Origin of the sequence: Cryobacterium sp. PH31-AA6 (assembly GCF_030063195.1) — a bacterium.
In the GTDB taxonomy this organism is placed as follows: domain Bacteria; phylum Actinomycetota; class Actinomycetes; order Actinomycetales; family Microbacteriaceae; genus Cryobacterium.
In genome coordinates, this window is the sequence record NZ_JASISS010000014.1 from 1 (window position 1) to 54,701 (window position 54,701).

General features: G+C 67.7%; 55 protein-coding genes, 2 tRNA genes and 1 pseudogene. 31 read left to right on the forward strand and 27 right to left on the reverse strand.

Translation table 11 applies throughout. The annotated features are described in order from the left end of the window. Positions 1 to 958: DUF222 domain-containing protein (locus QMG61_RS10730; protein WP_283494325.1), on the reverse strand; the 958-nt coding region annotated here is incomplete at its 3' end. A 267-nt stretch (positions 959 to 1,225) separates the two neighbouring features. On the opposite strand from QMG61_RS10730, the gene QMG61_RS10735 reads away from it, so the two are divergent. After that, positions 1,226 to 2,515: a DUF445 domain-containing protein gene (locus tag QMG61_RS10735; protein ID WP_283494326.1), complete on the forward strand. Its 1,290-nt coding sequence runs from the start codon at positions 1,226 to 1,228 to the stop codon at positions 2,513 to 2,515. Between the two features lie 82 nt (positions 2,516 to 2,597). Further along, positions 2,598 to 3,827, forward strand: coding sequence for a GDSL-type esterase/lipase family protein (locus QMG61_RS10740; protein ID WP_283494327.1), 1,230 nt, complete (start codon positions 2,598 to 2,600; stop codon positions 3,825 to 3,827). 24 nt (positions 3,828 to 3,851) lie between these two features. On the opposite strand, the gene QMG61_RS10745 is transcribed toward QMG61_RS10740, so the two are convergent. From QMG61_RS10745 to QMG61_RS10760, 4 genes are all read right to left on the reverse strand, one after another. Beyond that, positions 3,852 to 4,307 carry a hypothetical protein gene (locus tag QMG61_RS10745; RefSeq protein ID WP_283494328.1) on the reverse strand — a complete coding sequence of 152 codons (456 nt, stop codon included), beginning with the start codon at positions 4,305 to 4,307 and terminating at the stop codon, positions 3,852 to 3,854. A gap of 132 nt (positions 4,308 to 4,439) precedes the next feature. After that, positions 4,440 to 5,612, reverse strand: a complete 1,173-nt coding sequence (locus QMG61_RS10750) for a cation:proton antiporter (protein ID WP_283494329.1) — start codon at positions 5,610 to 5,612, stop codon at positions 4,440 to 4,442. A 28-nt stretch (positions 5,613 to 5,640) separates the two neighbouring features. After that, positions 5,641 to 6,024 carry a hypothetical protein gene (locus QMG61_RS10755; protein ID WP_283494330.1) on the reverse strand — a complete coding sequence of 128 codons (384 nt, stop codon included), beginning with the start codon at positions 6,022 to 6,024 and terminating at the stop codon, positions 5,641 to 5,643. An 84-nt stretch (positions 6,025 to 6,108) separates the two neighbouring features. Continuing rightward, a tRNA-Lys gene (locus tag QMG61_RS10760) sits at positions 6,109 to 6,181 on the reverse strand. 97 nt (positions 6,182 to 6,278) lie between these two features. Here QMG61_RS10760 and QMG61_RS10765 point away from each other — a divergent pair. From QMG61_RS10765 to QMG61_RS10780, 4 genes are all read left to right on the forward strand, one after another. After that, positions 6,279 to 6,908, forward strand: coding sequence for a DNA-directed RNA polymerase subunit beta (locus QMG61_RS10765; RefSeq protein ID WP_283494331.1), 630 nt, complete (start codon positions 6,279 to 6,281; stop codon positions 6,906 to 6,908). A gap of 267 nt (positions 6,909 to 7,175) precedes the next feature. Further along, on the forward strand, positions 7,176 to 7,772 hold the full coding sequence (locus QMG61_RS10770; RefSeq protein WP_502847032.1) for a sigma-70 family RNA polymerase sigma factor: 597 nt from the start codon (positions 7,176 to 7,178) through the stop codon (positions 7,770 to 7,772). Beyond that, a complete protein-coding gene (locus tag QMG61_RS10775) occupies positions 7,769 to 8,668 on the forward strand; it encodes an anti-sigma factor (RefSeq protein WP_283494333.1) in 900 nt (299 codons plus the stop codon). The genes QMG61_RS10770 and QMG61_RS10775 overlap by 4 nt, the downstream gene beginning before the upstream one ends. Positions 8,669 to 8,691: 23 nt before the next feature. After that, complete coding sequence (locus QMG61_RS10780) at positions 8,692 to 9,579, forward strand: aminodeoxychorismate lyase (protein ID WP_283494334.1); 888 nt, start codon at positions 8,692 to 8,694, stop codon at positions 9,577 to 9,579. 119 nt (positions 9,580 to 9,698) lie between these two features. Here QMG61_RS10780 and pstB read toward each other — a convergent pair whose 3' ends face one another. From pstB to QMG61_RS10820, 8 genes are all read right to left on the reverse strand, one after another. Then, the gene (gene pstB / locus QMG61_RS10785) at positions 9,699 to 10,478 is read right to left on the reverse strand and encodes a phosphate ABC transporter ATP-binding protein PstB (protein ID WP_283494335.1); all 780 of its coding nucleotides are present in this window, start codon (positions 10,476 to 10,478) and stop codon (positions 9,699 to 9,701) included. Between the two features lie 38 nt (positions 10,479 to 10,516). Then, complete coding sequence (pstA, locus tag QMG61_RS10790) at positions 10,517 to 11,605, reverse strand: phosphate ABC transporter permease PstA (RefSeq protein WP_283494336.1); 1,089 nt, start codon at positions 11,603 to 11,605, stop codon at positions 10,517 to 10,519. Continuing rightward, the gene (pstC, locus tag QMG61_RS10795; protein ID WP_283494337.1) at positions 11,605 to 12,549 is read right to left on the reverse strand and encodes a phosphate ABC transporter permease subunit PstC; all 945 of its coding nucleotides are present in this window, start codon (positions 12,547 to 12,549) and stop codon (positions 11,605 to 11,607) included. The genes pstA and pstC overlap by 1 nt, the downstream gene beginning before the upstream one ends. Before the next feature lie 138 nt (positions 12,550 to 12,687). Continuing rightward, the gene (gene pstS / locus QMG61_RS10800; protein ID WP_283494338.1) at positions 12,688 to 13,776 is read right to left on the reverse strand and encodes a phosphate ABC transporter substrate-binding protein PstS; all 1,089 of its coding nucleotides are present in this window, start codon (positions 13,774 to 13,776) and stop codon (positions 12,688 to 12,690) included. Between the two features lie 167 nt (positions 13,777 to 13,943). Further along, the gene (locus QMG61_RS10805; RefSeq protein ID WP_283494339.1) at positions 13,944 to 14,882 is read right to left on the reverse strand and encodes an NUDIX hydrolase; all 939 of its coding nucleotides are present in this window, start codon (positions 14,880 to 14,882) and stop codon (positions 13,944 to 13,946) included. After that, a complete protein-coding gene (locus QMG61_RS10810; protein WP_283494340.1) occupies positions 14,879 to 17,053 on the reverse strand; it encodes an RNA degradosome polyphosphate kinase in 2,175 nt (724 codons plus the stop codon). The genes QMG61_RS10805 and QMG61_RS10810 overlap by 4 nt, the downstream gene beginning before the upstream one ends. Positions 17,054 to 17,110: 57 nt before the next feature. Further along, the gene (gene mshD / locus QMG61_RS10815) at positions 17,111 to 18,010 is read right to left on the reverse strand and encodes a mycothiol synthase (protein WP_283494341.1); all 900 of its coding nucleotides are present in this window, start codon (positions 18,008 to 18,010) and stop codon (positions 17,111 to 17,113) included. Continuing rightward, positions 17,985 to 18,677 (reverse strand): response regulator transcription factor, encoded by a 693-nt coding sequence (locus QMG61_RS10820; RefSeq protein ID WP_283494342.1) that lies wholly within the window; start codon positions 18,675 to 18,677, stop codon positions 17,985 to 17,987. The genes mshD and QMG61_RS10820 overlap by 26 nt, the downstream gene beginning before the upstream one ends. Before the next feature lie 72 nt (positions 18,678 to 18,749). On the opposite strand from QMG61_RS10820, the gene QMG61_RS10825 reads away from it, so the two are divergent. From QMG61_RS10825 to QMG61_RS10840, 4 genes are all read left to right on the forward strand, one after another. Continuing rightward, on the forward strand, positions 18,750 to 19,013 hold the full coding sequence (locus QMG61_RS10825) for a hypothetical protein (protein ID WP_283494343.1): 264 nt from the start codon (positions 18,750 to 18,752) through the stop codon (positions 19,011 to 19,013). Between the two features lie 151 nt (positions 19,014 to 19,164). Beyond that, positions 19,165 to 19,779 (forward strand): heme-binding beta-barrel domain-containing protein, encoded by a 615-nt coding sequence (locus QMG61_RS10830; protein WP_283494344.1) that lies wholly within the window; start codon positions 19,165 to 19,167, stop codon positions 19,777 to 19,779. 134 nt (positions 19,780 to 19,913) lie between these two features. Next, the gene (gene ygfZ / locus QMG61_RS10835) at positions 19,914 to 21,077 is read left to right on the forward strand and encodes a CAF17-like 4Fe-4S cluster assembly/insertion protein YgfZ (RefSeq protein ID WP_283494345.1); all 1,164 of its coding nucleotides are present in this window, start codon (positions 19,914 to 19,916) and stop codon (positions 21,075 to 21,077) included. A 383-nt stretch (positions 21,078 to 21,460) separates the two neighbouring features. Continuing rightward, the gene (locus QMG61_RS10840; protein ID WP_283494346.1) at positions 21,461 to 22,210 is read left to right on the forward strand and encodes a phosphoglyceromutase; all 750 of its coding nucleotides are present in this window, start codon (positions 21,461 to 21,463) and stop codon (positions 22,208 to 22,210) included. Positions 22,211 to 22,299: 89 nt separating this feature from the next. Here QMG61_RS10840 and phoU read toward each other — a convergent pair whose 3' ends face one another. Beyond that, entirely contained in the window at positions 22,300 to 22,971 is a 672-nt protein-coding gene (gene phoU, locus QMG61_RS10845; RefSeq protein ID WP_283494347.1) for a phosphate signaling complex protein PhoU, read from the reverse strand. A gap of 180 nt (positions 22,972 to 23,151) precedes the next feature. On the opposite strand from phoU, the gene QMG61_RS10850 reads away from it, so the two are divergent. Together QMG61_RS10850 and QMG61_RS10855 are read left to right on the forward strand one after the other, a co-directional pair. Then, a complete protein-coding gene (locus tag QMG61_RS10850; RefSeq protein ID WP_283494348.1) occupies positions 23,152 to 24,306 on the forward strand; it encodes a sensor histidine kinase in 1,155 nt (384 codons plus the stop codon). 53 nt (positions 24,307 to 24,359) lie between these two features. Continuing rightward, positions 24,360 to 25,040, forward strand: a complete 681-nt coding sequence (locus QMG61_RS10855) for a response regulator (RefSeq protein WP_283494349.1) — start codon at positions 24,360 to 24,362, stop codon at positions 25,038 to 25,040. A gap of 88 nt (positions 25,041 to 25,128) precedes the next feature. Here QMG61_RS10855 and QMG61_RS10860 read toward each other — a convergent pair whose 3' ends face one another. After that, positions 25,129 to 25,596, reverse strand: a complete 468-nt coding sequence (locus QMG61_RS10860) for a hypothetical protein (protein ID WP_283494350.1) — start codon at positions 25,594 to 25,596, stop codon at positions 25,129 to 25,131. Between the two features lie 186 nt (positions 25,597 to 25,782). Here QMG61_RS10860 and QMG61_RS10865 point away from each other — a divergent pair, with 186 nt between their 5' ends. The 4 genes from QMG61_RS10865 to rlmB all read left to right on the forward strand — a co-directional run bounded on the left by QMG61_RS10865 (position 25,783) and on the right by rlmB (position 30,131). Then, positions 25,783 to 26,265 carry a CarD family transcriptional regulator gene (locus QMG61_RS10865; protein WP_134523784.1) on the forward strand — a complete coding sequence of 161 codons (483 nt, stop codon included), beginning with the start codon at positions 25,783 to 25,785 and terminating at the stop codon, positions 26,263 to 26,265. Between the two features lie 115 nt (positions 26,266 to 26,380). Further along, positions 26,381 to 27,652 (forward strand): 2-C-methyl-D-erythritol 4-phosphate cytidylyltransferase, encoded by a 1,272-nt coding sequence (gene ispD, locus QMG61_RS10870; protein WP_283494351.1) that lies wholly within the window; start codon positions 26,381 to 26,383, stop codon positions 27,650 to 27,652. After that, entirely contained in the window at positions 27,649 to 29,064 is a 1,416-nt protein-coding gene (gene cysS, locus QMG61_RS10875) for a cysteine--tRNA ligase (RefSeq protein ID WP_283494352.1), read from the forward strand. Before ispD ends, cysS begins: the two co-directional genes overlap by 4 nt. After that, the gene (rlmB, locus tag QMG61_RS10880; RefSeq protein WP_283494353.1) at positions 29,064 to 30,131 is read left to right on the forward strand and encodes a 23S rRNA (guanosine(2251)-2'-O)-methyltransferase RlmB; all 1,068 of its coding nucleotides are present in this window, start codon (positions 29,064 to 29,066) and stop codon (positions 30,129 to 30,131) included. Before cysS ends, rlmB begins: the two co-directional genes overlap by 1 nt. A gap of 64 nt (positions 30,132 to 30,195) precedes the next feature. Here rlmB and QMG61_RS10885 read toward each other — a convergent pair whose 3' ends face one another. Together QMG61_RS10885 and QMG61_RS10890 are read right to left on the reverse strand one after the other, a co-directional pair. Further along, positions 30,196 to 31,524: a DUF4032 domain-containing protein gene (locus QMG61_RS10885; RefSeq protein ID WP_283494354.1), complete on the reverse strand. Its 1,329-nt coding sequence runs from the start codon at positions 31,522 to 31,524 to the stop codon at positions 30,196 to 30,198. Between the two features lie 79 nt (positions 31,525 to 31,603). Beyond that, positions 31,604 to 32,701 (reverse strand): ABC transporter ATP-binding protein, encoded by a 1,098-nt coding sequence (locus tag QMG61_RS10890; RefSeq protein ID WP_283494355.1) that lies wholly within the window; start codon positions 32,699 to 32,701, stop codon positions 31,604 to 31,606. A gap of 256 nt (positions 32,702 to 32,957) precedes the next feature. On the opposite strand from QMG61_RS10890, the gene QMG61_RS10895 reads away from it, so the two are divergent. Beyond that, entirely contained in the window at positions 32,958 to 33,860 is a 903-nt protein-coding gene (locus QMG61_RS10895) for a DsbA family protein (RefSeq protein WP_283494356.1), read from the forward strand. A gap of 78 nt (positions 33,861 to 33,938) precedes the next feature. Further along, positions 33,939 to 34,014, forward strand: a tRNA-Thr gene (locus QMG61_RS10900). A gap of 64 nt (positions 34,015 to 34,078) precedes the next feature. Here the strand turns inward: QMG61_RS10900 and QMG61_RS10905 are convergent. Together QMG61_RS10905 and msrB are read right to left on the reverse strand one after the other, a co-directional pair. Further along, positions 34,079 to 34,645: a nitroreductase family protein gene (locus QMG61_RS10905; RefSeq protein ID WP_283494357.1), complete on the reverse strand. Its 567-nt coding sequence runs from the start codon at positions 34,643 to 34,645 to the stop codon at positions 34,079 to 34,081. A 3-nt stretch (positions 34,646 to 34,648) separates the two neighbouring features. Further along, positions 34,649 to 35,050 (reverse strand): peptide-methionine (R)-S-oxide reductase MsrB, encoded by a 402-nt coding sequence (msrB, locus tag QMG61_RS10910; RefSeq protein WP_283494358.1) that lies wholly within the window; start codon positions 35,048 to 35,050, stop codon positions 34,649 to 34,651. A 184-nt stretch (positions 35,051 to 35,234) separates the two neighbouring features. Here msrB and QMG61_RS10915 point away from each other — a divergent pair, with 184 nt between their 5' ends. The 5 genes from QMG61_RS10915 to groL all read left to right on the forward strand — a co-directional run bounded on the left by QMG61_RS10915 (position 35,235) and on the right by groL (position 39,520). After that, entirely contained in the window at positions 35,235 to 35,531 is a 297-nt protein-coding gene (locus tag QMG61_RS10915; protein ID WP_283494359.1) for a DUF3263 domain-containing protein, read from the forward strand. A 33-nt stretch (positions 35,532 to 35,564) separates the two neighbouring features. Continuing rightward, positions 35,565 to 36,155 carry a LytR C-terminal domain-containing protein gene (locus QMG61_RS10920; protein WP_283494360.1) on the forward strand — a complete coding sequence of 197 codons (591 nt, stop codon included), beginning with the start codon at positions 35,565 to 35,567 and terminating at the stop codon, positions 36,153 to 36,155. Between the two features lie 284 nt (positions 36,156 to 36,439). Continuing rightward, a complete protein-coding gene (locus QMG61_RS10925) occupies positions 36,440 to 36,643 on the forward strand; it encodes a cold-shock protein (protein WP_134362230.1) in 204 nt (67 codons plus the stop codon). 80 nt (positions 36,644 to 36,723) lie between these two features. Then, positions 36,724 to 37,782 (forward strand): DUF3048 domain-containing protein, encoded by a 1,059-nt coding sequence (locus tag QMG61_RS10930; RefSeq protein WP_283494361.1) that lies wholly within the window; start codon positions 36,724 to 36,726, stop codon positions 37,780 to 37,782. 118 nt (positions 37,783 to 37,900) lie between these two features. Further along, positions 37,901 to 39,520: a chaperonin GroEL gene (groL, locus tag QMG61_RS10935; protein ID WP_283494362.1), complete on the forward strand. Its 1,620-nt coding sequence runs from the start codon at positions 37,901 to 37,903 to the stop codon at positions 39,518 to 39,520. Between the two features lie 65 nt (positions 39,521 to 39,585). On the opposite strand, the gene QMG61_RS10940 is transcribed toward groL, so the two are convergent. The 3 genes from QMG61_RS10940 to QMG61_RS10950 all read right to left on the reverse strand — a co-directional run bounded on the left by QMG61_RS10940 (position 39,586) and on the right by QMG61_RS10950 (position 42,456). Next, positions 39,586 to 39,876, reverse strand: coding sequence for a WXG100 family type VII secretion target (locus QMG61_RS10940; RefSeq protein WP_283494363.1), 291 nt, complete (start codon positions 39,874 to 39,876; stop codon positions 39,586 to 39,588). A 122-nt stretch (positions 39,877 to 39,998) separates the two neighbouring features. Next, positions 39,999 to 41,732 (reverse strand): sensor histidine kinase, encoded by a 1,734-nt coding sequence (locus QMG61_RS10945; RefSeq protein WP_283494364.1) that lies wholly within the window; start codon positions 41,730 to 41,732, stop codon positions 39,999 to 40,001. 31 nt (positions 41,733 to 41,763) lie between these two features. Next, positions 41,764 to 42,456 carry a response regulator transcription factor gene (locus QMG61_RS10950; protein WP_134365269.1) on the reverse strand — a complete coding sequence of 231 codons (693 nt, stop codon included), beginning with the start codon at positions 42,454 to 42,456 and terminating at the stop codon, positions 41,764 to 41,766. 109 nt (positions 42,457 to 42,565) lie between these two features. Between QMG61_RS10950 and QMG61_RS10955 the strand changes: the two genes are divergently transcribed. Genes QMG61_RS10955 through QMG61_RS10965 form a run of 3 tightly spaced genes read left to right on the forward strand, consistent with a single transcriptional unit; the run spans position 42,566 to position 45,454 of the window. Continuing rightward, the gene (locus tag QMG61_RS10955) at positions 42,566 to 43,822 is read left to right on the forward strand and encodes an NAD(P)/FAD-dependent oxidoreductase (protein ID WP_283494365.1); all 1,257 of its coding nucleotides are present in this window, start codon (positions 42,566 to 42,568) and stop codon (positions 43,820 to 43,822) included. A gap of 1 nt (position 43,823) precedes the next feature. Then, positions 43,824 to 44,732 carry a dihydropteroate synthase gene (gene folP, locus QMG61_RS10960; protein WP_283494366.1) on the forward strand — a complete coding sequence of 303 codons (909 nt, stop codon included), beginning with the start codon at positions 43,824 to 43,826 and terminating at the stop codon, positions 44,730 to 44,732. Positions 44,733 to 44,734: 2 nt separating this feature from the next. After that, positions 44,735 to 45,454 carry a pyrimidine reductase family protein gene (locus QMG61_RS10965; RefSeq protein WP_283494367.1) on the forward strand — a complete coding sequence of 240 codons (720 nt, stop codon included), beginning with the start codon at positions 44,735 to 44,737 and terminating at the stop codon, positions 45,452 to 45,454. Between the two features lie 105 nt (positions 45,455 to 45,559). On the opposite strand, the gene QMG61_RS10970 is transcribed toward QMG61_RS10965, so the two are convergent. The 3 genes from QMG61_RS10970 to QMG61_RS10980 are packed head-to-tail and all read right to left on the reverse strand — an operon-like array spanning position 45,560 to position 49,418. Beyond that, positions 45,560 to 47,215 carry a DNA repair helicase XPB gene (locus QMG61_RS10970; protein WP_283494368.1) on the reverse strand — a complete coding sequence of 552 codons (1,656 nt, stop codon included), beginning with the start codon at positions 47,213 to 47,215 and terminating at the stop codon, positions 45,560 to 45,562. Positions 47,216 to 47,259: 44 nt separating this feature from the next. Next, complete coding sequence (locus tag QMG61_RS10975) at positions 47,260 to 49,137, reverse strand: helicase-associated domain-containing protein (protein ID WP_283494369.1); 1,878 nt, start codon at positions 49,135 to 49,137, stop codon at positions 47,260 to 47,262. Positions 49,138 to 49,142: 5 nt separating this feature from the next. Further along, positions 49,143 to 49,418: a hypothetical protein gene (locus QMG61_RS10980; RefSeq protein WP_283494370.1), complete on the reverse strand. Its 276-nt coding sequence runs from the start codon at positions 49,416 to 49,418 to the stop codon at positions 49,143 to 49,145. Positions 49,419 to 49,512: 94 nt separating this feature from the next. On the opposite strand from QMG61_RS10980, the gene QMG61_RS10985 reads away from it, so the two are divergent. Further along, positions 49,513 to 49,893 carry a cold-shock protein gene (locus QMG61_RS10985; protein WP_283494371.1) on the forward strand — a complete coding sequence of 127 codons (381 nt, stop codon included), beginning with the start codon at positions 49,513 to 49,515 and terminating at the stop codon, positions 49,891 to 49,893. After that, positions 49,886 to 50,554 (forward strand): DUF3027 domain-containing protein, encoded by a 669-nt coding sequence (locus QMG61_RS17435; protein WP_349358332.1) that lies wholly within the window; start codon positions 49,886 to 49,888, stop codon positions 50,552 to 50,554. The genes QMG61_RS10985 and QMG61_RS17435 overlap by 8 nt, the downstream gene beginning before the upstream one ends. Here QMG61_RS17435 and QMG61_RS17440 read toward each other — a convergent pair. Next, positions 50,486 to 50,653, reverse strand: a pseudogene (locus QMG61_RS17440) (DUF2530 domain-containing protein); the annotation flags it as partial. The gene QMG61_RS17435 and the pseudogene QMG61_RS17440 overlap by 69 nt on opposite strands. 8 nt (positions 50,654 to 50,661) lie before the next feature. Further along, a complete protein-coding gene (serC, locus tag QMG61_RS11000) occupies positions 50,662 to 51,780 on the reverse strand; it encodes a phosphoserine transaminase (RefSeq protein WP_283494372.1) in 1,119 nt (372 codons plus the stop codon). A gap of 74 nt (positions 51,781 to 51,854) precedes the next feature. Here serC and QMG61_RS11005 point away from each other — a divergent pair, with 74 nt between their 5' ends. From QMG61_RS11005 to QMG61_RS11015, 3 genes are all read left to right on the forward strand, one after another. Continuing rightward, entirely contained in the window at positions 51,855 to 52,562 is a 708-nt protein-coding gene (locus tag QMG61_RS11005) for an iron-dependent transcriptional repressor DtxR (protein ID WP_283494373.1), read from the forward strand. Positions 52,563 to 52,977: 415 nt separating this feature from the next. Continuing rightward, a complete protein-coding gene (locus QMG61_RS11010) occupies positions 52,978 to 53,646 on the forward strand; it encodes a C40 family peptidase (protein ID WP_283494374.1) in 669 nt (222 codons plus the stop codon). 343 nt (positions 53,647 to 53,989) lie between these two features. Further along, positions 53,990 to 54,487: an HNH endonuclease gene (locus QMG61_RS11015; protein WP_283494375.1), complete on the forward strand. Its 498-nt coding sequence runs from the start codon at positions 53,990 to 53,992 to the stop codon at positions 54,485 to 54,487. The last annotated feature ends 214 nt before the right edge of the window (positions 54,488 to 54,701 follow it).

A 54,701-nucleotide genomic window follows, 5' to 3' on the forward strand; every position in this document is an offset into this window, starting at 1 on the left:
CGCCGAGCATCCGGCCGGGGTCGACTTCGCTGCCGAGCTTGAGCAACTGGAGGAAGGCGTCTGCGGCGATCTGTTCGGTGCTGCGGGGGTCGTCCTGGATTCGTTTGGCCCAGGCGGCACGTTTCTTATCGACGAAGCGCACCCCGCCGCGCCGGGGGCTGGTGAGGGCGTCGTAGGTGGAGAGCACGAACTCGCCGTCTTCGGGGGCGAAGAGGCCGTGCAGACGTATTTTGCCGTCGCGGAGGCGGTAGACGCGCAGGTACCGGTCGTCGTGAGCCTGCTTCTCCCGGGCGGCGATGCCGGCCGTATCGAGGTCGTCGCGCAGCCGCCTCGCCCGGCGGAAGCACTGGTCCGCGTTCAACCCCGCCGACTCCGCGAGCAGGGCGGTCAGGGCGGCGGCCAGCCGGTCTGCTGTCACGGCGGTGTCGATATCGCCCAGGCCCTGACGGATCGACTCGGCGGCGTCGACGGAGAGGGTGCCGGCGGCGACGGCGCGGGCGATCGGCGCCTGCCACGACGCGGGCGACGCAGCGGAGGCCGAGACCCCGGCCGGCCCGGGCATTCCGGCGGGATCGGCGGCACCGGTTCCCGCGGCGGGTGGGAGCTGCTCATCCGGTTGCCGGTCGGCGGCTTCGGTGCGGGCGAGCATCGTGCCGACGGCGACGAGCTTGAACGCCTCATTCTTGCTCGAGCCGGTGAACTTCTGGATCATAGCCTCCGGGGAGAGGAACCCCTGCCGGGCGGCCAGGCCCGAGTGGCCCAGCTCCGGGCGGGAACGACGGGCGATGGTGCCGGCCATCCACGCGGCGCAGGTTTCCAGGAGCTGACGGGCGGTCGCGATGTCACGCTGACCGGCAAGGGCGGCGGCATCTGAAAGGGCCTCATAGTCGGCACTGGAACAGCCCAGACGGGCGACGGCGTCTGCCGCTTGTCTGAGCTGGTCTGCCGGGGTGGTCATAACATGATTTTAGCAAGAATGGAACACAGATGTGAGAGTTTGTCTTGTCTTGTGGACAAGTTTCTCGAAGATTTATCCAGTGGTCTCGACAGGCTCGACCACCGCGCGGCTCGACCACCGGGGCGGCTCGACCACCGCGCGGCTCGACCACCGGGGCGGCTCGACCACCGGGGCGGCTCGACCACCGGTGACTCGGTGTCGCGGCGCAGGGATCGTCGTGCAGGCTGGGATGATGGAGATCAGACCGGCAACACCGCGAGGAGTGTCATGACCGAACACACCCTGGCGCGGCCCGCCCCTGGGCTGAGCCCGTCCGATGCCGCGCGACGGGTCGCACTCGTGCGGATGAAGCGCCTCGCGGTGGGCCTGCTTCTGGTCATGGCCGTCGTCTTCGCCGTGTCGTTTGCGCTTCAGGAGCGCTACCCGTCGCTGCAATACGTGCGTGCGGCGGCTGAGGGCGGCATGGTCGGTGCGCTCGCGGACTGGTTCGCGGTGACGGCTCTGTTCCGTTACCCGCTGGGCCTGCGAATCCCGCACACGAACATCATCGCCAGCCGTAAGGATGAGATCGGCGCGAGCCTGGGCGAATTCGTTGAGACGAACTTCCTCTCCGAGTCCGTCGTGCGGGGCAAGCTCGAGTCGATGGAGCCGGCCAGGCGACTGGGAACCTGGTTGTCATCTTCGGAAAACGCCGGTCGGCTGACCGACGAGGTCGCGGTGGCCGGCACCGGGCTGCTGGAACTGCTCAGCGACGAGGCCATCAAGGATCTGATCGAGTCCGTGGCGCGCGAACATCTCGTTCAGGCCGACTGGGCGCCGCCAATCGGCCGCATCGGTGAACGCCTGCTCGCCTCGGGGCAACAGCACGCCGTCGTCGACCTGCTTCTCGAGCGGGCCGAGGGCTGGCTGCTCGCCCATCCGGAGGCCTTCGGCCGGGCCGTGTCCCAGCGGCTGCCGAGCTGGATGCCCGGATTCGTCGACAAGCTCGTCGACGACAAGGCCCACCGAGAAGTGCTCGCCTTTTTCGCCGCAGTGCGTGCGGATGCCGGGCACCCCCTGCGCGACGCCATCGACCGTTACCTCGTTGGGCTCGTGGGCGATCTGCAGCACGATCCCGTCATGATCACCCGGGTCGAAACCCTCAAACTCGAGCTGCTCGACAGCGCCCGCTTGAGGGAGTTCGCCGGCGAGACCTGGGAGGCGGTGAAAGTCTCGCTGGTCGAGTCCCTGGGTGACCCGGCAAGTGCGCTGCGCGCCGGCATCCGCTCCACCGTAATCGAGGTCGGCGGCCGGTTACTCAGCGATGGTGCCCTCGGCGCCCGGATCGACCGGTGGCTGGCGGATTCGGCCAGCTACCTGGTGCGGAGTTACCGGCACGAGATCGCCGGCGTCATCACCGAGACGGTCGAACGCTGGGACGCGACGGAAACCTCCGAGAAGATCGAACTGCAGGTCGGCAAGGACCTCCAGTTCATCCGCATCAACGGCACGGTCGTCGGCGCCCTCGCCGGACTGGCCATCTTCGCCGCCGCGCAGGCCGCAGTGTCCTTGATCTGAGAATTGCACAGAATCCGGGGCATAGGGGATACTGGGCCAATCCACGCGGCCCCTCGTGGGTCGATCTCCCCAAGAGGAACCCGTGCACGAACTCATCCGCTGGTCGCTGGCGCCGACCGTGCGCGCGTGGGCTCTGGCCGCGGAGCGCGAATTCACGAACATTCCGATGCCGACGGATGCCCCACAGGCGCATGCCGCCGGCATCGACTCCGACCGCATCCTCATTCTCGGCTCCGGTCCGGCGGTCGGCCGTGGGGTGATGAGTCACGATCTGGCCCTGCCGGGTGCCCTCGCTCGCGCGGTCTCCGCCCGCACCGGTCGCGGGGTCGATGTCGACGTCATCGCCCGGTCCCGGATGACGGCGGGCACGGCGCTGGTGGCCCTCGGTAGCTTGAGACTGACCCGGTTCGATGCCGTCGTCCTCACTCTCGGCGTGAATGAGTCCATCACCCTGGCGTCGGAGCGGGGGTGGCGCCTGGAGCTGACCAGGCTGCTGCACCAGCTGATTCGGAGCTCGGCGGGCAGCACCCGGGTTTTCGTGGGAGGGGTGCCGCCCATCCGGTCGATTCCGATCTTCGACAGCCCTCTGGGCAATCTGGCCGACCGTCACGCCAGTGCGCTCAACCGGGTCACGGCCGCGATTTGCGCCGACATTCCGCGCGCCACCTTCGTGCCGTTCGAGGGCGCGCCGCTGCGCGAAACCGGGCGCTACCGCTCGCCCGACGTCTTCACCCACTGGGCGGCACGGCTGGCGGCAGACATGGTGCCGGCTCTGGAAGCCGAGCGATTCGCCCTGACCCAGGAGGTGACCCCGATCGCGGTCACGGATGCCGTCACCCGCGAGGCCATGCGGCAGCACGCGGTCGACCGCCTCGGCATCCTCGACACCGCGCGGGAGGAACGCTACGACCGCATCATCGACCTCGCCCGGGTCATGTTCGGAACCCGTTCGGCAGCGATCACCGTCATCGACCGAGACCGGCAGTGGCACAAAGCCAGGGTGGGCCTCGAGCCCGCGGAGGTTGCCAGGACCAGTTCCTTCTGCACGGTCACGATCCAGAGGCCGGAGCCGATGGTGGTTCCGGATGCCCTGCTCGACGAGCGCTTTCGGGAGAGCCCGCTGGTCGTGGGGATGCCGAATATCCGGTTCTATGCGGGCTTCCCGATCGAGTCGCCGTCAGGGGAACGGATCGGCGCGCTCTGTGTCTTCGACCCGGATCCTCGTCCGGACGGCACGGTCGATGTGGTGCTGCTGCGGGAGCTCGCGCTGATGGTCCAGCGCGAGCTGAGGCATCCGTCGGCGCCGGCCTGAGCCGGGCCTAACCGGGGATCGGGCTCAGGCGGCGGACCGGAGTGCCGTGCCGGGCAGGTCGTGGCGCCGGCGTTCCGCCCGGCCGACCCGCGGGTCTGGTCCCGGGCTCGCGAGGGTATTGTCGGGCACCCGAAGGTCCCGGTCCAGAACCGCGCCGGCCGGGATGCGGGCATTGCGACCGATCCTCGAGTGGCTGCCCAACCGTGCCCCGTTGCCGACGTGCGCGTCCGCGCCCACGTGCACATTCTGGCCGATGAAGACCTTCGAGCCGACGACCGCGCCGTGATCGATCCAGCTGCCCGGGCCGATCCATGACTCGGCGTTGACCTGCGCGCCGCTTTCGACATAGGCGGTGCTCGACACGAACGCGCTCGCGTGCACCCGGGCAGCGGGGGAGACGAGCCCGCGGCCATTGCTGTGCCGCCGGTACTTCTGGATCACTCCGCTGTTGACCTCTACCTCTTCATTCACTCTTTCCACGTGCGACCTCCCTGGTTCGTCGCCGGGCCGTGCCCGTTCTGCTCTGCAGTATGAGCGGGAAACCCGTGCACTCCCCGCATCAACGCTGTATGCCCGCCGGGAATTCCTCAGGGTCGTCGCCACCGACGAACGTCAGGGAGTCGTGATCCGCGGCGGTGTCGGCGAGGAGGCCGGCTCGGCCTGCGGGGGTGCAACCGCCCGGCCGCCCGCAATCGCGGACACCCCGATCGTGATCAGGGCCCCGATGATCAGTGCCGAGGCTTCACCGGGCAATAGGAGGTTCGACTGGGTGCCGATCGTGACCGCGGCGACCGGAACCCCGAGTTGCGCGGACGACAGCAGGCCGAGCGGCAGCGGTAGCCCGAGCAGCCGGGTGGCGGCGTGGGCAAGCACTGCGCCGACCCCCAGCGCCACGCCGAGCAGGATCATCTGTGGTCGGGTCAGGACGTCGAGCAGGGTGAGCGAGGCGCCGAGCCAGACGAAGAAAAGCGGGCCGAGGAACCCGTCGGCCAGGGCGAACAACTGCCGGGCGAGGCGCCTCGGTTCGCCGACGGCGGCAACGGCCAGCCCGAACGAGAATCCGGCAAGCATGATCGACACGTGGCTGAAGACGGCCAGGGCCGCCATCGCGAAGAGGATGGCGAGCTGGATCCTCAGCTCCAGCGCGAACTTCCGGGACTCCGAAAGTCGGTGCAGCCGCAGCCGGGCGCCACTCTTCTCCAGGCGGGAGAGTGCGACGTAGAGCAGCACGGATGCCGCAGCGACCGCGGCCGCGCCGAGCGCGGCCCGGCCGGCGTTGGGCGGGTCGATCGCCAGGGGAAGCGCGACGATCGCGGCGATGTCAGCGAGGGCGACCTGCGCGATCACCTGAAGCACCGAGCCTCCCTTCAGCTTCAGGGAGCCGATGATCGGTAGCACCAGAGCGGCGGAGGAGGACGCGAGCAGCACGATGTAGAGCGGCGCGTGGTTGATCCCGAAGAGCACGGCGATCCCCGCCCCGAGCGCGGTCGCGAGCGCCGCCGTGACCACAGCCCGCACCGCGCCCTTCCCGAGCGCCGAGCGGATCTGACCGTCCCGCACGGGAACGTGAGTTCCGGCGACGAACATGATCAGCGCGAAGCCGACGTCGGCCAGCAGCGTGATCGACGGGTCGGTCGAGTCCACCAGTCGGAGGCCGCTCTGCCCGACGACGATCCCGGCCAGGAGCTGGCCGAGCATGACCGGGAGGCGCCAGCGGCGGGGAATGGCCAGGAGCGGCCCGAGCAGCGCGACGACGGAGATGATCGCCAGGGTCTGGAAGGTCATCTCGGCTGGCTCGGGTGGCTGGCTCGGGTCAGAGGGTCAGGTCGGCCAGCAGCACGGGGATGTCGGCGTTCGGGTTGCTGAGGTAGCTGGCGCAGACCCGGTGGTACCCGGCTGCGACGTGCAGCGGCACCCCGGCAGGCAGATTGCCGCGCACCAGCAGGATCGGCGATAGCCGCACCCCGTCACGAATCAGTTTCAGGTAGGCGGCGACGTGCGGATCGCTGGCATCGAGCACGGGCAGGCCGCTGGCCCGGAGGAGGTCCGTGGCCTTCTGATGTGTGAGCGGTGCCGCCTCCCAGGCGCCGACGGTGGCCTGGACGGCGCCGTCGTTCACGAGCAGGTGCAGGTAGTTCGCCGCCTTCGGGAAATCCTCGGCGTCTGGCTGGTCCAGCCACTTCACTTTTCTGGACATTGCGGCCTCCGTTCGGGGTGCGGACCCGGATGACCACCGGAGGCCGGGGGTCTCCGGCATCCGGTGCCGTCGATCGCGAAAATGTGGGCCCCGTCGGGCTCGAACCGACGACCCAAGGATTAAAAGTCCTTTGCTCTACCAACTGAGCTAGAGGCCCGCGGTTAATAATCTAGCGTGGATTCGCGCAGGGTTTTTCTGGGTACCGTTGAACTGCGTCCCGCGGAGAGTGCGGGACGCACAAGCAGGAGGATGCGATGGCCGACGATTTCCACAAGCCCACCCAGTTCTCCGGCAGCAAGTTCGAGTCGTTCCAGGGCGGCGATGACCCCGCGTCGATCAGTCGGGTCGCCCATGAGACCGCCCACGCTCTCCTCGCCCGGGTGCGGAACGATCCGGATCCCGCCGTCGTCGAGCGGCTGGTCGGGTACACCGACGAGCACGGCATCGACGCCGTCGCCGAGTTGTGGGCGAGTGCGACCCCCCGCAGCCTTCCCGGAGCGCTCTGGCGGATCTACCTGGTGCGGCTGCTGATCCGTCAGGACTCTGCGGGCACGGCCCTTCTCTACCAGCGCGGCACGGAGGTCACCGTGGCGATCGATCCCGTGGTCGCCGGCGTCGCGATCCCCGCGGGACCGGAGGAGATCATCATTCTGGCCGACCAGATCCTCCGTGGGGTGTTCACCGGCGACTTCGCCGTGGCCCTCGATCGTGCGGCGGCCTTCTGCCGGGTTGTCTCGGTCGGCTGCACGAGCCTCGCCGACGACTACGAGACCACCGAGCCGGCGCGCTCGACCGAACTGACCACCCGGGCATTGCGATTCTCGACCACGGCCCAGGAATTCGGTTCCTGCGCCCGCCTGTGGAGAAGCGAATCCCTCGACTGATTCGGCCCTGACCGGGGCTACGTCCCGGGGCGCTGACGTCTTCCGGAACTCGGGAACAAAACATCCGCGGTCGTCGTTTACACTGGATGCTGGTCGGGCCGCAGTAACCCCGGGCTCCAATATTCGCCGCTTTGAGCGGCCTCGCGCCGAGAGGCGTTCTGCGGCCCGGCCTTCACTCTGCGTTCACTTCGCCGTTGATTCGTCTTTCCACCAATCCAGAACGGGTTCGGCGCCGAACCCAAGTCATGGAAAGGGGAAAGACCTGACATGCTGGGTCTCATGACTGCTGAATTCGACTTCGACCTCGAGTCGACGGCTCCTGCCTCGAAGGAGGAACTGCTGGGCCGAGTGGCCCGGGGAGACGAAACGGCCTTTGGAGACCTGTACGACCAGATGGCCCCTCGGGTGCTCGGTCTGGTCAAGCGTCTGCTGGTCGACCACGCGCAGTCGGAGGAAGTCACCCAGGAGATCTTCCTGGAGATCTGGCAGTCGGCGTCGCGGTACGAGGCGCAGCGTGGCGGGGCCTCGACCTGGATCCTGACCATGGCGCACCGGCGCGCGGTCGACCGAATTCGGTCGTCCCAGGCCGGACGTGACCGGGACACAAAGATCGGCATCCGCGACCTTGCGGTGGAGTACGACAATGTGTCCGAAACCGTCGAAACACGAATCGAACATGAAAGGGTGGAGAAGGCGATGTCCAGATTGACCGAACTGCAACGCCAGGCGATCAGCCTCGCGTACTACGGCGGTCTCAGTCACAGCGAAGTCGCCGAACGCCTGCATATCCCGCTCGGCACCGTGAAGACCCGCCTTCGAGACGGCATGATCCGGCTGAGGGACGAATTGGGCGTGGCGTCATGACCGGCACAGGGAACAACCGCGTCGGTGCCGGGGCAGAGAACCCAGGCGAGCTGTCCGGCGCCTACGCGCTCAACGCGCTCGACGCCGATGAGGCTGCCGGCTACGAGGCCCACCTCGCGGAGTCGGAGCAGGCCAGGATCGAGGCCGCCGAACTCAGCGACACCGCCGTGGCCCTCGGCCGCGCCACCGCTCCGGTGCAGCCCTCCGCGGCGCTCAAGGCATCACTGATGGCCAGGCTCGCCTCCACCCCGCAGCTGCCCCCGCTTCCGGCGCCGGTCGCCGCGCCTGCCGTTCGCGCCGTGCCGGTTCCGCCGGATGTCGTCCCGACCATCACCGAGGCATCCGCTGCTCCCGGTGTTGACGCTGCGCCCTCCGGCCGGAACGTTCCCGCGGGCCCCACTCGGGGTGCCGCGTCGGAGCGGGCCAGGCAGCGCTGGTTCCGTGGACCGGTCAGCATCCTCGTCGCCGCGGCCGCGGCCGTCGCGCTCTTCGTGGGCGGCGCCTTCGCCGGCCAGGCGTTCAACGCCGACAAGTTCCAACAGCAGCAGGCTGCGGGGCTGGCCCAGATCAACTCGGCTCCCGATTCCCAGCGGGCCTCGAACGTCACCGCCGACGGTCACACGGCAACCCTGGTCTGGTCAGCCGAACGCGGACTGTCCGCGCTCCTGGTCGACGACCTTCCGGCCCTTCCCTCCGACCGGGACTACCAGCTCTGGTACATCGGCGGCGACGGACCGATTCCGGCCGGCACCTTCGACTCGTCCGGCACCGGAACGGTCTGGCGCGTACTCGACGGGAAGATAACGACCGGCGACGTCATCGGGGTCACTGTCGAGCCGAAGGGCGGCTCCAAGCAGCCGACGACCGACCCTATCGTCGCCATCCAGAGTTCCTGATTCGATCGAAGTAGGCTCGGGGTATGACGCTGCCCTTCACCCTGCTGATCGATCCGGTTCCCGCGGATTCCCCCCGGACCGACTTCGCCGACACCTTCCACGAGATGGAGTCGACCGCGCCGGCGCTGCGGGTGGGGGAGCTGAGCACCCAGCGCGGTGACGGCATCTTCGAAACCCTCAGTGTGGTCAACGGCCACCCTCAGGAGGTCGAGCCGCACATCAGCCGGCTCCGCAACTCGGCGAAGATCTGCGAGCTGCCCGTGCCCAACGCGGCACAGTGGCGCGCGGCGATCGCCTACGCCGTCGACCGGATCCCCGGCGAGGGCGAACTGGCGCTCAAGTTCGTTCTCAGTCGCGGCGTCGAGTCCGGCCCGGCGCCGACGGCATGGCTGCACGCCACTGCGGCGCCGGACTACCGCGCCGTGCGCGAGCAGGGCGTGCGCGTCGTCACCCTCGACCGTGGCTATCCGCGCGGAGTCGCCGAACAGGCGCCCTGGCTGCTGATGGGCGCGAAGACGCTCAGCTACGCCATCAACATGGCCGCGATCCGTGAGGCGAAGCGTCGCGGCGCCGACGACACGATCTTCACCACCCACGACGGCTACGTGATGGAGGGACCCACGTCGAGCGTGATCATCCGGTCCGGCGGCGTCTACGTCACCCCGGCGCCGAGCGGCGCCATCCTGCACGGCACCACTCAGCAGAGCGTGTTCGAGTATCTGGCGGGGAAGGGAGAGAAGACCGAGTACCGGGATGTCACGGTCGACGAGCTCAGACACGCCGAGGCGGTCTGGCTGGTCTCCAGCGTGCGCCTGGCCGTATCCGTCACGTCCATCGACGGCGAGCCCTGTCCGACGGACCCGGGCCTCACCAGCGCCGTGAACGCCTACCTCCTGGCCCGCACCGCCTAACCACACCCGTCCTCCACGCGAGAGTGCACTTTTCGCCCCCTCAACGACTGCGATGGGGCGAAAAGTGCACTCTCGCGGGAGAGAGGGGCGGGGGAGAAAGGGCGGGGGAGAGGGGGCGGTTAGCCGAAGCGGCCGGAGACGTAGTCCTCGGTGGCCTGGATGCTCGGGTTTGAGAAGATCGTCGTGGTGTCGTTGTACTCGATCAGCTTGCCCGGCTTGCCGGTGCCCGCGATGTTGAAGAATCCGGTGCGGTCCGATACCCGGGATGCCTGCTGCATGTTGTGCGTGACGATCACAATCGTGTACTCGGACTTCATGTCCTCGATCAGGTCCTCGATCGCGAGGGTGGAGATCGGGTCGAGGGCCGAGCAGGGCTCGTCCATCAGGATCACGTCCGGCTCCACGGCGATTGCCCGGGCGATACAGAGGCGCTGCTGCTGGCCACCGGAGAGGCTCGAACCCGGCTTGTCCAGGCGGTCCTTGACCTCCTGCCACAGGTTGGCGCCCCGGAGCGACTTCTCGGTCAGGTCGTCGGCATCGGACTTGGCCATCCGGCGGTTGTTCAGCTTCACGCCGGCCAGCACGTTGTCGCCGATCGACATAGTGGGGAACGGGTTCGGGCGCTGGAAGACCATGCCCACCTGGCGGCGCACAAGCACCGGGTCGACACCGGGCCCGTAGAGGTTGTTGCCGTCAATGAGCACCTCGCCCTCGACGTAGGCGCCGGGGATGACCTCGTGCATGCGGTTCAGCGTGCGCAGGAAGGTGGACTTACCGCACCCGCTGGGCCCGATCAGGGCCGTGACGGTGCGAGGCTCGATCGTCAGCGACACGCCTTCGACAGCCAGAAACTTGCTGTAGTAGACGTTGAGGTCGTTGACTTCAATGCGCTTGGACATTCATTCCTTCGAGTTGGAGGCCAGCGGCCGTGTGGTGCCTAGCGGCCGAGCTTGGGGGAGAAGAGTTTGGCGATCAACCTGGCGATGGCGTTGAGCAGCATCACGATCACGATCAGCGTCAGCGCGCCGGCCCAGGCGCGGTCGATGTAGGCCTGGGTATCCGAGCCCTGGTTGGCGTACTGGGTATACACGAACACCGGCAGGGTCATCATCCGGTCGCTGAACAGATCGTAGTTCATGCTCGAGGTGAAGCCGGCGATGATCAGCAACGGCGCGGTTTCGCCGATCACCCGCGAGATGGAGATCATCACTCCCGTGACGATGCCGGCCAGCGAGGTCGGCAGCACGACCTTGAGGATGGTCAACCATTTCGGCACGCCCAGAGCGAATGCGGCCTCCCGAAGTTCGTTCGGCACGAGTTTGAGCATTTCCTCGCTCGAACGCACCACCACGGGGATCATCAGCACGGAGAGGGCGATCGCCCCGCCGAAACCGAACCGCACGCCCGGGTCGTTGAAGATGAGCGCGAACAGCGCGAAGGCGAACAGGCCGGCCACGATCGAGGGGATGCCGGTCATCACGTCGACGAAGAAGGTGATCGCCCGGGCCAGGCGGCCACGCCCGTACTCGGTGAGGTAGATCGCGGACAGCAGCCCGATCGGCACGGAGATCACGGTGGCGAGCCCCGTGACCAGCAGCGTGCCCATGACGGCGTGCAGCGCACCGCCGCCGGCGCCGACGACATTGCGCTGGGAGGAGGTGAAGAACGTTGGGGTGAGGAAGGCCGGGAGCCCATTGATCACCGTTGTGGCGATGAGGGACACGAGCGGGATGAGCGCGATCACGAACGCGGCCGTGACGAGCGCCGTGACCAACCGGTCCTTGGCCTTCCGGCCGCCCTCGACGAAGAAGGAGAGCAGGTAAATCGCGATGCAGTACAGAACCGTGCCGAAGAACAGTGTGCCGGTGATGTTGAAGCTGGAGCCGCCGCCGGAGATCTGCATGATCAGGAAGACCGCGCCGGTCACCAGCCAACTGGCCAGCAGCACGATCGGGGCGGAATGCTTGGGCAGTTTGCCGGCGGTGAGGGAGTTGGTGAGGGGCGCGGCCACGGTGGTGGTGCTCATCAGTTCGCTCCAGAGAAGGCCTTGCGGCGGTTGATGATGAGCCGGGCGATCATGTTCACGGCCAGGGTGATCACGAACAGCACCAGGCCGGTGGCGAGCAGGATGCTCACGCCGGTGCCATGCGCCTCCGGAAAGTTGAGCGCGATGTTCGCGGCGATGGTGGTCGGGTTCTGCGAGGTGAGCAGCTGGAAGATGACTTGCGGGCTGGGCGAGAGCACCATGGCGACGGCCATGGTCTCACCGAGAGCGCGGCCGAGTCCGAGCATGGACGCGGAGATGATGCCGGAGCGGCCGAAGGGCAGCACCGCCATTGCGATCATCTCCCAGCGCGTCGCGCCGAGGGCCAGGGACGCTTCCTCGTAGAGCACGGGAGTCTGCAGGAAGATTTCCCGGCAGATGGCGGTGATGATCGGGAGTACCATCACGGCCAGCACGATGGCCACGGTCAGGACCGTCCGCCCAGTTCCCGACACGGGGCCGGCGAAGAGGGGGATCCAACCGAACCATTCGACCAGGGACGTGTAGAACGGCTGCAGGAGCGGTGCGAGCACGCCGATGCCCCAGAGTCCGAAGACGACCGACGGCACGGCGGCCAGCAGGTCGATGATGTAGCCCAGACCCTGGGAGAGCTTGCGCGGGGCATAGTGCGAGATGAAGAGCGCGATGCCGATGGCCAGGGGAACGGCGATCAGCAGGGCGAGGAACGCGGACCAGAGCGTGCCGAAGGCGAGCGGCCAGACGTAACTCCAGAAATTGGAGAATTCTCCCCTGAAATCGTCGGGGGTGGCGACGAACGCCGGAAGGCTCTGCAGGAGCAGGAACACTGCCACGGCGGCCAGTACGGCGAGGATGAGGCTTCCGGCAACGACTGTGGCGGTGGAGAAGATCCGGTCGCCCATGCGTTGGGGTGCTCGGATGCTGTCACGGGCAACTGCGGTGGTCATGCCGGGAGTCTCCCTGGAGTGGTGAGGAGCGGGAAGGGTGGGACAAGGAGGTTCAAGCCGCTGGCCACAAACCTAAGTGTGCCCGGTTGGGGGTTGGAATGAAAGGCGACCCCGCTACCGGGCGGGTTCAACGAGGTGTTACTTCACGGCCTTGATGACCGCGGCAACCTTGTCGGCCAGGTCGGCGGACAGCGGCGCGGCGCCACCGGCGGAGGCCGCAACGGCCTGGCCTTCGGTGCTGGCCATGTAGCCGACGTAGGCCTTGACGAGCTCGGCCTTGGCGGCATCGGCGTACTCGGTGCAGACGACCGCGTAGCTCACGAGGACCAGCGGGTAGTGCGTCGGGTCCGTGGTGAGGCGGTTGAGCTTGATCGCGAGGTCGCTCGCGTCGCGACCCTCGACGAGGGGCGAGTCGGCGACCACGGCGGCGGCTGCATCGGCCGTGTAGCCGATGAACTTGTCGCCGACCTTGATCTTCGCGACACCGAGCTTGCCGGCCTTGGAGGCGTCGGCGTAGCCGATGGTGCCGGTGCCGTTGGTGACGGCGTCGACGACACCGGAGGTGCCCTTGGCGCCTTCACCGGTCTGGTACGGGAACGGGTCGGCCGGCGACTCGGTCCACACGTCGGGCGCGGTCTGGTTCAGGTAGTCGGTGAAGTTCTTCGTCGTGCCGGAGTCGTCCGAGCGGTGCACGGCGGTGATCGCCGTCGACGGGAGAGTGGCCTTCGGGTTGAGGGCGGCGATGGCCGGGTCGTTCCAGGTGGTGATCTCGCCCTTGAAGACCTTGGCCAGGGTGGCCGAGTCGAAGTTGAGGTCGGTGACGCCCTCGACGTTGAAGACAACGGCGATGGGTGAGATGTAGACGGGGAGGTCGACGGCCGTGCCGGTCGGTGCGCAGGAGCCGAAGGAGCCCGCCAGCTCGTCGTCCTTCAGGTAGGAGTCGCTACCGGCGAAGTCGGAGCCGCCGGCGATGAACGTCGACCGGCCCGCGCCGGAACCGGACGGGTCGTAGTTGACGGTCACGTCGGGGTTGGCGGTCTGGAACGCGGCGATCCAGGCCTCCTGGGCCGAGCCCTGGGCGGACGAGCCTGCGCCGACCAGGGTGCCGGTGAGGGTGCTGGTGGAGTCCGAGGCCGGGGCGCCGGATTCGTTGGCTGCGCAGGAGGAGAGTGCAAGAGCGGCAACGACGGCGATGACCGCGGGTCGGCCAAAACGCGTGAAATTCACAAGGATCCCTTTCGAGGGTTGACTGCTGAATTACTTGGGTGCTGGGTAGAGGCCGGTGCTGGCCACGGTGAGACCATATGCGTCACGATTAACGACACTCCCCCCGGGAGGTGAACGGAAGGTGAACGCGCGCCAACGAGATACCGCTCGCCCGCACGCTGACCGGGCTACGCGGCGGCCGGGTGGGTTTCGATGGCGACGATCCCCGCACTCGGATTGTCAACGGAGAGGTGCACGACCGAGAACGCCCCGGTGTCGAGGCTCGCGGCATCGGCGACGAATGCGTCGAACGTCGTTCCGGTTGCGAGGGCGATTTCATGCAGGATCGCGGGCAGGACCGGGCGGTGGCTGCAGATCACGGCGGACTTGCGCGCGCGCACCCGCTTGCCGATGCCGGAGCGTACGTCGGCGATGCCGTGCTCGTAGGCGTCCTGGCTGAACACGTCGGTGCGTTTGATCTGGATGCCGGTGGCGGCGGACAGCGGGGCCACCGTGGTCACGCAGCGCGTCGCGGTGCTGGAGATGATGCGGCGGGGACGCCAGGCGGCGATGGTCTCGACGAGTCCTGCGGCCTGGCTGACCCCGCGCTCGGTGAGCGGGCGGGTGCTGTCCGGACCGTCCCAGTTGCCGGCTTGCACTGCCTTGCCGTGCCGGAGCGCGATCAGAGCGAAGGTGCTGGTGACCCCGGTGTCGACGAGCTTGGCAAACGCGTCGATGATCTCGACATCTGGCGTGTAGCTCAGGTAGGTCCTGGCCTTCTTGATGGTGACCCATTCGATGGCGGCGACCTCGCCGTTGGGGACGAAGGTCGATTGCTGGATGGCTTCCTGGCTCACCTCGGCGGCCCAGTAGTGCACGATCTTCTCGCGGCCACCCGGCATCGAATAGGTGGAGACCCCCAGTGGTACGCCGAGGGCCAGTGCCAACCCGGTCTCCTCCTCGATTTCCCGCACCGCGGTCTGCGGCAGGGTTTCGCCGGGGTCGACCTTGCCCTTGGGGATGGTCACGTCGCCATGGACCGTGCGATGGATCAGGAGCACATGCATCTTGCCCTCGATCAGGCGCCAGCACACGGCGCCCGCGGCGAAGACCGGCAACTCGGTCATCGTCGACCCGTCGGGCGCTTGCGCAGAGAAATCTGCTGCATGAGCCGGTTCTGCATGTCGTCGAGCGGATGCCCGGCGGCGTCGAGGTGGTGGCGGACCCACTCGCCGGAGCTGTCGAGCCACCACGATGCGGTGCGGTCATCCATCGCCCGGTTGAACAGCGCGTCGATTTCACTGAGATGTTCGGGGTCGACCAGACGCACGAGCGCCTCGACCCTCCGGTCGAGGTTGCGGTGCATCATGTCGGCGCTGCCGATGAACACCTGCGGATCGCCGCCGTTGTGGAACGAGAAGATCCTGGAGTGCTCGAGGTAACGGCCGAGGATGGACCTCACCCGGATGTTCTCGCTCATCCCCGGGACTCCCGGTTTCAGGCTGCAGATCCCGCGAACCCAGATCTCGATCGGCACCCGGGCCTGGCTGGCCCGGTACAGAGCGTCGATGATGGCCTCATCGACCATCGAGTTCACCTTGATTCGGATGCCGGACGGCTTGCCGGCGATCGCGGCCGCCGTCTCATCGGCGATGTTCTTGAGCAGAGCGCGGCGCAGGTGCAGCGGGGCGACCAGCAGACGCTTGAACTTCTTCTCGATGGCGTAGCCGGAGAGCTCGTTGAACAGCCGGGTGAGGTCCTTGCCAACCTGCGGGTCGGTGGTGAGCAGCCCCAGGTCCTCGTAGAGGCGGCTGGTCTTCGGGTTGTAGTTACCCGTGCCGATGTGACTGTAGTGCCGCAGCAGTCCGTCCTCGTTGCGCACGACCAGGGCGAGCTTGCAGTGCGTTTTGAGGCCGACCAGGCCGTAGACGACGTGCACGCCGGCCTTCTCGAGTTTGCGCGCCCAGGAGATGTTCGCCTGCTCGTCGAAGCGGGCCTTGATCTCCACCAGGGCGAGCACCTGCTTGCCTGACTCCGCGGCGTCGATCAACGCCTCGACAATGGGACTGTCCCCAGAGGTGCGGTACAGGGTCTGCTTGATCGCGAGCACGTTCGGGTCGGCGGCGGCCTGTTCCAGGAACGCCTGCACGCTGGTGGCGAAGGACTCGTACGGGTGGTGCAGCAGGATGTCCCGGCGCCGGATGGCACTGAAAATGTCCGGTTGTGCGTTCGGCTCTCCGGCCATCAGCTGCACGGCCGTGGTCGGCACGTGCTTCACGTAGTGCAGGTCCGGACGGTCGATGCGCAGGTCGAACAGCCCGCCGAGGTCGAGCGGAGCCGGCAGCCGGTAGACCTCCTGCTCGGTCACGTCGAGCTCACGAACGAGCAGGCCCAGCGTCACCTCGTCCATGTCCTCGGTGATCTCGAGGCGGATGGGCGGGCCGAAACGGCGCCGCAGCAGTTCCTTCTCGAGAGCCTTGATCAGGTTCTCGGTCTCGTCTTCCTCGATCTCGACGTCTTCGTTGCGCGTCACCCGGAAGACGTGCTGTTCGAGGATGTCCATGCCGGGGAACAGATCGCCGAGGTGGTTGGCGATGAGGTCCTCGAGGGTGATGAAGCGCACGCTCTCGACGTTCTCGCGCCGGTCCACCCGAATGAAGCGCGGCAGCATGGTCGGCACCTTGAGTCGGGCGAACTCCTGCTTGCCGGTCTTCGAGTTGCGCACCCGCACCGCGAGGTTGAGCGACAACCCGGAAATGTACGGGAACGGATGCACCGGGTCGACGGCCAACGGCATCAGTACGGGGAAGATCTGGTTCGAGAAGTAGCCGCGCAGGGACCGGTGGTCGGCCTCATCGAGGGTGTCCCACTTGACGATGTCGATGCCCGCGTCGGAGAGCGCAGGGATCACCAGATCCTGGAACGCGCTGGCGTGCCGGGCCTGAAGCACGTGCGCGGCCGCCGAGATGTCGGAGAGGGCGTCCTGGGGCGCCCGCCCGATGTTGGTGGGAACGGCCAGACCGGTGAGGATGCGCCGTTTGAGACCGGCCACCCGCACCATGAAGAACTCGTCCAGGTTGCTCGCGAAGATGGCGAGGAAGTTGGTGCGCTCGAGCACCGGCAGGTCGGGGTCTTCGGCGAGTTCGAGCACCCGCTGATTGAAGGCGAGCCAGCTCAGCTCGCGGTCGAGGTAGCGGTCCGCCGGCAGGGCAGGGTCGTCCGTGCCGATCAGGGGATAGAAATCGTCATCAAAATCATTGCCAAGACCCGAGTCCGTCGGGATGTTGTCGCCGTCCATCTATCCATCTTGACACTGAGACCGGGGCCGAGGCGACGATCCGGCGTGAACGGATGGCTAACGCGGGTCGCGGCGGTACTGCACGTCAACGGTGTGGTCGGTGAAACCGAGAGAACGGTACAGCCCGACGGGGCCGATGCTGTCCGCCTCCACATAGAGCGCCGCGGTCGTGCAGCCCCTGGCGTGCAGACGTTCGAGGCCCGCCAGCATCAGCCGGCGACCGAGCCCGCGCCCGGCGGCATCCGGGTGCACGCCGACCACATAGATCTCGCCCACGGTGCTGCCGGCCTCGACCTTGAGCCAGTTGTAGCCGAGGACTCGGCCGGTCGCCGGGTCACGGGCGAGCAGGAAATCGCCCGCGTCGAACCAGGGCTCCGCCCGCCTGGCCGCGAGGTCGGTGAGGGTGAGCGCACCCTGCTCCGGATGCTTAGCGAAGACGAGGGCGTTGAGGCCGACCCACTCGGCGTCGTCGGTCCCAGGACGGAAGGCGTCGATCTGCACCTCAGCGCGGCCCGAGTCGTCGGCGGTCGTCGCAGCGAACGCGCCGGCCTCGTCCGCGGGGAGCGGCCGGCGCAGTTGCAACAGGGTGCGGTCGGCGGTGAACCCGAACCGGGCGGCGAGGGCCCGCGCCCCCGGGTGGTCGCCGTGCGACCAGGCGGTCAGCTCCCCGGGCGTGTCGGGCAGCAGTGCGGCGAGCGTGGCGCCGCCGTGGCCGAGTCGGCGGGCGGTCGGTCGCACGACAAGGTCGAGCTCGCCCCGGCCGGTGACCAGGGCGCCGACGTGGCTTCCCGCGTCGGAGAGGAGCAGCGGGGTGCGCCGACCGGCCGACACGTCCAGGAGGGTTTGCTCGTTGAACGGCTGGTAGCCGTCTGCCGTCTCGGCCTGGGCGGCGATGCCGTGGAACTCCGCGGTGAACGCGGCCTCCGACAGGTCAGGCCCGGACCGGATGAATTCCACGGACGCCGTCCTCCTCGCTCACGTTGAAACGGTAACCGACGTTGCGCACCGTGCCGATCAGCGACTCCTGGTCGCCGAGCTTGGCGCGGAGGCGGCGCACGTGCACATCCACCGTGCGGGTGCCGCCGAAGTAGTCGTAGCCCCACACCTCGCTCAGCAGTTGCTCCCGAGTGAAGACCCTCGACGGGTGCGCGGCGAGGAAGCGCAAGAGCTCGAATTCCTTGTAGGTGAGGTCGAGGGACCGGCCATGCACTTTCGCCGAGTAGCTGGCCTCGTCGATGACGACTCCGGCGGCGCGAATGGTGGCGCTCTCCTCCGGGCGGGGGGCGCGACCGACCAGGAGGCGGATGCGGGCATCCACCTCCGCCGGGCCCGCCGCGTCGAGGATGACGTCGTCGACGCCCCAGTCCGCGCTGACCGCGGCGAGCCCGCCCTCGGTGATCACGAGCATGAGCGGAACCGTGTTGCCGGTCGTGCGGAGAATCTGGCAGAGCGATTTGGCGGCGATCAGATTGGTCCTGGCATCGACCAGGACGACCTCGGAGTCGGGCGCGTTGATGAGCTGGTCCGGCTGTGCCGGAATGATGCGTGTGCTGTGCGACAGCAACGCCAGGGCGGGGAGAACCTCACTGTTGACCGCCGAGGTCAGGATCAACAACTGCGCCACGCGCACCCTCCAAGGATTGTGGCCCCATACTAGCGTGCCGCGAATCGAGCTCGGGCAGGGCAGAATGGGATGGTGAACTGGCAGTGGAAGAGCGTCGTCGTGGTCTGGCTGTTCGCGCTCGCCTGCGCGGTGCTCACCGGGCTGCTCTCCCTTCCGGGCCAGGGGCTGGTCTGGCTCGGTCTCTCCTTCGCCGGTTGCGTGATCGGAACCCTCTGCGTTCAGCTCGCAACGGGCCGCAAAGAGGGCTACGTGAACCGGGTGACGGTGAGCCTCGTCGGGGCCGTCGTGGTGCTCGCCGGTGCCACGGGAATTTTCTCCCTGGCCGGTCTCGCCTAGTTTTCGGTTGCCGTCGGGTTAGAGTTGAGTCATGTCAACCCTCGCACTCGAAATCTTCTTCCTGGGGCTCCTCGCGCTGGCGAGTCTGTCGATCGCCTGGGTTTCCGGAATCGTCCTGTTCAAGCTGTTTCGGGGGCAGCGGTAACCTTCGATGTTCGAGCTCCCCACCCAGCTCCCTTCCGAACTCGTTCCGCTCTCCTGGCTTCTCGGCGTCTGGGAGGGCTCGGGGATTCTCGACTATGCCATCGGTGACACCTCGGTCACCCGGGAATTCGGTCATCGGCTGAGTTTCAGCCATGACGGCCTGCCGCACCTGAACTACAACTCGTACACCTGGCTCGAACCGGAGCCCGGATCCGACAGCGATGAGAAGATTCCGCTGATGACGGAGACCGGGTACTGGCGGCTGAGCCGACAGCAGGGTGCCGGCGACCCCGGTCCCGGTCTGCTTCCGGCGGAGGGCGAGCATCCGTTCGTCACGGCATCGGCGGTTGAGACGCTCCGTAACGAGGACGGCGGGTTCGACATCGACGTGACGCTCGTGCACCCGGGGGGAGTGGCCGAAATCTATCTGGGCCAGGTCAAGGGTCCCCGGATCGACCTGGCCACGGATGCCGTGATGCGCACCCAGGGCGCCAAGGCGTACTCGGCGGCGACCCGGTTGTACGGCCTGGTCGAGGGACACCTGCTCTGGGCCTGGGACATCGCGGCCCTCGGCCAGCCGCTCCGCACGCACGCGTCCGGTCGGCTCAAACGGGTCGAATGACGTCGACCCGGGCGGCCCCCGCGCGACCCACCGACGGGTCCGCCCGGTCAGCCCCCAGCCGGGCCGGTTAGGCTCCGGGACACCAGGGCCCCCGCCGCCGGCCGGCCCGAACAGCACGTTTGGAAAGAGCGCTCATGACCCAGGCATCCGTTTCCCCCTTCCTCGAACTCGACGGTGCCGTGCAGGCCGACGGCCTCGACGCCGGCGTCGCCGCGCACTACGGCAACCCCATGATCGAACAGCGTCGTCTGTTGGCCGGCGACGCCATCGTCGACCTGTCCAACCGTGGCGTGCTGAGCATTGCCGGGCCGGACCGGCTGACCTGGCTCAACTCCCTCTCCAGCCAGCAGCTGCGCGGCCTGACCATAGGGGAGTCGACCGAGACCCTGCTGCTCGACCCGAACGGCCGGATCGAGTACGCGATGGCCGTCATCGACGACGGCGTGGAGACCTGGCTGATCGTGGAGGCCGGCGAGCTGCCCGGGCTGCACGCCTGGCTTGACAAGATGCGCTTCACCCTGCGGGTGCAGGTCGTCGACCACAGCCTGGCCTACGCGGTGATCGGCACGATGGCCGCGGACCCCGCGGCGCTGCCGCTCAAAGCCGCCGCGCCGAACGGGGTCACCCTGACCTGGCGTGACCCGTGGAACAGCGTCGTCACGGGAGGCTTCCAGTACGCGGATGCGCCCACCCACCCCGGCGCCGACTGGCACTGGACCGAGACGCTCGTGCCGCGTCCCTCCCTCCCGGCGCTCCGGGACGCGGTGCGAGACGGCCGCGTCGCGGCGGCCGGCACCCTGGCCCTCGAAGCGCTCCGGATCGCCGCCTGGCGCCCGCGCCGGGCGACCGAGGTCGACGAGAAGACCCTCCCGCACGAACTGGACTGGCTGCGCAGCGCCGTGCACCTGAACAAGGGCTGTTACCGCGGGCAGGAGACCGTGGCGAAGGTGCACAACCTCGGCCACCCGCCCCGGCGCCTGGTGATGCTCCACCTGGACGGGTCCGATGCCGTGCTGCCCGTGCACGGCGACGAGGTGCAGGCGACGAAGCGGCTGGCGGACGGCGAGACCGAGCGCCGCGCCGTCGGCGTGATCACGTCGAGCGCCCGGCACCACGAACTCGGCCCGATCGCGCTCGCGGTGATCAAGCGCACCATCCCGGCCGAGGTCACCCTGCACGTGCAGTCGCAGGGTATCTCCGTGGCCGCGAACCAGGAGATCATCGTGCCCCAGTCGGCCGGCTCGGTCGCGGAGATTCCGCGCCTGCCGCGCCTGGGCGTTCGCACCCCCGGTCGCTGACCCGCAGCCGCGCCTGGTCTCCCCGGTGGTCGAGCCCGTCGAGACCCGCCTCCCCGGTGGTCGAGCCCGTCGAGACCCGCCTCCCCGGTGGTCGAGCCCGTCGAGACCTGCCTCCCCGGTGGTCGAGCCCGTCGAGACCTGCCTCCCCGGTGGTCGAGCCCGTCGAGACCTGCTCCGCACGTCGGTGGTCGAGCCCGTCGAGACCCGCCTCCCCGGTGGTCGAGCCCGTCGAGACCCGCCTCCCCGGTGGTCGAGCCCGTCGAGACCCGCCTCCCCGGTGGTCGAGCCTGTCGAGACCTGGCTCCCCGGTGGTCGAGCCCGTCGAGACCTGGCTCCCCGGTGGTCGGGCCTGCCGTGACCCGCCACTCGGTAGAGTTGACGGCATGTCAGAAACTTACAATCTCATCCTTCTCCGCCATGGCCAGAGCCTATGGAACCAAGAAAACCTCTTCACCGGCTGGGTGGACGTGAGGCTCAGCGAGCAGGGAGCGACCGAGGCGCGCCGCGCCGGCGAGCTCATCGCCGCGTCCGGCCTCCTGCCCGACGTGCTCCACACCTCATTACTTACCCGTGCAATCCAGACCGCGAACATCGCGCTCGAAGAAGCCGACCGGCTCTGGATCGACGTTAAGCGGTCCTGGCGCCTGAACGAGCGCCACTACGGTGCTCTCCAGGGGCTCGACAAGGCCGAGACCCTCGCCAAGTTCGGCCCGGAGCAGTTCCAGCTCTGGCGCCGGTCCTTCGACGTGCCGCCGCCCGTGCTCGCCGACGATTCCCCCTGGTCCCAGGCGCACGACTCCCGTTACGCCGGCCTCGGCGACCTTCTCCCGCGCACCGAATGCCTTAGCGACGTCGTCGACCGGATGCTGCCCTACTGGGAATCCGACATCGTCACCGACCTGCGCGCGGGAAAGACCGTGCTTGTCACCGCCCACGGCAACTCGCTCCGCGCCCTGGTCAAGCACCTCGACGGCATCTCCGACGCCGACATCGCCGAGCTGAACATCCCGACCGGGATCCCGCTGGTCTACCGCCTCGGTGCGGACATGATGCCGCTCGGCCCGGGAACCTACCTCGACCCCGAGGCCGCCGCCGCCGGCGCCGCCGCCGTCGCAGCCCAGGGCAAGAAGTAGCCCGACCGTCCACTTCGAACGAGAAAGCCCCGGAAGCGATCGCTTCCGGGGCTTTTCCTGTGTTGCCGTGAACCGCGGCCGCGGTCGGCCTACGCGCTCGTGTGCGGCGCGCTGGAGTTCTGCTGCCAGGCGCCCGTGCCGAGGTACTGCACCTTCTTCGCGATCGAGACGGCGTGGTCGGCGAACCGCTCGTGGTAGCGGCTGGCCAGGGTCGCGTCGACCGTGTCGGCCGCCTCACCCTTCCAGGTCTCGCCGAGAACGGCGTCGAACACGCTCAGGTGCAGGGCGTCGATCTTGTCGTCCTCGTTGCGGATCGTCTCGGCCAGCAGCATGTCCTCGTTGGTGAGGAGCTCGGTGAGCATGGTCGCGATCGCCGTGACGAGGGAGCCCATCTCGGCGAAGGTGCCGCGCAGGCTCTTCGGCACGACCTTGTCGGGGAACCGGTACCGGGCGAGCTGGGCGATGTGCGTCGACAGGTCGCCCATCCGCTCGAGCGAGGCGCTGATCCGCAGCGCGCTCACGACGATGCGGAGGTCGCGGGCGACGGGCTGCTGGCGAGCGAGGATGGTGATCGCCAGCTCGTCGAGCTCGATCGTCAACTCGTCGATCTTCTCGTCCTCGCTGATGGCCTCCTCGGCCAGACTCACATCGGACTCGTTGAACGCCCTGGTCGCCTTGTCGATCGAGATCGCCACGAGGCGCGAAATCTCCACGAGACGGTCCTGAACCTCGGCGAGCTCCTGTTGAAATACTTCGCGCATGAGTGTGTTGTCCTTCCTGGGCGCGCGTTACGCGCAGACACGTGAGCCCCACCTGGCCCCCAGCGAATCATGCCGGACCGAGGTTAACGGCAGGTGCCGTGAGCTTGAACACTTCCTAAAGTAGCCTGCAACAGACCCCTCGCGTCGACCGCCCCGATTAACAGTCAGTAATCTGGCTAAATGGAATCGACATGGCTGGTGCTGGTGTCGCTGGCACTCGGCCTCGCCGTCGGTGCCGGCTTCGTCACGCTGCTGCACGTGGCCGAACGCCACGGGCGACGAGCGGCCGAGGTCGTGAACCCCGCGGTTCCCGACGGGATCGATCAGGTTCTCGACGCGCTCGAGAGCGCGGGGGCCGTGCTCGACCCGTCGAACAACGTCATCAAGGCGTCGCCGGCCGCCGTGTCGATGGGGCTGGTCTGGAACCAGCAACTGGTGCATCCGGAATTGCTCGAACTGGCCGGGCAGGTCCGCCGATCCGGCGACGCGATCTCCGAGAGCCTGATCCTCTCCCGCGGACCGTTCAATGACGCGAGCATGCGGGTGCGGGTGCGGCTGGCCCGGCTGGGCACCCGGTACGTGCTGATCCTCGCCGAGGACCGCACCGAGGCGTTCCGGCTCGACGAGGTGCGCCGAGACTTCGTCGCCAACATCAGCCACGAACTGAAGACCCCGATCGCCGCCGTCGGCCTGCTCGCCGAGGCGCTCGGGCACGCAGCGGATGACCCGGTGCAGGTTCGGCGGTTCGCCAACCGGTTGACCACGGAGTCGGGTCGGCTGACCCGCCTGACCCAGGAGATCATCGAACTCTCCCGGCTGCAGGCGCAGGATTCCCTGGCCGAGCCCGAGGTGCTGAACGTGGACGATATCGTCTCGGCGGCCGTCGACCAGAGCCGGGTGGTCGCCGATGCCGACCGGATCACGATCGCCGTCGGCAAGAAGTCCCGCGCCGAGGTCAGCGGCGACGAACGCCTGCTGGTGATGGCCGTGCACAACCTGGTCGCCAACGCCGTGCACTACTCGCCGGAGGGCTCCCGGGTCGGAGTCGGCGTGCGCCGGCACGACGGCGTGGTGGAGATCACCGTCACCGACCAGGGAGTGGGGATCGCCGAGGCCGACCTCGAGCGCATCTTCGAGCGCTTCTTCCGGGTCGACCAGGCCAGGTCGCGCCACACCGGCGGGACCGGCCTGGGGCTGTCGATCGTCAAACACATCGTGCAGATCCACGGCGGTGACATCCGGGTCTGGTCCCAGCCCGGCAGTGGCTCCACCTTCACCATCCGGCTTCCAGAGGCGCCACCCACCGCCCCGTCGGCGGCGGAAACCTCATCGTGACGTCCCCACATTCGACCGAGACAGCCCGCTCCGGCGGCGACAGGAGCCACACCGTGACCCACATCCTTCTTGTCGAAGACGAGCAAGCCCTGAGCGAGCCGCTGAGCTTCCTGCTCGAACGGGAGGGCTACGAGGTGACGGTCGCCGAAGACGGGCCCAGTGCCATCCGCGAGTTCGACCGCACCGGTGCCGACCTGATCCTGCTCGACCTGATGCTCCCGGGCATCCCCGGCACCGAGGTGTGCCGGGAGATTCGGACCCGCTCCACCGTGCCGATCATCATGCTCACCGCCAAGGACTCCGAGGTCGACATCGTCGTCGGGCTTGAGCTGGGCGCGGACGACTACGTCACCAAGCCGTACTCGACCCGGGAACTGCTCGCGCGGATCCGGGCCGTGTCCAGACGGCGCACCGAGGTGGAGCTTGACGACGACAGCGTGCTCTCGGCCGGCACGGTGAGCATGGACATCGAGCGGCACACCGTCTCGGTCTCCGGTGAGGTCGTGAACATGCCGCTCAAGGAATTCGAACTGCTGGAGTTCCTGCTCCGCAACGCCGGCCGGGTGCTCACCCGCGGCCAGCTGATCGATCGGGTCTGGGGCACGGATTACTTCGGCGACACGAAGACGCTGGACGTGCACATCAAGCGCATTCGCTCACGGATCGAGGCCACGCCGTCCGAGCCGACCATGCTCGTGACCGTGCGCGGGCTCGGCTACCGCTTCGAGGCCTGACCCTTCGAGGCCGCACCCGTTTCCGCGGGGCGCGCCCGCCGCCGCGCCCGCGGGCTGCGGAAAGCGAAGCGGCCTGGCGCGATCCGGGCTACGGCGTGGGTGCTGCCGTGGGGAGGAGCGTCGAGTAGGTGCCCAGGGTGCCGTCGAGAACGGGCACGAGCAACTCGACCCCGGTCTGATCGCCGTACTGGAAGTAGACCGGGAAGAGCGAGCCGGGCTGGGCGGAGATGGCGTCCATGGGGATGAGCGGGCCGTCCTCGGTGCCGAAGGCGGTCGTGGAGTCGGCCTTCACGGTGATCTTCTGGTTGACCTTGCCGGTGGCGCCATCGAACTGCACGTTCAGGCTGTGCGCCGAGTCGCCGGTGTTGACCACCGTGACGAGGAGGCTTCCCGTGGTGCCGTCTTCCGAGAGCACGATCGCGTTACGCACGGCGAGGTCGCCGACATTGCCGCTCACGCCGTCACTGGCGTCGTAGTGCTTGGTGGTCGACTGCGGTGCCAGGAGGTTGCAGCCGCTGGTGCCCAACAGGACGCCGGCCGCCAGAACGACAGACACTATGACTCGAGCCCTCACAAGACCTCCACAACAGTTCGATGACCCGCCCAAGGAGGAGCACCGGAAATTTGGCTTTGCGCCTAGCTTACCGGTCGCGCGCGACGGGGGGAGCGGTCCCGGGCGGCGCGGCGAACCTTACCACCGTCAGCTGTGGTATCCTAGACGTTGCTGAAGGGATATACATACATGCTTTTTGAGGTTGGCGAAACCGTCGTTTATCCCCACCATGGAGCCGCGACTATCACCGAGGTGAAGACGCGGATCGTTAAGGGTGAAGAGAAACTGTACCTGAAGCTCAATGTTACTCAGGGCGATCTCACCATTGAAGTGCCCGCCGAGAACGTCGACCTCGTCGGCGTACGCGACGTGATCGGTAAAGAGGGACTCGACAAGGTGTTCGAGGTGCTTCGCGCACCGTTCACCGAGGAGCCCACGAACTGGTCGCGCCGCTACAAGGCGAACCTGGAAAAGCTCGCCTCGGGCGACGTCATCAAGGTGTCCGAGGTCGTCCGCGACCTGTGGCGCCGCGACCAGGACCGTGGCCTGTCCGCCGGAGAGAAGCGCATGCTGGCGAAGGCACGCCAGATCCTGATCTCCGAGCTCGCCCTGGCCGAGAAGACCGACGAAGAGAAGGCATCCACCGTTCTCGACGAGGTTCTCGCTTCGTAACACCGTTCTTTCGTTGGAGGGCGGCGCCGCAAGGTGCCGCCTTTCGCGTTTCTCCTCCCGAGTCGTCGGCGCAGTTGCCCTATTCGACGTCGACCTCACCAGATAGCCTCCAGACATGACTGATTCCCCTGCGCCCATGGTCGCGGTCATTGTCGTCGCCGCAGGCAGCGGCAGCCGCCTGGGACACAGCGAACCCAAGGCGTTCGTTCCCCTCGCCGGTCGCACCCTGCTCGAGCGCGCCCTGCTGGGCGTGTTCGGGATGCGGGAGCCTGCCCAGGTGATCGTGGTCGCCCCCGCGGACCGGCTCGACGCGGCGCGGGCCATCGCCGACTCCGCCGCCGGCCCCTTCGACGACCGGGTGGACGTCGTCGCCGGCGGGGCCAGTCGGCAGGATTCCGTGAATCGCGGGCTGGCCGTAGTGCGGCCCGGCGTGCTCACCGTGCTCGTGCACGACGCCGCCAGGGCGCTCACCCCGTCGGCACTGTGCGACGCCGTGGTCGACGCAGTGCGCGCCACGGGGAACGGCGTCGTGCCCGGCCTGGCCGTCGTGGACACGATCAAGCGTGTCGACGGACACGGGGCGATCCTCGGCACGGTTGACCGATCCGCGCTGTCCGCGGTGCAGACCCCGCAGGGGTTCCCCCGGGACGTGCTCGTGGCCGCAGCGGCCGCCGCAACCGGTGAGTCGACGGATGACGCCGCGATGGTGGCATCCGCCGGCTACCCGGTGAACGTCATCGAGGGTGACGCCCTCGCCTTCAAGATCACGACGCCGTGGGACCTGCGCCGCGCCGAATCCCTGCTCCGGGCGGGGTCGGCCCTGGCCGGATCGCCCGCGGCCGCTTCGATCCCGGCCGGCGAGAACGCCCGTGCCACGATCACACCGGATCCGCGCGTCGGCACCGGCCTCGACGTGCACGCTTTCGACGATGCCTCGCCGCTCTGGCTCGCCGGCCTGCACTGGCCGGGTGAGCGCGGACTCTCCGGGCACAGCGACGGAGACGCCGCCGTGCACGCGATCTGCGACGCGATGCTCGCCGCGGCCGGACTCGGCGACATCGGCGGGATCTTCGGCACCAGCGATCCGGTCTACGCCGAGGCCCACGGTGAGGTTTTCCTGCGCGAGACGGTCCGGAGGATCACCGACGCCGGATTCCGGGTCGGGAACGTCTCCGTGCAGATCATCGGCAACCGACCGAAACTCGCGCCGCGCCGCGCCGAGGCGCAGGCGCTGCTCGGCTCCCTGCTCGGCACATCGGTGAGCGTGACGGCGACGACCACGGATGCGCTCGGCTTCACGGGGCGCGGCGAAGGCATCGCGGCGCTCGCAACCGCGATCCTGTTCCCGGTTACCGCCGAGCGCCCTGTTCTAAGCTGGGAGGCGTGACCATCCGACTCTACGATTCCCAGGCCCAGGCCCTTCGTGACTTCATCCCGCTGAAGGACGGTGCGGTCGGCATCTACGTCTGCGGACCCACCGTGCAGTCGTCGCCGCACATCGGTCACCTCCGCAGCGCGCTCGTCTACGACCAGCTGCGCCGCTGGCTCACCTACCGCGGCCTCGATGTGACCTTCGTTCGCAACGTCACCGACATCGACGACAAGATTCTTGCGGGCGCCGCCGGCACCACCGAGGAATGGTGGGCCCTCGCCTACCGCTACGAACTCGAGTTCACCGCCGGTTACCAGCGCCTGGGCATCCTGGCCCCCAGTTACGAGCCGCGCGCGACCGCGAGCGTGCAGCAGATGCTGGACCTCATTGCCCGGTTGATCGAGCGCGGCCACGCCTACCCGGCCCCCGACGGTTCCGGCGACGTCTATTTCGACACGAAAAGCTGGCCGGGCTACGGTGCCCTCACCCGCCAGGGTGCCGGTGACATGGAGGCTGCGGCGGATGCCGACCCGCGCGCGAAAAAGGATCCCCGGGACTTCGCGCTCTGGAAGGGGCACAAGCCGGAGGAGCCGCAATCGGCATCCTGGCCCTCGCCCTGGGGCGACGGACGGCCGGGCTGGCACATCGAGTGCTCCGCCATGGCCACGCGCTACCTCGGCGCCCGGTTCGACATCCACGGCGGCGGGCTTGACCTGCGCTTCCCGCATCACGAGAACGAGCTGGCCCAGTCCGGCGCGGCCGGCGATGCGTTCGCCAACTACTGGATGCACAACGGGCTCGTCAACGTCAACGGGCAGAAGATGTCGAAGTCGCTGGGTAACTCGGTGTTCGCGGCCGAATTGCTCGAACAGGCCCGCGCCATCGTCGTGCGCTACTACCTCGGTGCCGCGCACTACCGATCCACCATCGACTTCCACGAGGGGTCGCTGGTCGAGGCCGAGGCCGCGCTCGAACGCGTCGAGAGCTTCCTCGACCGGGCCGACCGTCGCCTGGCCGACACCCGGTTCGCGGGGCTGGGCGTGCAGATCGTGCCGGATGAATTCGCCTCGGCAATGGACGATGACCTCGCCGTGCCGCAGGCCCTCGCGGTGTTGCACGAAACGGTGCGCACCGGCAACGCGGCGCTCGACGCCGAGGACCTCCACGCCGCCGCGGCCGCCCGCGGCCACGTCCTCGCGATGAGCGAAGTGCTGGGGATCAACCCGTTGTCGCCCGGCTGGGCCGTCGCCACGGACGAACCGGCCATGATCGCCCTCACCGCTCTCATCGAACGCCTGCTCGACGACCGCGAGATCGCCAGGCAGGGCCGTGACTACGCGGCCGCAGACCGTATCCGGGACGAGCTCGTCGCCGCCGGAATTACCATCGAAGACACCCCGTCGGGTGCACATTGGAGTTTTGACTGATGAAGAACACTGACCGCAAGGCCCGTACCGGGTCCGTGCGCAAGGGCAGCCGCGGGCCTCAGGTCGGTTCCGGCGGCCAGGGCCGCCAGGCCCTCGAGGGCAAGAAGCCCACCCCCAAGGCCGAAGACCGCCCGTACCACCCCGCCGGCAAGCGCAAGGCAGCCCAGGACCGCTTCGCCGCGGCCGGCGGCGGCCGCAGCCGCAGCACGACCGGTTCCCAGGCGCCCCGCAGCACCGCCAACAGCGGTGGCGGCGGCACGTCGACGCGCCGGGCGAAGTCGGCCGACGAGCACGAGGTCGTCACCGGCCGCAACTCGGTGCTCGAGGCGCTGCGGGCCAAGATCCCCGCATCCGCGCTCTACATCGCGACGCGCATCGAAATGGATGACCGGGTCAAGGAAGTCCTCACCCTCGCCACGACCCGCGGCATCCCGGTGCTCGAGGTGATGCGCCCCGAGTTGGACCGCCTGGCCGGCCGCGACGCCGTGCACCAGGGCCTCGCTCTCAAGGTGCCCGCGTACGAGTACGCCCACCCGATGGAACTGCTCGAACTGACCATCAGCCGCGGGCACAAGCCCTTGTTCGTCGCCCTCGACGGCATCACGGACCCGCGCAACCTGGGCGCGATCATCCGCTCGACGGCAGCGTTCGGCGGACACGGAATCATCCTGCCGCAGCGTCGCTCCGTCGGCGTCACCGCGTCGGCCTGGAAGACCTCGGCCGGCGCCGCCGCGCGCACACCGGTCGCGATGGCGAGCAATCTCACCCAGACGCTCAAGGCGCTCAAGGAGAAGGGCGTCCTCGTGATCGGCCTCGACGGCGACGGCGACACCTCGCTGCCCGAGCTCGGCCTCGGTTTCGCGGAACGGCCCATCGTCGTCGTGGTCGGCAGCGAGGGCAAGGGCCTGTCCCGGCTCGTCACCGAGACCTGCGACGCGATCGTCTCGATCCCGATCAGTGCCACGACGGAGTCGTTGAACGCCGGCATCGCGGCGAGTGTGACCCTGTACGAGATCTCCCGCCTCCGCGCCGCGGCCAAGGCCGCGAAGGCCGCCAAGGTCGGTTGAGTTACGCAGAAAGCGCCTTCATTTCTAAAATGAAGGCGCTTTTCGCGTAACTCAGCGGGTTGATCTACACCTTGAGCCGCCAATCGGCTTCATCGTCGGTGGCGGTCTCTGTCTCGTCTGCACCGGCGGCGACAGCGTCGTCGGTCACGTCGATGGGCAGGGTGATGGAGTCGGTCGCCGGTTCGATCACCGTCGCCTCGTCGCGCCGGTGCCGCAGCACATCCTGAACGTATGAGGTGACGGCCTCGGCCAGGGGGATGTCCCTGGCCTGGTTCTGGGCCATGAACCACCGGTGGTCCAGGAGCTGGTGGAACACCTCGGCCGGCTCGAGCTTGCCCTTGAGATCACGGGGGATTGCCCGGATCACCGGTTCAAAAACGCGCACCAGCCACTCGTGCGCGAGCATCTCCTCGTCGGCGTCCGGGTCGCCGTAGGTGACCCGGTAGGAGTCGAGGTCGTTGAGCAGGCGCCTGGCCTGGTTCTCCTCGGCGTCGAGGCCGGTGAGCCGCAGCAGGCGGCGCTGGTGGTGTCCCGCGTCGACGACCTTCGGCTGGATCCGCACCGTGGTGCCGGTGGTGTCGGTCTTGATCGCAAGTTCCTCGATGTCGAAACCGAGGTCGTTGAGGCGTTCGACGCGTTCGGTGATGCGCCAGCGTTCGGCGCTGGAGAACGACTCCGAGCCGGTCAGTTCGGTCCAGAGCAACCGGTAGGCGGCGACGATCCCGTTGCTGACCCGGATCGGGTCGAGTTCGTCGGCGACGCGGCCGCCGGCCTCGAGGTCCATCAGCTCTCCGGCGATGTTGACCCGCGCGATCTCCAGGTCGTTCTCGCGCTGCCCGTTGGAGAGCCCGCCCGGGTAGAGCTGCCCGGTTTCGGCATCGACGAGGTACGCGGCGAACGCGCCGGCGTCACGGCGGAACAGGGTGTTCGAGAGGGAAACGTCACCCCAGAACAGTCCGGCCATGTGCACCCGCACCAGGAGGAGCGCGAGTGCGTCCACCAGACGGGTGGCCGTGTCCGGTCGCAGCGTCTGCGAATAAAGCGCGCGGTACGGCAGCGAGAACTTGAGGTGCCGGGTGACGAGCACCGAATTGAGGGGTTCGGCGTCATCCGTCGTGCGATTCGTGATCACGGCGAGCGGCTCGACGCAGGGGATCTCGAGCCCCTGCAGCGTGCGCAGCATCTCGTACTCGCGCCTGGCCATCTCGCTGGTGGTTTCCTTGATCGCCACGACGCGCCCGCTGAGGTGCGCGAAGCGCACCAGGTGCCGGGAGATGCCCTTGGGCAGGGCCGCGATGTTCTCGTTCGGCCAGGCGTCCAGCGGCAGCTGCCAGGGCAAATCGAGCAGGGCCGGGTCGGCCGTGGCCGAGGTGATATTGAGAGAACCGCTCATGTCGGGGGCCTAACTGTGCATAGCGAAACGGCCGGGCGAAGCGGTGCTCCGTCCGGCCGTTTCAGTGGTGAACGTCGACCTAGTCCGTGACTGCCCCGCCGAGGCGGAGGCCGCTCTCAGCGTCGAACACGTGCAGGTGGTGCGCCGTGGGGGTGAGGTAGACGGTGTCGCCGGCTGACGGGTGCGAGCGGCCATCGACGCGGGCGACGATGTCGTTGCGCTTGCCCTCGACCGTGGAGTGTCCGTACAGGTAGCCGTCCGCGCCGAGTTCCTCGACCAGGTCGACCTCAACCTCGAGGCCTTCGCCGCGGGTTGCGGAGAGCTGGATGTCTTCGGGGCGGACTCCGATGGTGACCTTCTTGCCGGTGGATTCGGACAGGGTCTCGCGGGACACGGGAACGGTGGAGGTGCCGAACTTGACGCCGCCGTCGACGGTGTCGGCCAGGAACAGGTTCATGGCCGGGCTGCCGATGAAGCCGGCAACGAAAACGTTGTTCGGCTTCGCGTAGAGGTCGCGGGGGGTGCCGACCTGCTGGAGCAAACCATCCTTGAGAACCGCGATCCGGTCACCCATGGTGAGGGCCTCGGTCTGGTCGTGGGTGACGTAGACCGTGGTGACGCCCAGGCGGCGCTGCAGCGAGGCGATCTGGGTGCGGGTCTGCACGCGCAGCTTGGCGTCGAGGTTGGACAGCGGCTCGTCCATCAGGAAGACCTGGGGCTGACGCACGATGGCGCGGCCCATGGCGACGCGCTGACGCTGGCCACCGGAAAGCGCCTTCGGCTTGCGGCTGAGGTACGGCTCGAGGTCGAGCAGCTTGGCGGCCTCAAGGACACGCGCCGCGCGCTCGTCCTTGTTGACGCCGGCGATCTTGAGCGCGAAGCCCATGTTCTCGGCGACGGTCATGTGCGGGTACAGAGCATAGTTCTGGAAGACCATGGCGATGTCGCGGTCCTTCGGGGGGACATCCGTCACGTTGCGCTCACCGATGAAGATGTTGCCGTCGTTGACCTCTTCGAGGCCGGCGAGCATCCGCAGGGAGGTGGACTTTCCGCAGCCGGACGGGCCGACCAGGACGAGGAATTCACCATCGGCGACCGAAAGGTCGAGGTGGTCGACCGCGGGGCGGGTGGAACCCGGGTAGAGACGGGTTGCCTTGTCGAACGTGACTGAAGCCATTTTCTGTATTCTCCTTCACCGGCAGGTACGTGCCGGACGATCCGTAGTGATGGGATTTATGCGGCGGTTCACCAGTTGTTCACCGGGAACCGACCACTCCAGTATGTCATGACCCCGGGAACGGACGGCGGAGACGTTTATCGGCGCCGCACCGTTAGGGGGCGCCGTCTGGGGATTCCCAGACTGGGCACCTACTATTTGGAGTGCACGCGCAGATCGAAAAGCCCGCGCACCCGTCTACCCGGAGCGAACATTCATGACAATTGGCGGATCAGGCGAGGGCCGTCCCTCGAAGAACCAGCGGCGCGACGCCGCTCGGATCAAGGCCACCCGGCTTCGCGTGCAGCAGAAGAAGAAGGACCGACGTAATCGGGTCTTTCTTCAGGGTGGCATCGCCGTTGCGTCCATCGCCGTGGTCGCGATCATCGCCCTCATCATCATGAATTCGATCCGGCCGGCCGGCCCCGGCCCCGCGAACATGGCCAGCGACGGGATCCTGATCGGTGAAGGGATGACCGCCGTTACGACGTCGGCGCTGCAGCCGAACCGCAAGCCCGTACCGTCGAAGCCTGACTCCACGGGGACCGTCGCCGACATCCGCATCTACGTCGACTACCTGTGCCCGTTCTGCGGTCAGTTCGAAAAGGCCAACAGTTCCCAGATCGTGACCTGGGTGAAGTCGGGCGCGGCAACCGTGGAGATCCACCCTATTTCCATCCTGACCAGCAAGTCGGCCGGAACCCAGTACTCCCTGCGTGCCGCCAACGCCGCCGCCTGCGTGGCCAATTACGCCCCGGATGACTTCTACGCGTTCAACACGGCCCTGTTCGCCGACCAGCCCAAGGAAGGCACGGCGGGACTCGACGATTCGGAGATCAAGAGCCTGGTGAAGACGGCGGGGGTCGGCACGGCCTCAGCGAAGATCAACACCTGCATCGACGACGCCACGTTCAAGGCCTGGGTCGTCGGCGCCACGGACCGGGCCCTGTCCGGTCCGCTGCCCAACAGCTCGGTCAAGGCCATCACCGGAACGCCGACCGTGCTCGTGAACGGCAAGCAGTACGTCGGCGCCCTCGACGACCCCAAGGAATTCGCGGCCTTCGTGTTGCAGTCCGCCGGGGAAACCTACTCGACCTCCACCCCTGCCCCGGCCGGCTGAACCCGACGCGGACGGCCGTGGCCCCGTCGGCCGCATTCGTGATTTAGGATAGGGGTTCGAGGCGGCCTCGCGCCTCATGCCGGCCTGGCGCAATTGGTAGCGCACCACTCTTGTAAAGTGGGGGTTACGGGTTCAAGTCCCGTGGCCGGCCCCACACCCGTTGAAAACACAGGGCGCTTCGCCGGCGTCGGCGGCGAAACAAAGCCGGGGGGAAGCGCCTAGGCCGGGGGAAGCGCCGAGAGCACCCCGAGGAATTCTGCGGGGTCGATGACCTGGCGTACCCCGGTTTTCGCGCCCTCAGGGACACCGCCGACGTAGAGCCAGCCGAGGAGTTCCTCGGAGTCGGCCAGCCGGTGGACGTCGCGAACGGGAGCGGTGCGGGCCAGCGGTCCGGTGCGCCACATGACGCCCCAGCCCGCGTCGGCGAGGAGGAGGCTGAGCATGTGGCCGACCCCGGCCGCGGCGGCATCCTGTTCCCAGGCGGCCACTTTGTCGCTCTCCCGGCGGCTCGCGACGATGGCGATGAGCAGTTCGGCGCGGAGCGGCTTCCCGGCCAGACTGGTGGCGTCGGTTCCCGTCGCACCGGATGCCGCGACCAGCGCGTCTCCTAGTCGTCGCCGCGCGTCTCCGCGAAGCTCGATCAGGCGCCACGGGCGCAGGGCGCCGTGATCGGCCACCCTGGCCGCCACGGCGACGAGCGGCAGCAGGTCCTCGTGGGTCGGCGTCGCCGCCGTGACCTTGGAGTGCGAACGGCGGCCGCCGAGCGCATCGAGGACTGCGGACAACGGCTACTCGCCCGGGGTGAAGTTCAGCGAGACCGAGTTCATGCAGTACCGGTCGCCGGTGGGCGTGCCGAAACCGTCATCGAACACGTGGCCCAGGTGGGAGCCGCAATTCGCGCAGCGCACCTCGGTGCGCACGACACCGAGCGAGCGGTCTTCGATCAGCTCGACGGCCTCCGGTCGCACCGACTCGTAGAAGCTCGGCCAGCCGCAGCCGGAGTCGAACTTGGTCCCGCTCTTGAAGAGTTCGGCGTTACATGCCCCGCAGGTGTAGATCCCCGAACGGCCCTCGTCGAGCAGCTCTCCGGTCCAGGCGCGCTCCGTGGCGGCGCCGCGCAGGACCGCATACTTCTCGGGACTCAGCTCTGCGCGCCACTCGGCGTCTGACTTCTTGACTTCGTAGTCCATGGTGCGTCCTTCCCTCTCGGCCGGGCGCGGCCGACGTGTGTTCCTCAAGCTTAAACTCGAGCGGCCCGATCGGTATTCCGCTCTGGCCGGCGTGCAGCCAATTCACACCCGGTTCCGCCCGGCCGGGGTGGTCCAGCGAGTATTCAGACCCGGACAAATAGGATGGAGCGGCAGGGAGGTGGACGTGGAAGGCACGCAGGCGAAGCAGACGGTCGAGCACGACGCGCTCCCCGCGTTGAGCGAGCGGGATGCCGCCATCCTCGCCTTCGAACGAAAGTGGTGGAGACACGCCGGGGCGAAGGAGCAGGCGATCCGCACCGAGTTCGAATTCTCGGCCGCCCGGTACTATCAACTTTTGGGCGTTCTGATCGACTCGCCGGTCGCGCTGGCCCACGACCCGATGCTGGTGAAGCGCCTGCACCGGATGCGAGACGCACGAACGCAGGCGAGGGAGAGCCGCACCGTCCACCCCGCCGAGTAGCGCCCGAGCGTACCCACCATCAACGCACTGCCGATGAAGAAACGAATCAGTCCCACGATGCCCACCTCCCACCCGAAAGACCGATTCGACCACCTTCCGCATTCCTCGGAACGGGTCGGAGCCCACCGTGCCCCCGCGAAAAAGGGCCGCGGCTGGGTGGCATTCTGGTGGGCCCTCGCCGCGACCGTTGTCCTGATCGGGATCGGGGTGGCCGTGCTGGCCGGCCTCAACAACCGCCTGACCTTTGAGATGCCCGGAACCTCCCAGGCCGCGGGCACGGCTGCGCCCACCGCCCCGGCGACCGAGGCGCCACCGGCCGTCGTCCCCACCGTCGACCCCGGACTGACCGTCACGGTACTCAACGGCACCCCCGGCGATGGCGTGGCCGCAGCCGTCGGTGACGTGCTCACGGCCGACGGCTGGACCGTTGGCGCGCTCAGCAATGCCAGCACCGAAGACGTGCCGACGACGACCGTCTACTACGCGGACGCGACGCTGGAGGGCGCTGCCCGTGGTGTGGCAGGCTCGCTGCCCGGCTCGGTGGTGCTCCTGGCCTCCGACTTCGCGGAATCGGGCGCCGATCTCACGGTCGTGGTCGGCAACGATTACGTTCCTGCGGGCTGAGCATCCGGTCCCGGCGAGCTCGACCAGGCCAGGCGTCGGGCACTGAAAACGCAGGCGAGACCGGACTTTTTGCCTCGCGGTATATACGCCACCCTGCTCGCCGTCAACCCCCTTTCGTTCCCCTGTGGCTTCAGTAATATCTGGAATTGGTCGCTCATTTAATCGCACAGGCGCTCCGCAGGGGGCGTGTCACACTGATCGAAAACGATGGACGCAGTCACTGCGCCAGGCCCGGTACGGCCACATGGCGAGTGCTGAAGGTACTAAGCAACAAGGAGTTAGACATGGCGAACGGAACCGTCAAATGGTTCAACGCTGAAAAGGGCTTCGGCTTCATCACCGTCGATGGGGGTGGACAGGACGTGTTCGTCCACTACTCCGCAATCGACATGCACGGCTACAAAGTTCTCGAAGAGGGCCAGCACGTCATCTTCGAACTGGGGACCGGGGCAAAGGGGCCACAAGCTGAATCGGTACGCCCGGTCTGATTTCAGACCAGTCGAACCGGATCTCAAGGCACGCCCCCCGGCGTCCATGTGGGTGCCCCGCGTGACGCTAGGGTGTGGGCGTGAGCGCGTTCAGAACACCTGACAAACGAAGAAGCACGGCCCGAATCCTCGGTGCCGTGCTTCTTCCCTGTGTGCTTCTGCTCACGGCGTGCGCGGCCGGCGATCTGACGCCCCCTGCGACCCCCGGCCCCAGCGCGAGTGGGTCGGGCTACACGGCGCCCGCCGCCACGGAGCCGGCCCCGCTGCGCGGCACGAGCGTGCCCGTCGGCAGCCTGCCGCATCCGTCCCTGGCGGTGAAGATCGACAACCATGCGGCTGCGCGGCCTCAGTACGGTCTCGAACGCACCGACCTCGTCTACGAAGAACTCGTCGAGGGCGGGCTGACTCGTTACGTGGCCGTCTGGCACTCCGACATCCCCGATGTGGTCGGCCCGGTGCGCTCGATTCGGCCGATGGACCCGGACATCATTGGGCCACTGGGTGGCATCGTGGCGTACTCGGGCGGTCAACAGAAGTTCATGGACCTGATGAACGCCACCTCCGTGTTCAATGCGGCGTTCGATTCCGACGAGACGGGGCTCTTCTCCCGGACGGACGAGCGAGAGGCGCCGCACGACGTCGTGCTGCAGGCGAAGGCGCTGGTCGCGCTGCATGACGATGTCCCGGCCCCGGCTCAGCAGTTCGCCTACGCCGCGACCGTGCCGGAATCCTCGGCCGGGGTCGACGGGACGCCGGTCACCACCATCGCCTCGAGGTTCTCGGACTCGAACTGGCCGGACTGGGCCTTTGATGCCACGTCACTGTCCTACCTGCGCTCACAGGAGGGCGTGCCCGACCTCGACGCAGGCGGCGTGCAGCTGCGCGCGACGAACGTACTGGTCCTGCGGGTGGCGATCGACGAGACCTACGTCAACGTTCCGAAAACGACGATGATCGGCTCGGGGGAGGCGTGGGCCTCGACCGGAGGCAGGACGCTGCACGCGCTCTGGTCCAAGGCGGGCCGGGACGCGCCGATCCGACTGACCGACGACAGCGGGGTCACGGTTCGTCTCGCGGCGGGCAACACCTGGATCGAGCTGGTCCCCGCGGATCGCGGCTCGGTCACCCTCGTGCCGTAGCCCCCGCCGTTCACTTGCACTCTCGACCCCAGAGTGCCAGAATCGATTTGGCACTCTCTCTGTTTGAGTGCCAACCCATCATCGTTTTGGTAACGTCCGGGAGGGACGAGAAACACATATGGCAAAGATCATCGCTTTCAACGAAGAGGCCCGTCGCGGCCTTGAGCGTGGCCTGAACATCCTCGCTGACACGGTCAAGGTCACCCTCGGCCCGCGCGGACGCAACGTCGTGCTGGAGAAGAAGTGGGGCGCCCCCACGATCACCAACGACGGCGTCTCCATCGCCAAGGAAATCGAACTCGACGACCCGTACGAGAAGATCGGTGCCGAGCTCGTCAAGGAGGTCGCCAAGAAGACCGACGACGTCGCCGGCGACGGTACCACCACCGCCACGGTCCTGGCCCAGGCCCTCGTCCGCGAAGGACTGCGTAACGTCGCGGCCGGCGCAGACCCGATCAGCCTCAAGCGCGGCATCGAGAAGGCGACGGCAGCCGTCATCGCCGAGCTCATCGCCAACGCCAAAGAGGTCGAGACCAAGGAAGAGATCGCGGCCACCGCATCGATCTCCGCCGGCGACGCCGAAATCGGCGCGATCATCGCCGAGGCCATCGACAAGGTCGGCAAGGAGGGTGTCGTCACCGTCGAGGAGTCGAACACCCTGGGCACCGAGCTCGAGCTCACCGAAGGCATGCGCTTCGACAAGGGCTTCCTGTCCGCGTACTTCGTGACCGACCCCGACCGTCAGGAAGCGGTCTTCGAAGACCCCTACATCCTGATCGTCAACTCCAAGGTCTCGAACATCAAGGACCTGCTCCCCATCGTGGACAAGGTCATCCAGACCGGCAAGCAGCTCCTCATCATTGCCGAAGACGTCGACGGCGAGGCCCTGGCCACGCTCGTTGTGAACAAGATCCGCGGAATCTTCAAGTCGGTTGCCGTCAAGGCTCCGGGCTTCGGTGACCGTCGCAAGGCCCAGCTTCAGGACATCGCCATCCTCACCGGTGGTCAGGTCATCTCTGAGGAGGTCGGACTCAAGCTTGAGAACGTCACCCTCGACCTGCTCGGCAACGCGCGCAAGATCGTCATCACCAAGGACGAGACCACCATCGTCGAAGGCGCCGGAGACCCCGAGGCCATCGCCGGACGCGTGCAGCAGATCCGCAGCGAGATCGAGAACACCGACAGCGACTACGACCGTGAGAAGCTTCAGGAGCGTCTCGCCAAGCTCGCCGGCGGAGTTGCCGTCATCAAGGCCGGCGCCGCGACGGAGGTTGAGCTCAAGGAGCGCAAGCACCGCATCGAGGACGCCGTCCGTAACGCGAAGGCTGCCGTCGAAGAGGGCATCGTCGCCGGAGGTGGCGTTGCGCTGATCCAGGCCGGCAAGACCGCCTTCGAGAAGCTGACCCTGACCGGCGACGAGGCAACGGGCGCGAACATCGTGCGCGTGGCCATCGACGCTCCGCTCAAGCAGATCGCGCTCAACGCCGGCATGGAGCCGGGCGTTGTCGCCGACAAGGTGCGCAACCTGCCGATCGGTTGGGGCCTCAACGCCGCGACCGGTGAGTACGTCGACATGCTCGCCGCCGGAATCAATGACCCGGTAAAGGTCACGCGTTCCGCGCTGCTGAACGCATCGTCGATCGCCGGACTGTTCCTCACCACCGAGGCCGTCGTCGCTGACAAGCCGGAGAAGAACTCCGCGCCGGTCGGCGACCCGTCGGGTGGCATGGACTTCTAAGTCCGAACCGATTCACGGCAGGGCGTCTCCTTCGGAAGGCGCCCTGCTTTCGTCTGCCCGGCGTCTCACCGGGAGAAGAGCCGGGCGTTCGCCTGCTCGATCTCCGCGTACTGCCGGCCGGCCTGGCTCAGCGCCTGCCCGAGCGCTTCCGCGCTCTGGGCGACCTGATTCTGCGTAGCGCGCCAGTCGGCCACGGCAGCCTGGAAGGCCGTGGCGGCCTGGCCTGACCACGTTCCTTCCAGCGCCGCCAGCTGGCCGACCAGCGTCGCGACCTCGGCCTGGATGCGGCCCATGGTCGCGCGTGCCGTCACGGTCGTGCTCAGCACTGCCTCACTGTCTACCTGGTAGCGGGTCATGGGGTCCTTTCGGCAGGGTGATGCCGAACAGGCTAGGAGCTACTCCGCAATCGCCGCAGTGCCCCGCCAATGGCGTGTACAGGCCATGCCCGGCCGTTGCGGTGGAGGAGGGGAACCGTGCCCTATGAGCCGGAGGGCACGTGGAGCCGCTGCGGCGCGTTCGGCGATCCCGCGAGCGGGAAACAGACCCGGAACGTGGCGCCGCCTCCCGGGGTGTCGAGTACCTGCACCGTGCCGTTGTGGCTGGCGACGATGGACGCGACGATGGCGAGGCCCAGGCCGCTTCCGCCGGTCTCCCGCGCCCGGGAGGTGTCTGCCCGCCAGAATCGCTGGAAGATCTTGTCCCGGATCTGGGGCGGGATGCCCTCGCCATGGTCGACGACGGCCACCGAGGCCACCTGGTGTCCGCGGTCAACCGAAACCTCAAGTTCGACCGGGCTGTCCGCCGCGCTGAAGCGCAGGGCGTTGCCCATCAGGTTCGTGATCACCTGCCGGATCTTGTTCTCCTCGGCCATGATCACCGCCTGCACCTGGACGGGCGGGGTTGCCGCTCCCGCCACCGCTTCCGGGACCGGGGCGATCGCATCCGCCTTGCGCGGCTTGCGCGTGCGCAGCCGGGCGAGGGTGGCGCCGGCGAAGGAGACGCTCGCGTTGTGGACGGCCTCCTCCGCGCTGGGCGCCGGCTCGGCGACCGAGGGTGCGGAGCTCAAGGCCGGCACCTCCCCCGTGGAGTGGCCCAGGTCGATCTGCGGAAGGTCACCGAGGTCGGCTGACTCCGTCGGAGTGGGGGTGACCACGGTGATGCTGCGACCGGGGGAGGATGCCATGGCGTCGAGGGCCGCATCGCGGGCCAGTGGCATCAGGTCGACCGGGGTGAGCGCGAGAGGCTTCGTCTCATCGAGGCGGGCCAGCTCGAGGAGGTCTTCGACGAGGCCGCCCATCCGGATGGCCTCCTTCTCGATGCGTTCCATGGCCTGGGCAACCTCTTCGGGCGTCTGGAGCGCGCCCATCCGGTAGAGCTCGGCGTAGCCGCGCACGGAGACGAGGGGAGTGCGCAGCTCGTGGCTGGCGTCGCCGACGAATCGGCGCATCTGGTCGATGGTGCGGGCGCGGTCCTTGAACAGGCGGTCGATGCGGCTGAGCATGGTGTTCAGGGATCGATTGAGGCGTCCGACCTCGGTGTTGGGCGTTGCTCCGCCGAGACGCTGGCTGAAGTCGCCGTCGGCGATCGCCGCCGCGGTGCGCTCCACCTCGCGCAGGGGTGCGAACGTCGATGTCACCAGCAGGCGGGTGAGCAGGGCGCCGACGAGCACGACGCCGAGGCCGAAGCCCAGGAAGATGGTGAGGTAGGTCGCCATGGTGTTCTCGGTCTGCCGGAGCGAGACCGCCATCACCAGCGTGCCGAGGGTCCCTTGCGTGGTGATCACCAGGGGGATCGCGACGGCCAGGAACTCGGTGTCCCGCGCCGAGTCCTTGAAGGTGATGGTCCGGCCGTCGAGTTCGATGACGGACTGCAGGTCGAGCGAGGTCGAGATGACGGGGAGTTCCGCGGCCGGGCGGTCCTTCCAGGTGTGGTCCTTGAGGTTGCCGTGCTGGTCGTAGAGGGCGACGTAATAGTCGGAGGAGACCACTGCGGGGTTGCCCTGGCCCAGCGCGCTCGCTGAGTAGCCGTTCGAGGCGGTTTGGGCATCCGCCTGCAGTTGCGCGTCGACCTGCTGAATCACGTACTGGCGCAACATCGCCATCGTGCCGACCCCGGAAACGAGGAGGCCGAGGGTGAGCATGAGCACGGTCACGCTGGTGATCTTGGATCGGAGGGAGATGCGGCTCCACCGCTCCATTAGTGACTGATGCATCAGGCCCTCAGTGTATGGGCGGAGTCTGGGACTATGCCTTGGCCGCCTTGAGCATGTATCCGAAGCCACGCTTGGTCTGGATCAGCGGCTCGGTCGAGTGCGCATCGACCTTGCGACGCAGATAGGAAATATAGGACTCGACGATCCCGGCATCGCCGTTGAAGTCATACTCCCAGACATGGTCGAGGATCTGGGCCTTCGACAGCACCCGGTTCGGATTCAGCATCAGGTAGCGCAGCAGCTTGAATTCGGTCGGGCTGAGCTCGATCGGCTCGTCGCCGACGAGCACCTCGTGGGTGTCCTGGTCCATGGTGAGTTCGCCGGCGCGAATGACCGCGTCCTCGTCCGCGTGCATGGTGCGGCGGAGGATGGCCTTGATCCGGGCCACGATCTCGTCGAGGCTGAACGGCTTGGTGACATAGTCGTCGCCGCCCACGGTGAGGCCGGTGATCTTGTCTTCCGTGTCGTCTTTGGCGGTGAGGAAGAGGATGGGAGCCGTGTACCCGGCGGAGCGGAGGCGTTTGGTCACACCGAATCCGTTCATGTCCGGCAGCATGACGTCGAGGATGATGAGGTCCGGTTCCTCCTCGAGGACTGCGGAGATCGCCTGCGCACCATTTCCGACGGCGCGCACGGCGAAGCCGGCAAAGCGGAGGCTGGTGGTGAGGAGATCCCGAATATTGGGCTCGTCGTCGACAATGAGAATGCGGGGGCCATCGGTCATGCCCTCAGTATCTGCGCGTCAGCTGGTTGTTTGCTGGGAGCTACGCGCATTCCGGTTCCTGAGTAGATTGGGTTCAGAATCCAAGGAATTCCGTCGTGGGGAGCCTGTCGTGAGCGTGCGGACCTTCGTGATCGCCGGTGGGGGCCTCGCCGGCGCACGTGCGGCGGAGTCTCTGCGCGCCGAGGGATTCGGCGGGCGGATCATCATCGTCGCCGCCGAGAACCACTATCCGTATTTCCGGCCGCCCCTCACCAAGACCTTCCTGGCCGGGATCGTGGGCCGGGCCGCGGTCGACGTGCACGTGCGCGGGTGGTACGCCGACCACCGAATCGGCGTGCTCCGGGGCTCGCCGGTCACGAAGCTCGCCCTCGACACCCACCGGCTGGCCATGGCCGACGGTCGCACGCTGCACTACGACAAGCTGCTCCTGGCCACGGGCGCCTCCCCGCGCCGGTTCACCGGACCGGGTTCCGAACTGGCCGGTGTGCACCACCTGCGCACGGTGACGCAAGCGGAGTCGCTCCGGGCCGAGCTGGCGGGCGGCGGGCGCCGGGTCGTTGTCCTCGGGGCCGGGTGGATCGGCCTCGAGGTCGCAGCAGTCGCCCGCCGCTACGGGAACGCCGTGACGGTGCTCGGCCGTGGCCGGATGCCGCTGCCCGGGGTCGTCGGTGAGGCCGTCGGAGCCGTTTTCGCCGGCCTGCACCGCGAAAATGGGGTGGATCTCCGGCTCGGCGTTGCCGTGGCCGAGCTGACGGGATGCCAGGGCCGGGTGACCGGGGTGCTTCTCGCGGACGGGGAGGTGCTTCCGGTGGATGTCGTCGTGGTCGGCATCGGTGTCGTGCCGAATGACGGTCTGGCCTGTGACGCCGGCCTGCACGTCGACGACGGCATCGTGGTGGATGCCGCCTTCCGCAGCACCGACCCGGACGTCTACGCGGTGGGGGATGTCGCCAGCGTCTTCCACCCGGTCCTCGGCCGGCACCTCCGAATCGAACACTCGGTCAACGCGGAGCTGACGGGGGCGGCGGTGGGGCGTTCCATGCTCGACCAGGCGGTCAGCTACGACTCCATTCCGTATTTCTCCACCGACCAGTTCGACCTGGCGATGGAGTACTCGGGCTACGGGGACCTGGCCCGGAAGGCCGACGTCGTCTTCCGCGGCGACCGTGCCCGGCGGAGGTTCGTCGCGTTCTGGCTGCTGGACGGCCGGGTCGTCGCCGGCATGAACGTGAATGTCGGCGACGTGAACAAGACGGTGCAGGCGATCATCCGTTCCGGGCTCCGATTCGACCCGCACCTGCTGGGGAATGAGAGCATTGCACTCGACGGCTTACTGGCCGCTGCCGCCGCTGACAAGGGAAATTGACATGGATACCGTGCCCGTCCGCTCGTTCAGCGCGCTGCCCGACCTGATCGTGCCCCGCCGCACGATCGGCGGCCGGGTGTTCGATTTCTCCCGTGAGGTGGCCGTGATGGCCATCATCAACCGCACTCCGGACTCGTTCTACGACCGGGGAGCGACCTTCGGCCTGGAGGCCGCGGTCGCCGCCGCCCGACAGGCGATCGACGACGGGGCGGACTGGGTCGATATCGGCGGAGCCAAGTTCGCGCCCGGCCCCCCGATCCCGATCGGCGAGGAGATGGACCGGGTGGTCCCCGTGGTTGAGGCGCTGCGTGGGGCCGGAGTCGTCATCTCCGTCGACACCTTCCACCCGAGCGTCGCCGCCGCGAGCATCGCGGCGGGCGCCCATGTGATCAACGACACCACCGGGATCAACGACCCGGCGATGGCCGACGTCATCGCCGGCAGCGACGCGACCCTCGTGATCACCCATAGCCTGGCCCCGCCGCGGACGCCTTATCCGGCGCCGAGCTACGTCGATGTCGTGGGCGAGGTCTCCGCGTTCCTCCGCGAACGGGTCGCCCTCGCCCTGGCACACGGGGTGCCCGCGGACCGGATCATCGTGGATCCGGGCCACGACCTCAATAAGAACACGTCCCACTCGCTCGAACTCATCCGACGGCTGGGCGAGATCACCGCCCTCGGCTACCCGACCCTGGTCGCAGTCTCCAATAAGGACTTCATCGGGGAGACGCTCGACCGCGAGCGCGACGCCCGGGTCGCGGGGTCGCTCGCCGCGGCGGTGGTCAGCATCCTGAACGGGGCCCGGATCGTGCGCATGCACAACGTCACGGACGCCGTCGATGCCGTCCGGATGACCGAGGCCATCCTGGGGTTTCGCCAGCCCGCCTACCTGCGCCACAACCAGGCCTGACGATGCTCGACCAGGCCGAACTCATCCGTCGCTACCTCGTTACCGACCGCACCGTGCCGCGCGTGCGGGTGAACTTCATCACCAGCCTCGACGGGGCCGCCACGATCGACGGGCGGAGCGGCGGGCTGGGCAACGAGGACGACCAGCTGGTCTTCGACACCCTGCGGATGCTCGCCGACGTCATTGTGGTGGGCGCGGGCACCGTCCGTGCCGAGGGCTACGGCGGCATCCGTCTCAGCCGGGAGGATGCCGCGTGGCGGCTGGGGAACCGGCTGCCGGCCCAGGTGCCGGTGGCTGTCGTGTCCTCGCGGCTCGAGCTCGACCCGAGGCATCCGTTTTTCGGTGATGCCGTGGTGCGCCCGATCGTAATCACGCACGCCGGATCACCGCCGGAACGCCGGGCGGAACTCGCGGAGGTGGCCGATGTGCTGGTCTGCGGGGAGCGGGCCGTCGACCCCGCGGTGATGGTGAGGGACCTCGCCGACCGCGGGCTCGGCCAGATTCTCTGCGAGGGCGGGCCGCAGCTGTTCGGCGACCTCATCGCGGCGGACTGCGTCGACGAGCTCTGCCTGTCGATCAGTCCGATGCTCGAGGGCGGCGGCGCGGGGAGGATCGCCCGCGGGCACTCGGACGCCGTGCGGGAGATGTCCCTGCTGCACGTGCTCACCGCAGGTGACATGCTCTTCCTGCGCTACGCCCGCCGCACCCCGCCCCCCTCCTAACCGCCGCCCTGACCCGCCGAACTGTGAGTTCGGTACCGAAAACGGCGCCAAAACCGTGCCGAAGTCACAGTTCGGCGAAGTTGAGGGCGGCCGGGACGGAGGAGGTCAGGCGACCAGGGCCGAGGAGTCCAGGTTCTGGGAGTCGAGGATGGTGTAGCTGTACCCCTGTTCGGCGAGGAAACGTTGCCGGTTCTGGGCGAAGTCCTGGTCGACGGTGTCGCGGGCGACGAGGGTGTAGAAGTTGGCCGACAGACCGGATTCCTTCGGCCGCAGCAGGCGGCCCAGGCGCTGGGCCTCTTCCTGGCGTGAGCCGAACGAGCCGGACACCTGGATGGCGACCGTGGCCTCGGGAAGGTCGACCGAGAAATTCGCGACCTTGGACACGACCAGCAGGTTCTCCTCGCCCACCCGGAAGGCCTGGTACAGGCGTTCGCGTTCGTCGACGGGCGTTGCCCCGGTGAGTTTCGGGGCGTGAAGCGCGTCGGCGAGTTCGTCGATCTGGTCGAGGTACTGGCCGATCACGAGGATGCGCTCGCCCGGGTGCTTCGCGACCAGCCGCTTGACCACGTCCAGCTTCGCCGGGGCCGTCGCCGCCATCCGGTAGCGCTCATCGTCCGCCGCGGCGGCATAGCTGAGCCGCTCCGACTGCGGCAGGTCGATCCGCACCTCGTAGCAGGACGCCGGCGAGATGAAGCCCTGGGCCTCGATCTCCTTCCAGGGGGCATCGAACCGCTTGGGGCCGATCAGGCTGAACACGTCGCCCTCGCGGCCGTCCTCGCGCACGAGCGTCGCGGTCAGGCCCAGCCGACGGCGCGCCTGCAGTTCCGCGGTGAGCTTGAACACGGGCGCGGGCAGCAGGTGCACCTCGTCGTAGATCACCAGGCCCCAGTCCATCGCGTCGAGGAGCTCGAGGTGGGCGTACTCGCCCTTCCGCTTGGCGGTGAGGATCTGGTACGTCGCGATCGTGACCGGCTTGACCTCTTTGACCTGGCCGGAGTACTCGCCGATCTCGTCCGCGGTGAGGGTCGTGCGCTTGAGGAGCTCGTCGCGCCACTGGCGGGCCGAGACGGTGTTGGTGACCAGGATCAGCGTGTTCGTCTTGGCGGTGGCCATGGCCCCGGCCCCGACGAGCGTCTTGCCCGCGCCGCAGGGGAGCACGACCACGCCGGAACCGCCGTCGAAGAAGCTGGCGACGGCCTTGTTCTGGTAGTCCCGGAGCGCCCAGCCGTCTTCCAGCAGGGAGATCGGATGCGGCGTTCCCGGCGTGTAGCCGGCGAGGTCCTCGGCCGGCCAGCCCAGCTTGACCAGCTCCTGCTTGAGCTGCCCGCGGGCCCAGGGCTCGATCAGGAAGGAATCGGGAGAGGGGTGCCCGATCAAGAGCGGCGCGATGCGCTTGGCGCCGGCGACCTCGGTGAGCACCGCCTGGTCGTTGCTCTGCAGGATCAGCTGCCCCTCGGCATCCCGCTCGATGACGAGGCGCCCATAGCGCCCGACCGTCTCCGTGATGTCGACGCTGACGGTCTGCGGGATAGCGAACTTCGAGTATTTCTCGAGGGTGGCGAGCATGTCGGAGGCGTCGTGCCCGGCGGCGCGCGCATTCCAGAGGCCCAGCCGCGTGATCCGGTAGGTGTGGATGTGTTCGGGGGCGCGCTCCAGCTCGGCGAACACGGCCAGGTCGTGACGCGCATCCTCGGCGAGGGGGTGCGCGACTTCGAGCAACACGGTGCGGTCGCTTTGGACGATCAGTGGGCCATCAGACATAACCATCAATCCTACCCGCGTGTGCTGGCACGACGGGCACCAGCTTAGGGTGCCGGCGTGATGCTGATGATGCTGGACAGGGGGAGGGTGCGTTCGATGTCGGCCCGGCGGTCCCTGGCGCGGAATCGTCCGCCGCCCACGCTGGCCGGTTCCAGGAGGTAATCGACGACGACGCCGCCCGGCATGGCAATGCTCACGACCACGGTCTGCTTGGCTTTGATCGCCGAGTCGAGCTGCCTGGCGAGCCAGGCATCCGCGGCCTGGCCTTCGCCGCCGTCGCTGGCACGCAGCTTCTCGACCAGGGCAATCAACGGGTCGACCGTGGCCACCGGAACCACCTTGGTGCGATGGTGGCGGCGCAGGTGCACGATCTCGTTCGCCGCGTTCTCGGCCGCGGCCGGGTAGCGTGCGTCGGTGAGCGCCCAGAACACGACGTCGCTTCCGAACCGGCTGGTCAGTCGGTTCTCATCGACCCGAAGCAGGCCGAGTGGTGCGAGCGTCTGGTCGACCGCGATCGTGCCGAGCAGGCCGGGGTCCTCGGATCGCACGTAGCTCTGGGCCGGTGACTGCGCCGGGTCGGTCGCGCCGACGCGAACCCGGCCGTACTTGGCGGCCGACTCGCGGATCAGATAGTCCACCGGCTGCGGGATCCCGGTCAGGGAGACCGCGCGGAGGAAGTCGAGCAGCGAATCCGCGGTCTCCCCCGCGGCGAGGGCCCGGTTCACGGAGGTCGCCGAGATGCGGTAGCTCAGGGCAAGTTCGCGGCTCTCGACGTCGGCGAGCCCACGGAGGCGGGCGTCGATCGAGGGGGCGAGCGGGCCGGGAGAAACGATGGACAGGTCGTTCTGCAGGTAGACGGCCCCGACCTCGGCGGGCAGGGAGGCCATCATCGTCTCAATCGCGGCCTCGAGGTCTCCGGCGAGCACCGCCGCTCCTGCGGGACTGGTGGTCTGGTGAGCGGTGACCCCGATGAGTTCGGCGTCGTCGGCGAGCTCGGTGACGCGGTCGTCCATCCAGGTGCCGCCGGCCGGGTAGAGCCAGGCGACGAAGGACCGCAGGCCCTCGCCCCAGGAGACGCCGGGACGCCGGGCCAGGATGCCGCGAACGTCCGGCGGGAGAGCGGCATGCCAGGACGCGGCGATCGTGGCCCAGCGGCGTGCCGTGCCCTCGAGCAGCCAGGCCTCACCGGCCTCCGTTTCGTTCCAGTAGCCCTCGGAGTGGGCGATCAGGTCGGCCCGGGCCGCCGTGGCGACGAACGAGGCCACGGCCTCCAGCTCGACGCCCATGACGGCGGAGAGCCGTTTCGTGTCGGGCAGCCCGAGGCCGCCGCGGCTGAGTTCCCGCGCCGGTTCGCGGGCGAGCTCGGTGACCAGCTCGGCGATCGAGGACACGGCGGAGAATGCACGTTCCGCGGCCAACCGGTCGGTGAAGCGGGATTCGGTCGGTGAAACGCCGGCCAGTGCGGAGGGAGCCGGAGTCGAGGCCAGCTCGGTCGCGGTCGGCAGGCCGAGAGCTGGCCAGGTGAGCAGCTGGGCGGCAACCGCATCGTAGGGTCGGAACCGTCCCTCGGTGAGCCGGGCGAGCATCAGGGAATCAAGTTCGGCCGCACGCGCCGCGACATCCGCTTCGGGAATGGCGGATCCGCCCAGTTCGGAGAGCCGACCGGCCAGCTCGGCGAGCGTGGGGGCCGGTGGCGCGGAATCCGGGTCGACCGGGACCGAGAGTTCGGCGGCCACGGCCAGGACGGCCACGGTGGCCCGATCGAGCTGGGAAAGGGCTCGCTGAACCGCATCGGCTTCGAGGAGGGTCTCGGCGAGATCGAAGAAATCCCGGATGCCGGTGGCGGAGACGGAGCGAATCTCAAGGGTGCGACGCAACGCTGCGTCGTCGAGTGCCCGGAGGCGTGAGGCGAGCGTGAGCATGGCGGCTACTCCCTGTTCTGTCGTGCCTCGCGTGCGCGGCGAATAGCGGTCATCACCATGAGGGCGATGATCAGGAGGAAACCGAGCGGCAGACCGAAAAGCGGCAGGGCCAGCACGATCGGCCACACGCCCTGACCGAATCCGTTGTCGGCCCCGGCCCCGACGGCGGTGCCGATGATCACGGCGAGAAAGGCGAGGATCGATAGACCCACCACACCCGCAACCATGTAAGCAAGGATGCGTTCGAGCCGGCTGGCGGCATGTGGAGTTTGATTGGTCACACTCCCAAGGATACGGGGCATCTCTCGGTCCGACCGAATAGGCTGGGGTTCGGTCGGCGCGCATTCAGCGCGCCCGGAATGCAGCGAGGTCCAGATGCCCACCGGCAAGGTCAAGTTCTACGACGAGGAGAAGGGTTTTGGTTTCATCAATTCTGATGACGGCCAAGAGGTCTTCCTCCACGCTTCTGCGCTGCCCGCCGGAGTGACGGTCAAGGCGGGGACGAAACTCGAGTTCGGCATCGCCGATGGAAAGCGCGGCGCCCAGGCGCTGTCCGTTCGTATCCTCGAGGCGCCGCCGAGCCTGGTCAAGCTCAGCCGCAAACCGGCCGACGACATGGCGATCATCATCGAGGACCTCGTGAAGGTGCTTGACGGCATCGGCGCGAGCCTGCGCCGGGGTCGCTACCCCGACAGCGCCCACAGCCACAAGATCGCCGCGATGCTGCGCAAGGTCGCCGAGGAACTCGATGCCTGAGGCGGATCCCGTATTGCTCGCCGCGGCCGACCTGGCCCGCGAGGCGCTGCTCGACATCACCCCGGCAGACACGATCGGCGATCTGATCGGCAACATCGTCGAGGGCGAGCACGTGATGTCGCTGCTGTTCGACTGCACCATGCCGGGGTACCCGGGCTGGCGCTGGACCGTGAGCCTGTCCCGGATCGACGCCGATTCACCGGCGGCCGTTCTCGAGACCGAGCTCACTCCCGGCGATGACGCGCTGGTGGCGCCGGACTGGATCCCCTGGTCGGACCGACTCGCCGACTATCGCACGGCGCAGGAACTCGCCGCCGCGGTCGCGGCAGAGGACTCGCTCGACACGGATGACGAATCGGACGACGACGATCACGACGAAGATCGCGACGACGACGATGACGACGGAAACGACGACGACGACGACGAGGACGACGGCCCGGACGACGAACCGCACGCCCTCGACGTTGATGATTTCGACGACGACCGCGGCGAAGACGTGCTCGACGGGATCGACTTCGGTGAGGCGCTATCGGCGCCGGAACTGGACCCAGCCGAGACCGACGAGCCCCAGGCCGAGACCGGCGGCGGCACACGCCGGCCACCAGCCAAGTCCCGCCGCCGCAAGGTCACCCCGGAAGAAGACAGCGAACACGAGGGCTAGGACCCAGCCGGCCGATCCCGCAAGAATGGCCATCCGGGCATCCGTTCGGGCCGGCAGGGGGTCAGGCCGGCGTTCGCTGTCTTTCAACCAGAGGCGCATCGTGCCGCCTAGCTGCCCAGGTTCGCGACGACGTATTCGATCGACTTGACGAGCTGGCGCACGTCGTGCGGTTCGATTGCCGTGAACGTGGCCACCCGCAACTGGTTGCGGCCGAGCTTACGATACGGCTCGGTGTCGGAGATGCCGTTGGCCCGCAGCGTCTTCGCGACGGCTGCGGCGTCGATCCGGTCGTCGAAGTCGATCGTGGCCACGACCTGAGAACGGTGGTCGGGGTTGGTCACGAACGGCGTGGCGTAGTCGACGCTCTCGGCCCAGTCGTAGAGCACCGAGGACGATTCCTGGGTGCGGGCGGAGGCCCAGGCGAGGCCGCCGTTCCCATTGATCCAGTCAAGCTGGTTTTCGATCAGGAGCAGGGTGGTCACGGCCGGGGTGTTCAGCGTCTGGTTGAGACGGGAGTTGTCGATCGCGTTCTTCAGGCTCAGGAACTCGGGGATGTAGCGTCCGCTGGCCGCGATGCGCTCGACCCGCTCGATCGCGGCGGGGGAGAAGAGGGCCAGCCACAGGCCGCCATCCGAGGCGAGGTTCTTCTGCGGGGCGAAGTAGTACACATCCGCCTGGTCGGCGGCGAAGTCGATACCGGCAGCCGCGCTCGTGGCGTCGATCACGGTGAGTGCACCCAGATCGCCGTTCACACGGGTGACTTGGGCCATGACGCCCGTGGAGGTTTCGTTCTGGGGCCAGGCGTAGACGTCGACACCTTCGGTGGCGACGGCTTCGCTGAGCGACCCGGCCGGGGCCTTGATCACGTCGGGTGCCTCAAGGAACGGGGCCGCCGCGGCGCTGGCGAACTTGCCGCCGAACTCGCCGAACACGAGGTTCTGGCTTCGCTTCGAAATAAGGGAGAAAGCTGCTGCGTCCCAGAAGGCGGTCGACCCGCCGTTGCCCATGACGATCTCATAGCCGTCCGGGGCGCGGAACATCTCACTGAGACCGGAACGTACCCGGCCGACGAGGTTTTTAACGGGGGCCTGGCGGTGGGAGGTGCCGAGGACGCTGGAGCCAACGGCTAACAGGTAGTCGAGTTGTTCCTTCCGGATTTTGGACGGGCCGCAGCCGAATCGTCCGTCGAGAGGTAAGAGTTCAGAGGGAATAGTCAGATTCTGCATAGGGCGATTCTAGTTGTCGGTGCCGCGACGGTAGGGTTGTCACTTGCATAGAGGCCGACCGGGAGGCTCTGGGGATGACTGATCTGATCGACACCACCGAGATGTATCTCCGCACGATCCTGGACCTCGAGGAAGAGAACATTGTTCCCCTCCGGGCGCGGATTTCGGAGCGGCTCGGTCACTCCGGTCCGACCGTGTCGCAGACCGTCGGGCGGATGGAACGGGATGGCCTCGTTGTCGTTTCCGGTGACCGCCATCTCGAATTGACCCTCGCCGGACGCCGCAAGGCCGTGCACGTCATGCGCAAGCACCGGCTTGCCGAGCGCCTGCTGAGCGACGTGATCGGGCTCGAATGGGAGTTCGTCCACGACGAAGCATGCCGTTGGGAGCATGTCATGAGCGAGCAGGTTGAGCGCAAGATTCTGGAGATCCTGGGCCACCCCACCGAGTCACCGTACGGCAACCCGATCCCCGGCCTTGACGAACTGGGCGATTCCCCTGCGGTGGCGTTCATGGCCGGCGTGACCAGCCTGATCGACGTTGTCGCGGGTTCCGTCGAACCGGTGACGTCCGTCATCCGTCGTCTGGGGGAGCCGGTTCAATTCGACCCGGAGCTCCTGGCCCAACTGAAGAACGCCGGCGTGCTCCCCGGCAAGACCGGGGTGTTCTCCGCGGCCGGTTCCTATGTGCTCGTGCGGGTCGACGGCTACGACGAAGGGCTCGAATTGCCCAGTGAGGTCGCCAGTCACATCTTCGTCACGACGCCCCCGGTGATCGGCTAGTAATTCGGCACAAAATCGGCCCGAATCGACGCGGGCTTCGTTACCAATTTGTTAGAAATTCCGCAGAATGAGTGACAAACGCATAAACCTCACGTAACCTCGGTGGGGTCCACTGGCCATAAAGCGGCCGACGGACCCGGGCCTGGACGCCTTGTTTCCCGTCTCCTGGCTCGGCACACCGCGATTAGCGCAGTGGACGGGGCAACTCCCTAGTGTTGCCGAGGCGCCGGAGGTTCATACTTTGGCCGCATTCGGTAGAACACGCTCGTCGCGAGCACAGAACTCGACTCCCGGCTCGGTCGGGCCATCCGACGCGTTGGCGAGGACCGGCACGGCACTCAGCGCCCGGACTGGTCCCGCTCCCGCGGCACCGAAACGGTCCCGCCGTCGCGGGGCGGTGGCGAATGTGGTCTTCATGACCCTGGCCGGCGGACTCGTCGCGACCATGGCCATTCCCGCCTATGCGTTCGCCCCCGACTCGAAAGACACGAAATTCGGTGCGACGGAGTCCACGTCGCTGACACGCTCCGGCGCCCAGACCGTGGAGGTCGCCGCCCAGGCGGCGACCGTGAGCGTCGCCCGTGACGGGTTCACCGCCACGACCCCGGAAGAGCTTGCCGCCGCCGCGGCCGCGAAGGCGGCCGAGGCCCGCCGCATCGAGGTTGCCGCCGCGATGACGTCCTACGCCGCGTCGTACTCCGGCCCGTCCGTGGCCGACTACCTCGCGAATCCGGCCTATCCGAGCTTCGACCTGGGCTCGGTCTACAGTGTTGCGTCGCAGTATCAGGGTGTTCCCTACGTCTACGGCGGGGCGACACCGGCCGGCTTCGACTGCTCCGGTTTGATCATGTACGTCTACGCCCAGTTCGGGATCAGCCTGCCGCACTCCTCGACGGGTCAGGGCGCCGCCGGAACGAGAATATCCCTCGCCGACGCCCAGCCGGGCGACCTGGTCATCATGGACGGTCACGACGGGTTCTATGCCGGCAACGGCAACATCCTGCACGCACCGTACGAGGGTGCCTCCGTGCGGGTGCAGCCGATCTGGACCAGTTCGTACTACATCGTGCGACTCGGAATCTGATCCCCACAAATGTGAACGTTGCGTAACACCTAGCACATTCGAGGCTCGGCGTTTCGCCTGTCGCGGAATCTGGGTTAACCTGATGCTCTGATGTTCTGCGAATTCTCGGGAGAGCCACGATTCGAGCGGCGCACGATCCACACCATGGATGTGCGCTGCCGCTTCGCGTTGCGGCACAGCAGTCAAGCATGTCTCGGTCGTGCGTGTCTCAGCCACGTCATGTCCGCGAGGGCGTTGTCATTGTGACGGCGCCCTTTTTGTTTGCCTGCTCGCTTCCTCTTCGTCGCATCGGAACGTAGTTCGAATGGCTGGAAGCCGTCCAGCCCTTTTCGAAAGGGAACGCATGCGCACACTGGTCCTCAACGCGGGGTACGAGCCCCTCGCCGTGGTCTCCTTCAAACGGGCCCTCATCCTGGTGATGAACCAGAAGGCCACGATCGTCCAATCCGATCAGGGGCACCCGGTCTGGGCGTCATCGGGATCGTGGGACCGGCCGAGCGTGATCCTGCTCACCCGGTACGTGCGCATCCCGCGGCTCAGGTCGGTGCCGGTCAGTCGACGGGGCGTTCTGCGCCGCGATGATCACCGCTGCTGTTACTGCGACCAGACCGCGAACACCATCGACCACGTGCTGCCGCGATCACGCGGCGGGCGGGACACCTGGGACAACCTTGTGGCCTGCTGCCTGCGCTGCAACAACCTCAAAAGTGACCGGACACCGGGGGAGATGGGGTGGAACCTGCTGTTCCACCCGCGGATGCCGTTGGGCACGACCTGGGTGGTCAGGGGCGCCGAGCGGCCGCTGCCGCAGTGGGATGAATTTCTTGCTCCTGCCGCCTGACCAGCAAATGTAACGATGCGGTAACGCGCGAGAGTGACTTCACGCCCGGATTCCCCTAGGCTGGAGGAGCTTCGACCCCAACCAGGCCACGCAGAGGAACAGATTTTGCCCCATCCCGGTGATCCCGGCACGTCCGCTCCTTCAGAGAACCAGAACGTTCCACTGTCGCGTCGCGAGCTTCGTGCGCAGCGTGAGGCCGGCTCGGTCCCCGACA

What these genes read in the sequence shown, in the direction of transcription:
- QMG61_RS10850 (WP_283494348.1), top strand. Translation starts at nt 23,152, where the DNA reads ATGGAATCGACATGGCTGGTGCTGGTGTCGCTGGCACTCGGCCTCGCC.
- QMG61_RS10965 (WP_283494367.1), top strand. Translation starts at nt 44,735, where the DNA reads ATGCTCGACCAGGCCGAACTCATCCGTCGCTACCTCGTTACCGACCGC.
- folP (WP_283494366.1), top strand. Translation starts at nt 43,824, where the DNA reads ATGGATACCGTGCCCGTCCGCTCGTTCAGCGCGCTGCCCGACCTGATC.
- QMG61_RS10985 (WP_283494371.1), top strand. Translation starts at nt 49,513, where the DNA reads ATGCCCACCGGCAAGGTCAAGTTCTACGACGAGGAGAAGGGTTTTGGT.
- QMG61_RS11010 (WP_283494374.1), top strand. Translation starts at nt 52,978, where the DNA reads ATGACCCTGGCCGGCGGACTCGTCGCGACCATGGCCATTCCCGCCTAT.
- pstB (WP_283494335.1), bottom strand. Translation starts at nt 10,478, where the DNA reads ATGTCCAAGCGCATTGAAGTCAACGACCTCAACGTCTACTACAGCAAG.
- QMG61_RS10765 (WP_283494331.1), top strand. Translation starts at nt 6,279, where the DNA reads ATGGCCGACGATTTCCACAAGCCCACCCAGTTCTCCGGCAGCAAGTTC.
- QMG61_RS10805 (WP_283494339.1), bottom strand. Translation starts at nt 14,882, where the DNA reads ATGACCGAGTTGCCGGTCTTCGCCGCGGGCGCCGTGTGCTGGCGCCTG.
- QMG61_RS10970 (WP_283494368.1), bottom strand. Translation starts at nt 47,215, where the DNA reads ATGTCTGATGGCCCACTGATCGTCCAAAGCGACCGCACCGTGTTGCTC.
- ispD (WP_283494351.1), top strand. Translation starts at nt 26,381, where the DNA reads ATGACTGATTCCCCTGCGCCCATGGTCGCGGTCATTGTCGTCGCCGCA.
- pstC (WP_283494337.1), bottom strand. Translation starts at nt 12,549, where the DNA reads ATGACCACCGCAGTTGCCCGTGACAGCATCCGAGCACCCCAACGCATG.
- rlmB (WP_283494353.1), top strand. Translation starts at nt 29,064, where the DNA reads ATGAAGAACACTGACCGCAAGGCCCGTACCGGGTCCGTGCGCAAGGGC.
- QMG61_RS10735 (WP_283494326.1), top strand. Translation starts at nt 1,226, where the DNA reads ATGACCGAACACACCCTGGCGCGGCCCGCCCCTGGGCTGAGCCCGTCC.
- QMG61_RS10775 (WP_283494333.1), top strand. Translation starts at nt 7,769, where the DNA reads ATGACCGGCACAGGGAACAACCGCGTCGGTGCCGGGGCAGAGAACCCA.
- QMG61_RS10750 (WP_283494329.1), bottom strand. Translation starts at nt 5,612, where the DNA reads ATGACCTTCCAGACCCTGGCGATCATCTCCGTCGTCGCGCTGCTCGGG.
- pstA (WP_283494336.1), bottom strand. Translation starts at nt 11,605, where the DNA reads ATGAGCACCACCACCGTGGCCGCGCCCCTCACCAACTCCCTCACCGCC.
- QMG61_RS17435 (WP_349358332.1), top strand. Translation starts at nt 49,886, where the DNA reads ATGCCTGAGGCGGATCCCGTATTGCTCGCCGCGGCCGACCTGGCCCGC.
- ygfZ (WP_283494345.1), top strand. Translation starts at nt 19,914, where the DNA reads ATGACCCAGGCATCCGTTTCCCCCTTCCTCGAACTCGACGGTGCCGTG.
- serC (WP_283494372.1), bottom strand. Translation starts at nt 51,780, where the DNA reads ATGCAGAATCTGACTATTCCCTCTGAACTCTTACCTCTCGACGGACGA.
- QMG61_RS10830 (WP_283494344.1), top strand. Translation starts at nt 19,165, where the DNA reads ATGTTCGAGCTCCCCACCCAGCTCCCTTCCGAACTCGTTCCGCTCTCC.
- QMG61_RS10920 (WP_283494360.1), top strand. Translation starts at nt 35,565, where the DNA reads ATGAAGAAACGAATCAGTCCCACGATGCCCACCTCCCACCCGAAAGAC.
- QMG61_RS10885 (WP_283494354.1), bottom strand. Translation starts at nt 31,524, where the DNA reads ATGAGCGGTTCTCTCAATATCACCTCGGCCACGGCCGACCCGGCCCTG.
- QMG61_RS10925 (WP_134362230.1), top strand. Translation starts at nt 36,440, where the DNA reads ATGGCGAACGGAACCGTCAAATGGTTCAACGCTGAAAAGGGCTTCGGC.
- QMG61_RS10895 (WP_283494356.1), top strand. Translation starts at nt 32,958, where the DNA reads ATGACAATTGGCGGATCAGGCGAGGGCCGTCCCTCGAAGAACCAGCGG.
- phoU (WP_283494347.1), bottom strand. Translation starts at nt 22,971, where the DNA reads ATGCGCGAAGTATTTCAACAGGAGCTCGCCGAGGTTCAGGACCGTCTC.
- QMG61_RS10770 (WP_502847032.1), top strand. Translation starts at nt 7,176, where the DNA reads ATGCTGGGTCTCATGACTGCTGAATTCGACTTCGACCTCGAGTCGACG.
- QMG61_RS10840 (WP_283494346.1), top strand. Translation starts at nt 21,461, where the DNA reads ATGTCAGAAACTTACAATCTCATCCTTCTCCGCCATGGCCAGAGCCTA.
- msrB (WP_283494358.1), bottom strand. Translation starts at nt 35,050, where the DNA reads ATGGACTACGAAGTCAAGAAGTCAGACGCCGAGTGGCGCGCAGAGCTG.
- QMG61_RS10890 (WP_283494355.1), bottom strand. Translation starts at nt 32,701, where the DNA reads ATGGCTTCAGTCACGTTCGACAAGGCAACCCGTCTCTACCCGGGTTCC.
- QMG61_RS10865 (WP_134523784.1), top strand. Translation starts at nt 25,783, where the DNA reads ATGCTTTTTGAGGTTGGCGAAACCGTCGTTTATCCCCACCATGGAGCC.
- QMG61_RS10945 (WP_283494364.1), bottom strand. Translation starts at nt 41,732, where the DNA reads ATGCATCAGTCACTAATGGAGCGGTGGAGCCGCATCTCCCTCCGATCC.
- groL (WP_283494362.1), top strand. Translation starts at nt 37,901, where the DNA reads ATGGCAAAGATCATCGCTTTCAACGAAGAGGCCCGTCGCGGCCTTGAG.
- QMG61_RS11005 (WP_283494373.1), top strand. Translation starts at nt 51,855, where the DNA reads ATGACTGATCTGATCGACACCACCGAGATGTATCTCCGCACGATCCTG.
- QMG61_RS10780 (WP_283494334.1), top strand. Translation starts at nt 8,692, where the DNA reads ATGACGCTGCCCTTCACCCTGCTGATCGATCCGGTTCCCGCGGATTCC.
- QMG61_RS10950 (WP_134365269.1), bottom strand. Translation starts at nt 42,456, where the DNA reads ATGACCGATGGCCCCCGCATTCTCATTGTCGACGACGAGCCCAATATT.
- QMG61_RS11015 (WP_283494375.1), top strand. Translation starts at nt 53,990, where the DNA reads ATGCGCACACTGGTCCTCAACGCGGGGTACGAGCCCCTCGCCGTGGTC.
- QMG61_RS10975 (WP_283494369.1), bottom strand. Translation starts at nt 49,137, where the DNA reads ATGCTCACGCTCGCCTCACGCCTCCGGGCACTCGACGACGCAGCGTTG.
- QMG61_RS10755 (WP_283494330.1), bottom strand. Translation starts at nt 6,024, where the DNA reads ATGTCCAGAAAAGTGAAGTGGCTGGACCAGCCAGACGCCGAGGATTTC.
- QMG61_RS10810 (WP_283494340.1), bottom strand. Translation starts at nt 17,053, where the DNA reads ATGGACGGCGACAACATCCCGACGGACTCGGGTCTTGGCAATGATTTT.
- QMG61_RS10940 (WP_283494363.1), bottom strand. Translation starts at nt 39,876, where the DNA reads ATGACCCGCTACCAGGTAGACAGTGAGGCAGTGCTGAGCACGACCGTG.